General features: G+C 53.8%; 59 protein-coding genes (2 of these 59 only partly in view). 38 read left to right on the forward strand and 21 right to left on the reverse strand.

Going from position 1 to position 56,995, the window contains the following annotated elements; genetic code table 11:
* Both dnaN and dnaA read right to left on the reverse strand, forming a co-directional pair.
* A protein-coding gene (dnaN, locus tag HUO07_RS06570) for a DNA polymerase III subunit beta (protein ID WP_101145074.1) crosses the window boundary here: on the reverse strand, window positions 1–384 show its 5' portion. 720 nt of this gene lie to the left of the window's left edge; only the first 384 of its 1,104 coding nucleotides appear in the window; the start codon lies at window positions 382–384; its stop codon lies off the left edge, out of view.
* A 60-nt stretch (window positions 385–444) separates the two neighbouring features.
* Window positions 445–1,911, reverse strand: coding sequence for a chromosomal replication initiator protein DnaA (dnaA, locus tag HUO07_RS06575; RefSeq protein ID WP_008959106.1), 1,467 nt, complete (start codon window positions 1,909–1,911; stop codon window positions 445–447).
* A gap of 535 nt (window positions 1,912–2,446) precedes the next feature.
* Here dnaA and rpmH point away from each other — a divergent pair.
* The 4 genes from rpmH to mnmE all read left to right on the forward strand — a co-directional run bounded on the left by rpmH (window position 2,447) and on the right by mnmE (window position 6,292).
* Window positions 2,447–2,581, forward strand: a complete 135-nt coding sequence (gene rpmH / locus HUO07_RS06580) for a 50S ribosomal protein L34 (RefSeq protein ID WP_008959105.1) — start codon at window positions 2,447–2,449, stop codon at window positions 2,579–2,581.
* 13 nt (window positions 2,582–2,594) lie between these two features.
* Entirely contained in the window at window positions 2,595–2,987 is a 393-nt protein-coding gene (rnpA, locus tag HUO07_RS06585; RefSeq protein WP_176302910.1) for a ribonuclease P protein component, read from the forward strand.
* Between the two features lie 121 nt (window positions 2,988–3,108).
* Window positions 3,109–4,818, forward strand: coding sequence for a membrane protein insertase YidC (yidC, locus tag HUO07_RS06590; RefSeq protein WP_101145076.1), 1,710 nt, complete (start codon window positions 3,109–3,111; stop codon window positions 4,816–4,818).
* Between the two features lie 103 nt (window positions 4,819–4,921).
* Window positions 4,922–6,292 (forward strand): tRNA uridine-5-carboxymethylaminomethyl(34) synthesis GTPase MnmE, encoded by a 1,371-nt coding sequence (gene mnmE, locus HUO07_RS06595; protein WP_176302911.1) that lies wholly within the window; start codon window positions 4,922–4,924, stop codon window positions 6,290–6,292.
* Window positions 6,293–6,322: 30 nt separating this feature from the next.
* Here mnmE and HUO07_RS06600 read toward each other — a convergent pair whose 3' ends face one another.
* The 4 genes from HUO07_RS06600 to rdgB all read right to left on the reverse strand — a co-directional run bounded on the left by HUO07_RS06600 (window position 6,323) and on the right by rdgB (window position 9,778).
* Window positions 6,323–7,168: a 23S rRNA (adenine(2030)-N(6))-methyltransferase RlmJ gene (locus HUO07_RS06600; RefSeq protein WP_176302912.1), complete on the reverse strand. Its 846-nt coding sequence runs from the start codon at window positions 7,166–7,168 to the stop codon at window positions 6,323–6,325.
* A gap of 88 nt (window positions 7,169–7,256) precedes the next feature.
* The gene (locus HUO07_RS06605) at window positions 7,257–7,931 is read right to left on the reverse strand and encodes a YiaD family glycine zipper/OmpA-like lipoprotein (RefSeq protein ID WP_101145079.1); all 675 of its coding nucleotides are present in this window, start codon (window positions 7,929–7,931) and stop codon (window positions 7,257–7,259) included.
* 37 nt (window positions 7,932–7,968) lie between these two features.
* Entirely contained in the window at window positions 7,969–9,177 is a 1,209-nt protein-coding gene (gene hemW / locus HUO07_RS06610; protein ID WP_176302913.1) for a radical SAM family heme chaperone HemW, read from the reverse strand.
* Window positions 9,170–9,778 carry an RdgB/HAM1 family non-canonical purine NTP pyrophosphatase gene (rdgB, locus tag HUO07_RS06615; RefSeq protein WP_176302914.1) on the reverse strand — a complete coding sequence of 203 codons (609 nt, stop codon included), beginning with the start codon at window positions 9,776–9,778 and terminating at the stop codon, window positions 9,170–9,172. The genes hemW and rdgB overlap by 8 nt, the downstream gene beginning before the upstream one ends.
* A 280-nt stretch (window positions 9,779–10,058) precedes the next feature.
* Between rdgB and HUO07_RS06620 the strand changes: the two genes are divergently transcribed.
* The 8 genes from HUO07_RS06620 (at window position 10,059) to HUO07_RS06655 (ending at window position 16,110) form a co-directional block, all read left to right on the forward strand.
* Window positions 10,059–10,751, forward strand: a complete 693-nt coding sequence (locus tag HUO07_RS06620) for a response regulator transcription factor (RefSeq protein WP_176302915.1) — start codon at window positions 10,059–10,061, stop codon at window positions 10,749–10,751.
* Window positions 10,752–10,774: 23 nt separating this feature from the next.
* Window positions 10,775–11,296, forward strand: coding sequence for a CsgE family curli-type amyloid fiber assembly protein (locus tag HUO07_RS06625; RefSeq protein WP_176302916.1), 522 nt, complete (start codon window positions 10,775–10,777; stop codon window positions 11,294–11,296).
* The gene (locus HUO07_RS06630) at window positions 11,296–11,718 is read left to right on the forward strand and encodes a curli assembly protein CsgF (protein ID WP_176302917.1); all 423 of its coding nucleotides are present in this window, start codon (window positions 11,296–11,298) and stop codon (window positions 11,716–11,718) included. Before HUO07_RS06625 ends, HUO07_RS06630 begins: the two co-directional genes overlap by 1 nt.
* Before the next feature lie 55 nt (window positions 11,719–11,773).
* Window positions 11,774–12,604: a CsgG/HfaB family protein gene (locus HUO07_RS06635; protein WP_176302918.1), complete on the forward strand. Its 831-nt coding sequence runs from the start codon at window positions 11,774–11,776 to the stop codon at window positions 12,602–12,604.
* 331 nt (window positions 12,605–12,935) lie between these two features.
* The gene (locus tag HUO07_RS22130; protein ID WP_176302919.1) at window positions 12,936–13,481 is read left to right on the forward strand and encodes a hypothetical protein; all 546 of its coding nucleotides are present in this window, start codon (window positions 12,936–12,938) and stop codon (window positions 13,479–13,481) included.
* A gap of 56 nt (window positions 13,482–13,537) precedes the next feature.
* On the forward strand, window positions 13,538–14,479 hold the full coding sequence (locus HUO07_RS06645) for a hypothetical protein (protein ID WP_176302920.1): 942 nt from the start codon (window positions 13,538–13,540) through the stop codon (window positions 14,477–14,479).
* Between the two features lie 281 nt (window positions 14,480–14,760).
* Window positions 14,761–15,330, forward strand: coding sequence for a hypothetical protein (locus tag HUO07_RS06650; protein WP_176302921.1), 570 nt, complete (start codon window positions 14,761–14,763; stop codon window positions 15,328–15,330).
* 57 nt (window positions 15,331–15,387) lie between these two features.
* A complete protein-coding gene (locus tag HUO07_RS06655) occupies window positions 15,388–16,110 on the forward strand; it encodes a hypothetical protein (RefSeq protein WP_176302922.1) in 723 nt (240 codons plus the stop codon).
* Between the two features lie 49 nt (window positions 16,111–16,159).
* Here the strand turns inward: HUO07_RS06655 and HUO07_RS06660 are convergent, their stop codons facing one another.
* The 5 genes from HUO07_RS06660 to HUO07_RS06680 form a co-directional block, all read right to left on the reverse strand.
* Window positions 16,160–16,525, reverse strand: coding sequence for a hypothetical protein (locus tag HUO07_RS06660; RefSeq protein ID WP_246286525.1), 366 nt, complete (start codon window positions 16,523–16,525; stop codon window positions 16,160–16,162).
* Between the two features lie 73 nt (window positions 16,526–16,598).
* Window positions 16,599–17,879, reverse strand: coding sequence for a glutamate-1-semialdehyde 2,1-aminomutase (hemL, locus tag HUO07_RS06665; protein ID WP_176302923.1), 1,281 nt, complete (start codon window positions 17,877–17,879; stop codon window positions 16,599–16,601).
* Window positions 17,880–17,914: 35 nt separating this feature from the next.
* Window positions 17,915–18,724: a bifunctional hydroxymethylpyrimidine kinase/phosphomethylpyrimidine kinase gene (gene thiD, locus HUO07_RS06670; protein ID WP_176302924.1), complete on the reverse strand. Its 810-nt coding sequence runs from the start codon at window positions 18,722–18,724 to the stop codon at window positions 17,915–17,917.
* Window positions 18,724–19,155, reverse strand: coding sequence for a protoporphyrinogen oxidase HemJ (hemJ, locus tag HUO07_RS06675; RefSeq protein ID WP_176302925.1), 432 nt, complete (start codon window positions 19,153–19,155; stop codon window positions 18,724–18,726). The genes thiD and hemJ overlap by 1 nt, the downstream gene beginning before the upstream one ends.
* Window positions 19,156–19,173: 18 nt before the next feature.
* Entirely contained in the window at window positions 19,174–21,015 is a 1,842-nt protein-coding gene (locus HUO07_RS06680) for a chloride channel protein (RefSeq protein ID WP_176302926.1), read from the reverse strand.
* Window positions 21,016–21,168: 153 nt separating this feature from the next.
* On the opposite strand from HUO07_RS06680, the gene argC reads away from it, so the two are divergent.
* From argC to mgtE, 19 genes are all read left to right on the forward strand, one after another.
* Window positions 21,169–22,203 (forward strand): N-acetyl-gamma-glutamyl-phosphate reductase, encoded by a 1,035-nt coding sequence (gene argC, locus HUO07_RS06685; RefSeq protein WP_176302927.1) that lies wholly within the window; start codon window positions 21,169–21,171, stop codon window positions 22,201–22,203.
* Window positions 22,204–22,420: 217 nt separating this feature from the next.
* A complete protein-coding gene (erpA, locus tag HUO07_RS06690) occupies window positions 22,421–22,774 on the forward strand; it encodes an iron-sulfur cluster insertion protein ErpA (RefSeq protein ID WP_008959085.1) in 354 nt (117 codons plus the stop codon).
* Between the two features lie 148 nt (window positions 22,775–22,922).
* Window positions 22,923–23,699: a transporter substrate-binding domain-containing protein gene (locus HUO07_RS06695; RefSeq protein ID WP_176302928.1), complete on the forward strand. Its 777-nt coding sequence runs from the start codon at window positions 22,923–22,925 to the stop codon at window positions 23,697–23,699.
* Between the two features lie 118 nt (window positions 23,700–23,817).
* Window positions 23,818–24,489 carry an amino acid ABC transporter permease gene (locus HUO07_RS06700; RefSeq protein ID WP_007112208.1) on the forward strand — a complete coding sequence of 224 codons (672 nt, stop codon included), beginning with the start codon at window positions 23,818–23,820 and terminating at the stop codon, window positions 24,487–24,489.
* A 23-nt stretch (window positions 24,490–24,512) separates the two neighbouring features.
* Complete coding sequence (locus HUO07_RS06705) at window positions 24,513–25,271, forward strand: amino acid ABC transporter ATP-binding protein (RefSeq protein ID WP_008959083.1); 759 nt, start codon at window positions 24,513–24,515, stop codon at window positions 25,269–25,271.
* Between the two features lie 591 nt (window positions 25,272–25,862).
* Window positions 25,863–27,767: a tRNA uridine-5-carboxymethylaminomethyl(34) synthesis enzyme MnmG gene (gene mnmG, locus HUO07_RS06710; protein ID WP_176302930.1), complete on the forward strand. Its 1,905-nt coding sequence runs from the start codon at window positions 25,863–25,865 to the stop codon at window positions 27,765–27,767.
* Entirely contained in the window at window positions 27,764–28,423 is a 660-nt protein-coding gene (gene rsmG, locus HUO07_RS06715) for a 16S rRNA (guanine(527)-N(7))-methyltransferase RsmG (RefSeq protein ID WP_176302931.1), read from the forward strand. Before mnmG ends, rsmG begins: the two co-directional genes overlap by 4 nt.
* A 27-nt stretch (window positions 28,424–28,450) precedes the next feature.
* The gene (locus HUO07_RS06720) at window positions 28,451–29,218 is read left to right on the forward strand and encodes a ParA family protein (protein ID WP_101145095.1); all 768 of its coding nucleotides are present in this window, start codon (window positions 28,451–28,453) and stop codon (window positions 29,216–29,218) included.
* Window positions 29,219–29,279: 61 nt separating this feature from the next.
* The gene (locus HUO07_RS06725; RefSeq protein WP_176302932.1) at window positions 29,280–30,209 is read left to right on the forward strand and encodes a ParB/RepB/Spo0J family partition protein; all 930 of its coding nucleotides are present in this window, start codon (window positions 29,280–29,282) and stop codon (window positions 30,207–30,209) included.
* Window positions 30,210–30,452: 243 nt separating this feature from the next.
* On the forward strand, window positions 30,453–30,848 hold the full coding sequence (locus tag HUO07_RS06730) for an ATP synthase subunit I (RefSeq protein ID WP_176302933.1): 396 nt from the start codon (window positions 30,453–30,455) through the stop codon (window positions 30,846–30,848).
* A 12-nt stretch (window positions 30,849–30,860) separates the two neighbouring features.
* Entirely contained in the window at window positions 30,861–31,688 is an 828-nt protein-coding gene (gene atpB, locus HUO07_RS06735; protein WP_176302934.1) for a F0F1 ATP synthase subunit A, read from the forward strand.
* A gap of 76 nt (window positions 31,689–31,764) precedes the next feature.
* Window positions 31,765–31,992 carry a F0F1 ATP synthase subunit C gene (atpE, locus tag HUO07_RS06740; RefSeq protein ID WP_022521051.1) on the forward strand — a complete coding sequence of 76 codons (228 nt, stop codon included), beginning with the start codon at window positions 31,765–31,767 and terminating at the stop codon, window positions 31,990–31,992.
* 76 nt (window positions 31,993–32,068) lie between these two features.
* The gene (locus tag HUO07_RS06745) at window positions 32,069–32,539 is read left to right on the forward strand and encodes a F0F1 ATP synthase subunit B (RefSeq protein ID WP_022521052.1); all 471 of its coding nucleotides are present in this window, start codon (window positions 32,069–32,071) and stop codon (window positions 32,537–32,539) included.
* An 11-nt stretch (window positions 32,540–32,550) separates the two neighbouring features.
* Window positions 32,551–33,087, forward strand: coding sequence for a F0F1 ATP synthase subunit delta (locus tag HUO07_RS06750; protein ID WP_101145099.1), 537 nt, complete (start codon window positions 32,551–32,553; stop codon window positions 33,085–33,087).
* 16 nt (window positions 33,088–33,103) lie between these two features.
* Complete coding sequence (gene atpA / locus HUO07_RS06755) at window positions 33,104–34,648, forward strand: F0F1 ATP synthase subunit alpha (RefSeq protein WP_176302935.1); 1,545 nt, start codon at window positions 33,104–33,106, stop codon at window positions 34,646–34,648.
* Window positions 34,649–34,716: 68 nt separating this feature from the next.
* Window positions 34,717–35,604 (forward strand): F0F1 ATP synthase subunit gamma, encoded by an 888-nt coding sequence (gene atpG / locus HUO07_RS06760; RefSeq protein WP_176302936.1) that lies wholly within the window; start codon window positions 34,717–34,719, stop codon window positions 35,602–35,604.
* 74 nt (window positions 35,605–35,678) lie between these two features.
* Window positions 35,679–37,058, forward strand: coding sequence for a F0F1 ATP synthase subunit beta (gene atpD, locus HUO07_RS06765; RefSeq protein ID WP_101145102.1), 1,380 nt, complete (start codon window positions 35,679–35,681; stop codon window positions 37,056–37,058).
* Window positions 37,059–37,082: 24 nt separating this feature from the next.
* On the forward strand, window positions 37,083–37,511 hold the full coding sequence (locus HUO07_RS06770; protein WP_008959070.1) for a F0F1 ATP synthase subunit epsilon: 429 nt from the start codon (window positions 37,083–37,085) through the stop codon (window positions 37,509–37,511).
* 174 nt (window positions 37,512–37,685) lie between these two features.
* Window positions 37,686–39,062, forward strand: a complete 1,377-nt coding sequence (gene mgtE / locus HUO07_RS06775; RefSeq protein ID WP_176302937.1) for a magnesium transporter — start codon at window positions 37,686–37,688, stop codon at window positions 39,060–39,062.
* Window positions 39,063–39,081: 19 nt separating this feature from the next.
* Here mgtE and HUO07_RS06780 read toward each other — a convergent pair whose 3' ends face one another.
* On the reverse strand, window positions 39,082–40,275 hold the full coding sequence (locus HUO07_RS06780) for a cation diffusion facilitator family transporter (protein ID WP_176302938.1): 1,194 nt from the start codon (window positions 40,273–40,275) through the stop codon (window positions 39,082–39,084).
* A gap of 216 nt (window positions 40,276–40,491) precedes the next feature.
* On the opposite strand from HUO07_RS06780, the gene HUO07_RS06785 reads away from it, so the two are divergent.
* The 5 genes from HUO07_RS06785 (at window position 40,492) to nhaD (ending at window position 47,486) form a co-directional block, all read left to right on the forward strand.
* Entirely contained in the window at window positions 40,492–41,292 is an 801-nt protein-coding gene (locus tag HUO07_RS06785; RefSeq protein ID WP_176302939.1) for an undecaprenyl-diphosphate phosphatase, read from the forward strand.
* Window positions 41,293–41,333: 41 nt separating this feature from the next.
* Window positions 41,334–42,476 (forward strand): FAD:protein FMN transferase, encoded by a 1,143-nt coding sequence (locus tag HUO07_RS06790; RefSeq protein ID WP_176302940.1) that lies wholly within the window; start codon window positions 41,334–41,336, stop codon window positions 42,474–42,476.
* A 1-nt stretch (window position 42,477) separates the two neighbouring features.
* A complete protein-coding gene (glmU, locus tag HUO07_RS06795; RefSeq protein ID WP_176302941.1) occupies window positions 42,478–43,848 on the forward strand; it encodes a bifunctional UDP-N-acetylglucosamine diphosphorylase/glucosamine-1-phosphate N-acetyltransferase GlmU in 1,371 nt (456 codons plus the stop codon).
* A 172-nt stretch (window positions 43,849–44,020) separates the two neighbouring features.
* Complete coding sequence (gene glmS / locus HUO07_RS06800) at window positions 44,021–45,862, forward strand: glutamine--fructose-6-phosphate transaminase (isomerizing) (protein ID WP_176302942.1); 1,842 nt, start codon at window positions 44,021–44,023, stop codon at window positions 45,860–45,862.
* Between the two features lie 157 nt (window positions 45,863–46,019).
* Window positions 46,020–47,486: a sodium:proton antiporter NhaD gene (nhaD, locus tag HUO07_RS06805; RefSeq protein ID WP_176302943.1), complete on the forward strand. Its 1,467-nt coding sequence runs from the start codon at window positions 46,020–46,022 to the stop codon at window positions 47,484–47,486.
* A gap of 99 nt (window positions 47,487–47,585) precedes the next feature.
* Here the strand turns inward: nhaD and HUO07_RS06810 are convergent, their stop codons facing one another.
* The 8 genes from HUO07_RS06810 to HUO07_RS06845 all read right to left on the reverse strand — a co-directional run bounded on the left by HUO07_RS06810 (window position 47,586) and on the right by HUO07_RS06845 (window position 54,650).
* On the reverse strand, window positions 47,586–48,185 hold the full coding sequence (locus HUO07_RS06810) for a CBS domain-containing protein (protein ID WP_176302944.1): 600 nt from the start codon (window positions 48,183–48,185) through the stop codon (window positions 47,586–47,588).
* 131 nt (window positions 48,186–48,316) lie between these two features.
* On the reverse strand, window positions 48,317–49,702 hold the full coding sequence (locus HUO07_RS06815) for an ATP-binding protein (RefSeq protein WP_176302945.1): 1,386 nt from the start codon (window positions 49,700–49,702) through the stop codon (window positions 48,317–48,319).
* Window positions 49,699–50,373, reverse strand: a complete 675-nt coding sequence (locus HUO07_RS06820; protein WP_176302946.1) for a response regulator transcription factor — start codon at window positions 50,371–50,373, stop codon at window positions 49,699–49,701. Before HUO07_RS06820 ends, HUO07_RS06815 begins: the two co-directional genes overlap by 4 nt.
* Window positions 50,374–50,384: 11 nt before the next feature.
* On the reverse strand, window positions 50,385–51,050 hold the full coding sequence (locus HUO07_RS06825; protein WP_176302947.1) for a hypothetical protein: 666 nt from the start codon (window positions 51,048–51,050) through the stop codon (window positions 50,385–50,387).
* Window positions 51,047–51,889, reverse strand: a complete 843-nt coding sequence (locus HUO07_RS06830) for an SDR family oxidoreductase (protein ID WP_176302948.1) — start codon at window positions 51,887–51,889, stop codon at window positions 51,047–51,049. The genes HUO07_RS06825 and HUO07_RS06830 overlap by 4 nt, the downstream gene beginning before the upstream one ends.
* Window positions 51,876–52,568 carry an iron-containing redox enzyme family protein gene (locus HUO07_RS06835; RefSeq protein WP_176302949.1) on the reverse strand — a complete coding sequence of 231 codons (693 nt, stop codon included), beginning with the start codon at window positions 52,566–52,568 and terminating at the stop codon, window positions 51,876–51,878. Before HUO07_RS06835 ends, HUO07_RS06830 begins: the two co-directional genes overlap by 14 nt.
* The gene (locus HUO07_RS06840; protein WP_176302950.1) at window positions 52,565–54,025 is read right to left on the reverse strand and encodes an AMP-binding protein; all 1,461 of its coding nucleotides are present in this window, start codon (window positions 54,023–54,025) and stop codon (window positions 52,565–52,567) included. Before HUO07_RS06840 ends, HUO07_RS06835 begins: the two co-directional genes overlap by 4 nt.
* The gene (locus HUO07_RS06845) at window positions 54,009–54,650 is read right to left on the reverse strand and encodes a thermostable hemolysin (RefSeq protein ID WP_176302951.1); all 642 of its coding nucleotides are present in this window, start codon (window positions 54,648–54,650) and stop codon (window positions 54,009–54,011) included. Before HUO07_RS06845 ends, HUO07_RS06840 begins: the two co-directional genes overlap by 17 nt.
* A 114-nt stretch (window positions 54,651–54,764) precedes the next feature.
* On the opposite strand from HUO07_RS06845, the gene HUO07_RS06850 reads away from it, so the two are divergent.
* Complete coding sequence (locus HUO07_RS06850; RefSeq protein ID WP_176302952.1) at window positions 54,765–55,700, forward strand: GNAT family N-acetyltransferase; 936 nt, start codon at window positions 54,765–54,767, stop codon at window positions 55,698–55,700.
* 197 nt (window positions 55,701–55,897) lie between these two features.
* Entirely contained in the window at window positions 55,898–56,761 is an 864-nt protein-coding gene (locus tag HUO07_RS06855; protein WP_176302953.1) for a c-type cytochrome, read from the forward strand.
* 91 nt (window positions 56,762–56,852) lie between these two features.
* On the opposite strand, the gene rep is transcribed toward HUO07_RS06855, so the two are convergent.
* A protein-coding gene (rep, locus tag HUO07_RS06860; protein WP_176302954.1) for a DNA helicase Rep crosses the window boundary here: on the reverse strand, window positions 56,853–56,995 show its end. It continues 1,927 nt past the right edge of the window; the window shows 143 of its 2,070 coding nt (coding positions 1,928–2,070); its start codon lies off the right edge, out of view; it ends in the stop codon at window positions 56,853–56,855.

Below are 56,995 nucleotides of genomic sequence, written 5' to 3' on the forward strand. Positions count from 1 at the left end.
GATTTCCTGACTGCCGTCCGCATCTTCTATATTGGGGAACTCGGCTACCGGAAGCGTCGACAGGGTAAAGCGTGAACGGCCACTGCGTAAGACCGCACGACCCTCTTCAACGGCTAGCTGAATATCGGATTGATCAGGCAGTGATTTACAAATATCCATCAGCTTGCGAGCAGGCACCGTTGCTGCACCCGCCTGATCCACCTGGCTGGCCACCGTGCGCCCAACAAGCTCAACCTCTAAGTCAGTACCGGTAAGCGACACCTGGTCGCCCTCTACCTGAATCAGTACATTCGAAAGTACAGGTAGCGTTTGGCGGCGCTCGACAACACCTGCGACCAGAGTCAGCGGACGTAACAGCGCCTCTCGGGAAATCGAAAATTTCATCAATACTCCGGTTCTATATCCTGAAAGACCTGCGCGTAACAGGCCCGTCCCATAGGGTGGTTAACTGGTCAACAGGCGCAGCAGATTCTTGTAATCCTCACGAATATCCGCGCTCTCTTCCTGCAATGATTTCACTTTTCGGCAAGCGTGTAACACCGTTGTGTGGTCACGCCCACCAAAGGCATCGCCAATCTCCGGCAAGCTATGATTGGTTAACTCCTTGGCAAGCGCCATCGCCACCTGACGAGGGCGGGCAACCGAGCGTGAACGGCGCTTGGAGAGCAAGTCCGCTACCTTGATCTTGTAATACTCCGCGACTGTGCGCTGAATATTATCGACACCCACCTGCTTGTCTTGAAGGGCCAACAAATCCTTCAGCGATTCGCGAATAAAGTCTTGGGTAATCGTTTTACCCATGAAGTGCGAATCAGCGATGACCTTTTTCAATGCACCTTCTAATTCGCGCACGTTGGAACGAATTTTCTGAGCAATAAAGAAAGCTGCATCGTGAGGCAAATCGACCTTAGCTTGGTCGGCCTTTTTCATCAAGATGGCTACGCGGGTTTCAAGTTCCGGCGGTTCAATCGCCACCGTGAGCCCCCAACCAAAGCGTGATTTCAGGCGCTCCTCTACCCCACTGATCTCTTTCGGATAGCGATCAGAGGTAAGGATCATTTGCTGGCCACCTTCCAACAGTGCGTTGAAGGTATGAAAAAACTCTTCCTGGGAACGCTCTTTGCCGGCGAAAAACTGAATATCATCAATAAGTAATGCATCAACACTGCGATAAAAGCGCTTAAAGTCGTTAATCGCATTGAGCTGTAACGCCTTGACCATATCGGCGACAAAACGCTCTGAGTGCAGATAAACCACGCGGGCATTTTCGCGCCGCGTTGCCAGTGCATTACCCACGGCGTGCATCAAGTGAGTTTTACCAAGGCCCACGCCGCCATATAAAAACAGCGGGTTATAGGCGCCGCCGGGGTTTTCAGACACCTGGCGTGAGGCAGCGCGAGCCAGTTGGTTCGATTTACCTTCAACAAAAGTATCGAAAGTAAAATTAGGATTTAGCCCACTGCCATGTTTCAGGCTGCCCTCTACCTGTACCTGACGCTCATTGTTACGCCGACTGGGAGCTTCATCACGCAGCCTGTCTATTTCACGCTCATCGGCAATATCGCCGCGCGGAGGCGTATGAACAGCCGGTGCCGAAGGACGCGATGGAGAAGCCGATACGGGGTTGCCTAAGTCGCGATGCTGAGGAGCCTGCGTTGCCGGGCGGCGGCTACCTACCGTCAAACTCACTTTCGGCGGCTTGGCCGGCGCGAGCTCACGCATTAGTTCACTAATCCGCTTGGCATACTTATCGCTCACCCAATCGCGCACAAAGCGATTCGGCGCCAATAAGCGCAGCTCGTTGGACTCTCCTTCTTCTGCCTGCAGCGGGCGTATCCAGGTATTGAACTGCTGTGAATTCAGCTCATCCTGCAGGTTGTCCAGGCACTGTTGCCAAAGCGTCAGTGACACTCATCTCACCATCGGTTGAAAACGGCCGACCATTGTAGCGCCCAAAGCTTCGGTTATCCACACGGGTTTAAGATTGAATATTGTCCTGTGGACAACTTGTAGTGAGCCTACGGGAAAACCGTGTGGAGGAACGGGGACAATTAACAAATAAGCGACTTACGTTTGGGTTAAACACACCTACTTAACACCTTGTAGACTGTTTATACGAAACTTACACACAGATTTTTTATTATTATAGGTGATTGATAAATAATAATTAAAACCACTTATCCACAAATAGTATCCCCACTATTAATAACAACAGGTTTAGAACTACCTAATTAGTAATAATAGCGAGAGTGTTGATTGTTATATTCGTCACTGCCAGCATGGCCGCAATGACGCCATAACGCTTTTTATGCAAGGAAAAATTGCACCCAGCAAAGGAAGTCTCTACAATTTCCGGTCTTGAATTGAATCTCCCCGGCTAGTTCCTCACTGGACCGGGCTTTTTGGAATTCACTTTCCGTCCTAAACCACGTGGGAATAACGAGTTATGAAACGCACTTTTCAACCTAGCGTTCTCAAGCGCAAGCGCGCGCATGGCTTCCGTGCTCGTATGGCAACCAAAAACGGTCGCGCCGTCCTCGCACGCCGCCGTGCCAAGGGCCGCAAGCGTCTGAGCGCCTGATCTCGGATTGCGTGTGCCGCAGAAAGGCTTTCCCCGGCAGTTACGGTTACTAAATGCTGGGGATTTCAGTCACGTGTTTGAGCAAGCCGACCTGAAAGTGCATGGCAAAGGTATGATGGCGTTAGTTCGCTTGAGTACTCGGGGGCACCCCCGCCTTGGACTGGTAGTCAGCAAAAAAAATGTCAAACGCGCCGTAGATCGCAACCGTTTCAAGCGTCTCGTTCGAGAATCTGTCCGTCTTCGTCAAGATCACTTACCCTCTGTGGATATCGTGGTGCTTGCCCGACGCGGCGTTCAGGATATCGACAACGACACCTTGCATCGCCAGTTACACGGCATGTGGAAGCGACTTCAGCGTGACGCACAGGCGGTGATCGCAGCACCAACGCCAGAGCGTGACACGTGACCTTTGGTGCACACCTCGCCGCTCGACCTCGGCCTGCCGCCTGGCAGGCTTTCGTGTGTCAAGGGTCGAGTAAATGACACTGCGCCATTAGCATGTTCACCACCCAGCGGGCAGAACCCTCATGGACGTAAAACGACTTTTATTACTGATTCCACTAGCCGTACTGGCGTACTTGCTAGTCGTCCAGTGGAATCAGGATTACGGGCAGCCGAATTACGATTCAGTGCCTGAAACGACTCAACGCAGTAATTCAGCACCATCTAGCAATTCAGTACCATCCAGCAATGTTGACGATGGCGAGGGCGGCTTAGCCGTTCCGAGTACCACATCGCAGCCAAATGCGGTTGGTGAAGGTATTCCTGGCGATACTGAAAGCGAAACGTCTAGCCGTGATTTCATTGCCGTAACGACCGATGTTCTTGATGTACGCATTGATCCACACGGTGGCGATATTGTTTATGCCGCTTTACCGCAACACAAACTTTCCCTCGACTCAGAGCGGAACTACGTGTTGTTGTCGGATAACAGCAGCCGTAGCTACGTGGCCCGTTCAGGCCTTCAGCTTGATGGCCAGGCAAGCCGCATCGCGTTCACGCCCGAAAATACCGACTATCGGTTAGGCGATAACGATGAAGAACTGAGCGTCGATCTGACCGCCGACGTTAACGGCGTCGAGGTGATTAAGCGCCTCACGTTTGAGCGCGGCAGTTATGCGGTCAACGTCAATTACTACCTAGCCAATAACACCGATGCACCGGTCAGTGCGCGCTTTATTGGCCAGTTAGCACGCGATAATAGCCCGGATCCTTCAAGCGGCGTTTCAATGGGTATGAACTCCTATCTGGGGGCTGCCTACTCAACGCCGGATGCACGCTACGAAAAGATCGACTTCGAGGATATTCAAGCCAGTAACTTTGAAAATCGCGAAGCCCTGGGCGGATGGATTGCGATCATTCAGCACTACTTTGTATCGGCATGGGCACCTCCACAGGATCAGCTAAACCTTTACTACGTTACCACCGACTCAAGTAATCGTAACGTCGTAGCCTTTGCTGGCCCGACTAGCAGTATTGCTGCAGAAGGCGAAGCCACGTTAGGTGCTACCCTTTATATGGGGCCGAAGATTCAGGACTACCTAGAGCAGGTGGCACCTAACCTTCGCTTAACTGTGGATTACGGCTGGCTATGGTTTATCGCCAACCCCCTCTTCTGGTTGCTGGATAAGATCCACGACATCGTCGGTAACTGGGGCTGGTCGATTGTATTGCTAACGGTACTGGTTAAGACCGTACTGTTCCCGCTTTCCGCCAAAGCGTACAAATCCATGGGCCGTATGCGTAAGCTTGGCCCTGAAATGCAGCGCCTGAAAGAGATGTATGGCGACGATCGTCAGAAGATGTCGCAAGAGATGATGAAGTTCTACCAGAAGGAGAAGATCAATCCGCTGGGGGGCTGTCTACCTATTGTGATTCAGATGCCGGTCTTCATCGCGCTTTACTGGATGTTGCTGGAATCGGTCGAACTGCGACACGCACCTTTTATCTTCTGGATTCAGGATCTATCGGTGAAAGATCCGTACTTCATTCTGCCGATCTTGATGGGTATTTCGATGTTTGTTCAGCAAATGTTGAACCCGACGCCCCCGGATCCGATGCAGGCGAAGATCATGAAGATGCTCCCCATCATCTTTACCTTCTTCTTCCTGTGGTTCCCGGCAGGTCTGGTCATCTACTGGGTGGTCAACAACATCATTTCGGTGGCGCAGCAGTACTACATTACGCGCAAAATCGAGAATGACCCGACCATCGGCAAAGGCATGAAGACCAAATAGCCTGCCGTGGTATTTGAAGCCTTCAGACCCCCGCCCAGTGCGGGGGTCTGGCGTTTTAAAGACGACAAACTCACACTGTACGCATCCATTAAAGAGGCTCGCCATGGTTGAACGACTTTATACTCAGGATACGATTACCGCATTGGCTACCCCTCCTGGACGCGGTGGTGTTGGTATCATTCGCGTCTCAGGGCCTGCCTGCCGCGCTATCGCCGAGGCCATGCTCGGTCACTGCCCCTCACCGCGTTACGCCCACTACGGCCCCTTCCAGGGCGCTGACAGCATTATTGATGAAGGCCTCGCCCTGTTCTTCAATGGGCCCCATTCGTTTACCGGTGAGGACGTCCTGGAATTACAGGGCCACGGCGGCCCCATTATTATGGATATGCTGTTGGAGCGCAGTGTGGCTCTCGGCGCACGTCTAGCGCGCCCTGGCGAGTTTTCTGAACGGGCTTTTCTCAACGACAAACTTGATCTGGCCCAGGCAGAAGCTATCGCCGATCTGATCGATGCCACTTCCCGTTCAGCGGCCGAAAATGCCGTGCGCTCGCTCCAGGGGGAGTTTTCGAAGCGCGTGTCAGCGTTGGTGCAGCGGCTGATCGAGCTACGTGTTTACGTTGAAGCGGCGATTGATTTCCCTGAAGAGGAGATCGACTTTCTTGCCGACGGCCATGTGGCTGAGCACTTGAACAATGTTCAGCAAACGTTAATCGACGTGCGCCAGGCAGCAGGCCAAGGCGCTCTGATGCGTGAAGGAATGAGCGTAGTCATTGCCGGGCGGCCCAATGCGGGTAAGTCGAGCCTGCTGAATGCGCTGACCGAACAAGATACCGCCATTGTGACGGATATCGCAGGCACGACCCGGGACGTACTCCGTGAGCATATCCATATCAACGGTATGCCGCTGCATATCATCGACACCGCCGGACTGCGCGATACACCCGATGCTGTTGAGAAGATCGGTGTAGCACGCGCCTGGGCCGAGATAGAGAAAGCTGATCGCGTACTGCTGTTAGTGGATGCCAGCACGACCGCCTCGACCGACCCCATGGCCATCTGGCCCGAGTTTGTCGCTCGCCTGCCCGATCAGAAGCGCTTGACGTTAGTACGCAATAAGATTGATACCAGTGCTGAACCGCCTGGATTAGATTTATCCACAACGCCGCCCACCGTACGTTTATCCGCTAAAACGGGCGAGGGTGTGGATAACTTAAAAGCACATTTAAAAGATGTCATGGGCTTTGCCGCCACCACCGAGGGTCGCTTCTCCGCTCGTCGGCGGCATTTAGATGCCTTAGATCGTGCTATGGCAGCCCTTGATACAGGCCGCACTCAGCTTGATGGCTACGGCGCAGGCGAGCTGTTAGCGGAAGATCTGCGCGACGCCCAACAGGCATTGGGCGAAATCACCGGTGAATTCAGCGCCGATGATTTATTGGGCGAGATTTTCGGCAGTTTCTGCATCGGTAAATAAGAGAACTGCTCTTTACTCTCGTTACCAACACTACTCTCCCACCCACCAATCCGCCTGATAGCGACTAGAAGAACCTAGTAACGGGGTAATTTCAGCCATTGCTGCGGCTAGTCGTTCATCCAAACCCCAGGGTGGGTTAATCACCAACATACCGCTGCCAAACATACCGTGAACCTGCTCACCGGATTCACGCAGCAGCAGTTCGCTGCGCCATATTTTGCGCTGACCGCTCTCTTGCAAGGCATCTAATAGCGTGTGATGGTGGCCAGCAGGTAGCAGCGGATACCAGATCAATACTACGGCATGGCGCGCTTTCTCCAGCGTATAAGCGACGGTATCGGCTACTTCCAGGTATTCCACTTTGCGCTCATAGCTGGGGTCGATGAGCACAGATAGCCGTGGCGTTATCGCGGGCAACATAGCCTCCAGCCCCGCCAGTCCATCGCCAAACACACGCTGGGCGTTAGCTGGCAACTCCTGGGTAGAAAGTTGCTCGTGCTCGCCGGGGTGCAGCTCAAACAGCCGCAGTTGGTCCTGCTCACGCAACGAATGACTCAGCCACCAGGGAGAGCCTGGGTAGTGCGTCAGGGTTGCTGAGGAGCCTTGAGCAGAGGCTATCGCTGCTTGCCACTCTATCAGCAACGGATCGTTTAGCTCATTGCGGGCTTGCCACAGCGGCCCTATGCCTTCGCGATACTCTTGCAAGCGTTGTGTCTCTTGCGCATTAAGGGGATAGAGCCCTCGTCCCGCATGAGTATCGATATATGTAATAGCCGTTTTTTTACGTAATAAATAATCAATCACCGCGTAAAGTGTCAGATGTTTATGCACATCCGCAAAATTACCGGCATGGTAGGCATGTTGATAGGACAGCATGGAGACTCATCAGAAAGTGAATAAAAAAGCCCGCTATGTGAGCATAGCGGGCTTTAGTCGGCAACAGCCAGGTTAATTCAAGAACGTATTAACCTTGACCATTACCGGTAGGGGTTAGGGTAATTTCAACGCGACGGTTCTGGGCACGACCCTGCTCATTGTCATTACTGGCCACTGGCTGAGTAGCGCCATAGCCCGAGGTATTAAGACGCGTGGACGAAACGCCATTCTGGGTGAGGTAGCTCGATACGGCTTGAGCGCGACGCTCGGAGAGACGCTGGTTGTAGCTAGCATCGCCGGTGCTATCGGAGTGGCCTGCGATACTAACGCGGGTGTCTTGGTACTGAGTAAGAACATTAGCGACTTCATTAAGAGAGCCGCGCGCTTCGCTGGTCAGCTCAGCAGAATCAAAGCCAAAGGTAACGCCACTGGGCATATTGAGCACGATATCGTCGCCACGGCGATCAATCTCAATGCGCGATCCTTGCAAGTTTTCACGCAGTTGCTGCTCTTGGCGATCCATGTAAACACCAATGCCAGCACCGGCTGCCGCACCGACAGCCGCACCAATCAGTGCACGGTCACGGCGGCTAGTACTACCGTCGCCAGACAGCGCACCGGCAGCGGCACCCACAGCAGCACCAATACCAGAGCCCATCGCGGTGCTGGAGCGCTGCGTTTGGCCACCGTAAGGGTCCGATGTGGCGCAACCTGCTAATAAAATAGCGGCTGCCAGCGGTGTCAGTAGTCGAGAAATACGCATCGCTCACTCCTTGTTTGTCTTCGGGGTATCTTTTTATTCATCGCTGGTCACTTTTCACTGAGCTTTCATCACAGATAGATGCCAGCAACTCATTCAAGAATAATAGACCTTGAGGCGATGCACGCAGTTTTTCAGGCATTTGCATCAAAAGTCCTTTTTTCTCGGCGGATTGTAAACGCGCTAGTAACATAGCATCGGACTGACCTGTATGGGTACGCCATGTATTCAGCGTAACTCCTTCGGTGAGTCGCAGTGCGTTCATGGCAAACTCCAGTGGTAACTCATCGACACTTATAAGCTGTTTGCCCGCGACGAAGCCGCGCAGGTCATTCATACGCTTTAAATAAGCATCCGGCTGGCGTGTCTTCCAGCGCCGTTCAATACACCATTCACCGCTTTGATCAATGTAGCTAAGCTTGCCATGAGCTCCAGCGCCAATCCCGAGATAGTCGCCAAACTGCCAATAGTTAAGGTTATGCCGACTCTGATGACCAATGTGTGCGTAGGCCGAAATCTCGTAGCGCTTAAACCCTGCCTGCTCCAAAAGCTGGTGCCCGCTATCCTGTATATCCCAGAGCGACTCCTCCTCAGGCAATATCGGCGGGTGGGAGTGAAAGGCGGTATTTGGCTCTAGCGTAAGCTGGTACCAAGAGAGGTGCTCGGGCGCCAATGCGAGCGCTTGCTCAATATCATCCATCGCCAGTTGAGGCGTCTGCTCAGGCAAGCCATGCATAAGATCAACGTTAATATTGGTAAAGCCCGCCTGGCGCGCCTGCGTTACAGCGGTGACCGCTTCTTGCCCGCTATGAATACGCCCAAGTGCGTGTAACTGAGCAGGCTGAAAGCTTTGAATACCGAGCGAGAGACGATTAATCCCGGCTTCTCGATAGCCAATGAAACGCTGCTGCTCGGTGGTGCCAGGATTAGCCTCTAAGGTAATTTCGATAGGGTTGGCAAAAGGCAAACGCGCTTCAATTTCAGTGAGTAACCGCGCGTAAAATGCTGGCGAAAGCAGGCTGGGCGTCCCCCCCCCGATAAAGATGGTTTGAATCTCGCGCCCTGCGGCTAATGCCAGATCGCCGTCTAAATCTTGTAACAGCGCATCAAGGTAGGCCGCTTCGGGTAAATCCCGAGGCGTAAAACCATGAGTGTCCGGTTCGTGAGAGTTGAAATCACAGTAGGGGCATTTACGCACACACCATGGTGTATGGATATAAAGAGAAAGCGGCGGCAGCGTATCAACCATGTGCCACCTTCAATAACCCTACCAATCCTTGCAGTGCCCTACCTCTATGGCTGAGACGATTTTTACTCTCATTGGGCAGCTCGGCAACGCTCATACCCTGTTCTGGCAGCCAAAACAGTGGGTCATAACCAAACCCTTCCTTACCCCGCGGATGCGCCAGTATTTCGCCCTCCCAACTGCGCTGCACAATGATCGGCACTGGATCTTCAGGATGACGTAAATATACCAGCACGCACCAATAACGCCCGCTTCGCTGGCCTTCCACGCAGTCACTCAGCGCTTCTAACAACGTTTGATTGTTTTTCTCATCACTTTTAGGTTCGCCACCGTAACGCGCCGAGTAAATACCCGGCGCGCCATGCAGAGCGTCCACTTCCAGTCCTGAGTCATCTGCCAATGCAGGTAAACCACTGATTAAGCTCGCTTCACGGGCTTTCAACAGCGCATTCTCTACGAATGTCAGGCCGGTCTCTTCAACCTCATTAACGCCAAAATCCGCCTGAGGGCGAACATCAAAGCCCAAAGGCGAGAGTAATTGATTGAATTCTCTTAATTTCCCCGTGTTTCCACTGGCAAGAACAAGGGTATTAACAGCGATCATGACACGCCCTCCAAGCTTTGGAGCATCAGTTTACGCGCTCACTGAACGTATCAAAAGCAGCCATTACGTTACTAATTGTATATCTCTAATATTTCTTTAAAAACCTTTATATAAAAATAAATACTTGTTTTTTATGAATTTAATTTATTTATATAAAATTATTAGGCGCATATTTTAATTTTTTTACCATATTTTTAATAACATAACTTTACGAAAGTTATCTTATAGTCAACACTGCAAGAGTTACCTACTCACTCTTTCTCACCATGAGGGCTACCCAATGCCGCAGGAAAAGGCTACCAACACGGTATTTGTCGTTACCGAAAAAAGCCCACAATCACAACTATTTGCGGAATATCTGGGGACTCATACCGAGTGCCATGTGCATATTCAATCGCCCCACGAAAAGGTCATTGCACCGTCTGCGGGTGACACCTTACTGCTCATCGATAGCGATCACATTGGCGTTGATACCCTGCCGGAATGGCAGCATCAGTTACCCGAGACGCTCAGCAACTCGCCATTGGCCGCGTTTAACATCCGCGACATGGATCACGCGCTTGAAGCCTTGTCCTGCGCACAGTTGAAAGGCGTGTTCTATCGCCACGAGAGCCTAGATGTCATTTGTAAGGGTATTCATGCGCTGCTGGAAGGCGAGCTGTGGATGTCCCGTGAACTTATGACGCGGCTGATCCTGTTCTATCGCAAATATCAGAACAACGCCTTCCGCCCCGCCTGCGGTCTCACTAACCGAGAAATGGAAATCATCTCGCTTCTTAGTGCCGGGGCTTCGAACCATCAAATCGCCGAAAAACTGTTCCTCAGTGAGCACACCGTCAAGTCTCACCTGTACAACATTTTCCGCAAAATCAACGTACACAACCGTATTCAGGCATTGAACTGGATTCATCAGAATCTAGGGCCAATTCTGCCCAACCTCGAAACCGCACGAAGCCTACAACGCCATCGATAGCGTCTAATAAGAGTGAACTGGTTATGGCACCGCTACGTTACTGTCAACACGCCCTAACGGGGTTACTTATATGGATGGGGCTATCACTGGCGTTAGCCAATGAACCTGGCGCCACAAATGAACCCAAAGCCGCCGACGAGCAGGAAGCCGTGGACGCCATCAATCAATTATCAAGTCCTGATGGGCCTGCGATTCAAGAACAAAGTAGCTCCAGCAGCGAGCTCACCGGCGTATTGGTCGACCGCACTATCACCATGGCAGGTAAAACCTTCTATCGTGCCTTTAGCCAGCGGGCCATGGGAAACATGATCATTGGCAACGCCACCATCACTATTCAGGAACGCCCGGACGCCCGATGGGGAAGCCAGCTTTGGATCATGCAGGGTAATCAGATGTATTTCCGTACACAGCTCTCTCCGCGCATCAGTGAAGCTGACCGTGCCGCGGAGGAAGCTGTACAAACCGTGGAAGAAGCACTACTGCGTCAACAATTGAACTCAGCGCTATCTTCCGACAAAGACTTGGGAAGAGAGGAGTTACGATAATGAAAACACAGGCCATTCGCACCGCAGGTATAGGCTCAGCGCTACTAGCCGGGCTGTTAACGCTACAGGCCCATGCAGGAGATCTCGTCTACGAACCCATCAACCCGTCATTCGGCGGCGACCCTTTTACGGGAAGTTATCTACTAGGCAAAGCACAAGCCCAAGATACCAACACCGACCCTAATTCTCGTCGCTCAGAGCCGTTGTCATCCACTGCACGCTTGGTCCAGAGCCTGGAAAGCCGACTCATTTCACAGCTTATCAGTGATGTAGGAAGCGGTGATGTGGGAGAAGGCAGCTTCGATAGTGACGAGTTTGGTGTGGTCGTCAGGGATGAAGGGGGGCAGCTTACGGTACGGGTCGTGGACAAGCTAACTGGCGATGTCACCAATATTAACGTAGGTGGTTTATTCAACCCTTGAACTGCACCGATACACTCAATCAAAAAAATTAGACGCTATAAACAAGGGGACACTCATGAGAATTGTTATCGTTGCAATGCTGGCGCTTTGGCTAAGTGGCTGTGCCGGTACCATTGCCACCTCGGAAAATCTGGAAGGCGCTCCCGCAACGCTCACACCGCGAGGCGCGACCTACCAAGACCTTGTATCGCTGCCACCACCTGCAGGACGCATCTTTGTCTCGGTGTATGACTTCAGAGACCAAACAGGCCAATACCGCCCGGCACCGGCCAGCACATTTTCGACAGCGGTAACGCAAGGGGCAGCGGCCATGTTGACCGGCGCGCTGGCAGACTCAGGGTGGTTCATCCCCTTGGAACGGGTGGGGCTTCAGAATCTACTGACCGAGCGGCGCATCATCCGTGCGGAATTCGAACGCTTTGGTCAACCGGATACCTTACCCTCGTTACGCGCGGCTTCCGTCATGCTGGAAGGCGGTATCATCGCCTATGAATCCAATATACGTACCGGGGGGGCTGGCGCAGAATACTTCGGTATTGGAGCCTCAGGGGAGTACCAGGTTGATCAGGTCACGGTAAATCTGAGGGCGGTGGAGATTTCCTCGGGCGAGGTATTGGCGAATGTCACCACGACGAAAACCATCTATTCCAAAGAATTGCGGGCTGGTGTCTACCGTTTTATCGACTTCAGCCGGTTGCTTGAGCTTGAAGCGGGGGTTACCACCAATGAACCCGTACAAATGGCCGTCATGTCGGCTGTCGATGCTTCAGTTATCCATTTGATCGCAAAAGGGGTAGAAAATCGGTTATGGAACCTGCCCAACGATGTCAACTTCAATGAAACCATTTTGGCGGACTACCTGAACGCCCCCATCCCCCAGCTGTAGATCGCCGATCCAACAAGACCAGGCAATCTCAAGCCGAAAGGTCATGCTTATGCATGACCTTTTTTTATGGATAAAAATCCTTTTTTCAGCTAAGCGTTTGGTCCTTAAGCAAATTTATGATTTCAACAAATAAGTCTTTTCTTTATTTGATATCCCTATCATAAAAAACAATTAAAAATTATAACCAGAAACTCCACTCCTTTTTTTAATTTAAAACAGTGGTTTTTAAATTATTAAACTCTAAAAATTTCTTATGGCATAAAAAGTTCAATGAGCCAAACTCCACTCATGTAAAAAAAGAAACAAAACATATTTTTAATGGAGCTATTGCGTGGACAGCTATTACAGTTATTACTTATTAAAAAATATTAAGGTAATTAAGCGATCTATTATAGCGGCTAGTTGTTTTATGATACTTTCTCCTATCAGTGCTAACGAAACAGAACAAGCACTGATAGACAACGCGAGGGTAACGCAATACATCGAACAAACAAGAAATCAGTTTGGTGGTGACGATATAAATACGAGTGTCATCAAGCAGGTTGGTAATGATAATACGGCCAGCATAATGCAGTCACAGTCAGCCAGTTATCAAGCGGGAAACTTTGCCTTCATCTATCAGCAAGGTAGCGAAAACTACGGCGCTATCTCTCAGCATGGCAGTAAGCATTCTGCCGCTATCTGGCAAGAAGGAAACAGCCATAAAGCCACAATCAATCAGCAAAACCCCAATATTGCATTAAACGCCGATATCCGTCAGTTCGGCAGTTCAAGCGATATCTATATTTCACAATCGGGGAATGGCCAGCAACGCATCAGCATCGAACAAGAAGCGTATTCGGGCACTGCACCGCCGGTCATCGTCGAAACCCACTGAGCAGCATTCGGCTAGCTCAGTGACCACAAAGCAAGTGAATCAAAAGGGGAAATACCATGAAACTGCAACTTACCGCAATCGCCGCCGCTGTCGCTCTCACTGTCTCTTTTTCAGCCAGTGCTGCAAGCAACCCAGTCACCGAAACGACAAATTTGAATGATGTACAGTGGGGCGTGGACAATAGAAGTAATGGAAATACTTACACACAAGATAATACTGCATGGACAACTAATGATCTTTTAACAGACAATGATTTTCCAACTGCTAGGTTTTCATTTACTCCAGGAAACCTTCCAGACTCAAACGCATCGGGACAGAATATAGAAGCTACTACTCAAACCGGCACTGGCAACAGCGCTAGTACGGTACAAACCAACACCGATAACGAATCAAGCATCGATCAAAACGGCAATCTACACTTTGCAGATACTGATCAGCAAGGTGAAGGAAGCTACTCTCGAGTAAATCAACATCTAGGCGAAGGAGGTGTGGTTAATACGCTACAAACTGGCAATGACCACCGTTCTGCGGTCGACCAATTAGGCAATTCATTTAACGGTGCTGATATTTATCAGGAAGGAAGTAATAACGCATCATATGTTCTTCAAGGTACACAGCCAGGGGGAGCAGATCATAATTCCGCATATGTAACCCAAGCTGGAGGTGGCAATAAAAGTTACATAGGGCAAACCCATGGAGATCACAACATAGCTTCGGCTACTCAAAATGGCACTGATGGCACCAGTTATATTATTCAAATGGGTGGTAGTAACGAGGCAACCCTCATTCAAAATATGAATGCTGATCAAAACGAATCCTACATTTTGCAGGATAACCAGGGGTTTTTAGCAGTTGGTGGACATTATGCAAAAGTGACACAAGGCGGAGGATCTAGCAACATAGCCACAGTGACTCAGCTTGGCCAAGCTAGTGCAAACGCCCACTCAACCGTTAATCAATCAGGTGGTTCAAATCAAGCTTCAGTTCTTCAGTATTAGTTTGTATAAAAAACTAAAATTATTAATCTTGACCGCCCCCTTCGGGGGCGGTTTTTTATTTTTTCTTCTTTCATTCCCAAATCCATTTATCAATGAAAGCACGATCATAGCCAATACACACCACACTAGGTATTAAAAATCTCATCATTTTATGGTTTTAAAAAATGGCATTTTTAATACAGAATTTCAGTTTAAAGCACCATGGTAATGCCCTCGATTCTCTCCATACTTAACTCAACAAATGGTTACATGAATACACATTCAAGAACGAGATTGCAGCCATGTATGTCAACCGATACCACCAAAATAATGCAAAGCGCAAAAATGTCGCGAACGTTTCCTCAGCCTTGACGCTTTTAACGCTTGGTTGGTTGGTCATGGCATTCTCCGTTTCTGCCTCTGCACAAGAAAGCCAAATTGATAGAGAGACAGCACAAACGTATATCACGGAAGGCGATATTCAGTTGAGCGCTGAAGAAGAAGCATTTTCTCAAAGCGAATCCAATGTGGCATTGATCAGACAAATTGGTGATGGAAATACCAACACCATTAATCAAAACGTCAGCCGCCAAGGTGGCGCTAACCTGGCTTCGATTAACCAAGACGGTAACTATAACGACGCCTCTATTATTCAAGATGGCTCAAATAATACCGGGTTGATAAGTCAGCTTGGTGACCGACATAAAGCAGAGATTATACAAGATGGTAATCGTCTCGAGTCTCAAATTATCCAGAACGGTCAAAACAGTAACGTCAGTATTTCGCATTCGGGGAGTGGCTCCTACGGCATTAGCATTGAACAGCAAGCGTTTTCAGGCAATGCACGCTCGGTCACCGTCGAAACTTACTGAGCAACATGGGTTGCTTCAGTAATAACTAAAGCAAGTATATCGTAAAGGGGAAACACCATGAAACTGCAATTAACTACTATCGCTGCCGCTGTTGCCATCGCTTTAAGTTCTGCAAGCTTTGCTCAAACAACGCCAAGCACAACCTTTAACGGCAGTATCAATACCATTGATACCATGGCTGGATATACAAAAGGCAGCGGTGCTGGCAGTGATTCCTACATCACACAAACAGCTGGCAGCGATGACAACGTAAACAACGTGACCCAATGGGGAACTCAGTACTCACGAATTACACAAACCGGAGACCGTAACCGAGTAACGGTTGTTCAGGATGACGAAGTTGGTGTTGCGAAGGTGTCACCTGGATTCAATGAGTCAATTGTCCGGCAAGAAGGTAACGATAACAAAGTTAAACTCAACCAACTGGGTGAGTATAATGATTCATGGATCAAGCAGGATGGAAGCGATAACGACTCTTTAGTCGAGCAAGATGGCAACCTTAATGATAGCTATATTTCCTCAGTAGGAAATGGAAATATAGACCGTGTTTACCAAGGCGGTAATGAACTGGATAGTCATATCCTGACTGATGGAAATCGTAACGTTACTAAAATCACACAAACAGGAGAAGGCCACGATTCGTTTGTGCGCACCGTCGGAAATGACAACCGTCAAATTGTCAGTCAGTCAGGTGTTGGTGGGCTAAGCAATGGTCAACACTTCAGCCAAATTTTGACCACTGGTAGCGGTAATGCTAATACTGTTTATCAAGGCTACTAATTAGAAGCCTTGCCTAGACAACCGCCCCTTTTCAGGGGCGGTTTTTTTGTTAACGAATCAATACCGTCAGCGTGCCACCCTTGCCCTGAGTGGACGACCGCGAGCGGTTAGTGCCTTTTTGAATATCCACTTCCAGGCGATCACCGTCGCTCAGCAGCGTTACCGTGCCGTCAAGTGCTTCGCCCTCATAGCTGAATTCAGCCGGTACGCGGCCATTTTTCTCGACGTGTTCGGTGGTTTTACCCTCGTGGGTCACTTTCCAATGGGCGGAAAACGCAGCGCCCTGTGTGCCTTCCATGGTGATGCGGATTTGAGACATCGATGCCTCCTGTTGCGACTGTGCATTAATCGACGGATGAAAGGTTAGCCCTATGGCGAATAGCGCGGCGCCTGGCCACATTAAGCGTCGTTTCATGATGGCCCCCTACAAAAAGAGCCGCTGGTTGTCAGCGGCTCTTAGAGTATAGCGGGATTTCCGTTACTTGCTGTTACATGGAAGCAAAGGCTTTTTCCGCGGCGTCCAGGGTGACCTGAATATCTTCCGGCGTATGGGCGCTGGACATGAAGCCGGCCTCGAATGCCGATGGCGCCAGATAGACGCCGTGGTCGAGCATGGCACCGAAGAAGCGGCGAAACGCTTCCGGGTCACAGGCGGTGGCCTGAGCAAAGTTATCCACACGGCGTTGGCCAGTGAAAAACACCCCAAACATGCCGCCGGCCGACTGGGTCATCATCGGGATGTTGGCCGCGTTCGCGCGTTCCTGCAGACCGTTGCACAGCGTTTCTACGCGTTGTGCCAAGGCATCGTGGAAGCCGGGCACTTGAAGCTTGGTCAGCAGCGCAATCCCCGCGGCCATGGCCAGCGGGTTGCCCGAAAGGGTGCCCGCCTGATAGATCGGCCCCATCGGCGAGATGTTCTGCATGATCTCGCGTTTGCCACCAAAGGCACCCACCGGCATGCCGCCGCCGACAATCTTGCCCAGGCAGGTGAGGTCGGGGATCACGCCGTAGTGGGCCTGAGCACCGCCAAGCGCCACCCGGAAGCCGGTCATCACTTCATCAAAAATCAGCACGCTATCGTGCTCATTGCACACCCGGCGCAGAGTTTCCAGAAAGCCCGACTGCGGAGGGATGCAGTTCATGTTGCCGGCCACCGGCTCAACGATGATACAGGCGATCTCGTCGCCCATTTCTTCGAAGCATTCCTCGACGCCTTCGGGGTCGTTATACGACAGCGTAATGGTATGCGCCGCCAGCGATGCAGGTACGCCCGGCGAGCTGGGTTCGCCGTGGGTCAAGGCGCCAGACCCCGCTTTGACCAGCAACGAATCAGAGTGGCCGTGGTAATTACCTTCAAACTTGACGATTTTGTCGCGCCCTGTCGCCCCACGCGCCAGCCGGATCGCCGACATGGTCGCCTCGGTGCCGGAGCTGGTCATACGCACCATTTCCATCGACGGAATCATCTCGCAGATCAGATCCGCCATGGTGGTTTCGACCGCCGTGGGCGTGCCAAACGACAGGCCGTTGTCCAGCCGCGCGCGCACTGCGGCCAGTACGTCCTGATCCGCATGGCCAGTAATCATGGGGCCCCACGAGCCCACATAGTCGACGTAGCGCTTGCCTTCTACGTCGAACAGATAGGCGCCCTGAGCGCGTTCCATGAATACCGGCGGGCGGTGAAGCCCTTTAAAGGCGCGCACCGGCGAGTTTACGCCGCCCGGAATATGGCGGCTGGCAAGTTCAAACAGTTCTGCGGAAGTCGTCATGGCATCCTCTTCATTAATCGCATGGCATCATAAGGTCAAAAACGTGAAGTGCGCGGGGAACGATGTGGCAAACACTGCCCACTGGGCGGCTGATAGCCGTGTGACAGGCTTTGCCAGGTAAAGTGCTGCGCCTGCTCACAAGCAGTTGGTAAGCGCTCACCAACTGCAAGACGTGCAGTAAGCGCCGATGCCAGCGTGCAGCCAGAACCATGAAAGCGTTCGGGCAAACGTGGCCACTGCCACTGGCGGGTGGTATCCGGCGAGTGCAACGTATTCACTACCTGCTGGTCGTTGCCCGGCAGCGGCTCATCTGTAGCGGTTACCAGGATTGCTTGGCACCCCTGTGACATCAGTACCACCGCGCGAGCGGTATCATCAAAAGGAGTAATGATATCGGGGGTAAGTTGGGCCAACTCAGCGCGATTGGGGGTTAAGATATCCACAAGCGGTAGCAAGCGATCAATAAACAGTTGCCGTAAACCGGGTGTGGATAACTCAGTTCCGCCACCGGCTTTAAAGACCGGATCCGCTACCACGGGAATACCGGGAAAGCGGCGAATGATTTGCTCCGCGGCGCGCAGCGTAGCTTCGTCAGCGAGTAGACCAATCTTAATCGCCGCGATCTGCATCTCGCTAATTGCCTCGGCCATTTGGCGCATCGCGGTCGGCTCAGCAGGAATCACGCGGGTCACATTATGACAATTCTGTACCGTCAGCGCAGTGGGGATCGTGACCGCCCAACCACCACAGGCCGCAATGGCTTCACTGTCGGCAATTAACCCTGCGCCACCCGTCGGGTCATGCCCGGCGAGTACCAACACCACGGGGGAAAGCGGTTGACGCATCAAAAGGGCTTCACAACGGCAAGCAGAATAATCGCCACCAGCGCAATCACCGGCGCTTCGTTAAACCAGCGGAAAAACACATGACCTTTGGTACAGCGATCTTGGGCAAACTGCTTCAAATAGATCAAACAAACGTGATGATAGGCGATCAATGCCGCCACTAACGCCAGCTTGGCGTGCATCCAACCCTGGCTAAACCATTCGGGCACCAAGAAGAGCATCCCGCCGCCGAAGAGCAGCACCAAGATCATCGATGGCGTCATAATGCCGCGATAAAGCTTACGCTCCATGGTTTTGAAATACGTTATTGCTTGATGATCACCGTTATCACGCGCCGTTGCGTGGTACACATACAGACGCGGTAAATAGAACAGTGCCGCAAACCAGGTCACCACGGCCATTAAGTGAATAGCCTTCACCCATAGGTACATTGTTGCTCCTTAAAATGGTCAATCCTTTTCGCGTGGCTCATTCGCTCGTAAATCATGCTCTCGTAAATAATTATCGCGAGGGTCAGCGCCACGGGGATCTGTATAGTGATAATAACGCTCAATGGCGCCACGAGTGATAATACCTGAAATACGCTGCTGTTTAGGGCGGTAACCGTGCACCACATAGAGTGCCCCCAGCGCGTTATCCTGTAGCTTCAAAAAAGCCTCGGAAAGCGTTGCTTGCAAGCCAATCGGTGCCAATTCCAAACGCTGCCCAGGAATTTCCAGCAGATCAATCAATTCATCCTCGGGCGGTTCTTTACCCTGCAACGCTTCATCGTGTTCAAGTAACCAACGCGCCAGTTCAGCGGCTTTGAGTGCCAGTACCGGTTTTTCCTCACTGGAGCGCTCAATCACCAACCACACCGGGTTTGTTTCCAGCAGGTGGCGCGCCTGGTCAGGGGTTATCATCCGCTCAGTACGCACCAATTGACGCTCCATCACCGCCGGCACCGAAACCCGTGAAAGCGCTTGCATCAACGGCTGCTGAAGCGGATGCAGCCCATAACGCACCGTGCTGATAAAGAACCCTTCACAGCCGGTTAACTGCCGTGACGTCAAACACGCAACCACCACCGCCAGCATTCCAGGAAGCATGATACTCGGCGTATGGGTTAACTCCAAAAGCGTCATCAGCGCCGCAAGAGGAGCTTGCAGAACGGCCCCCATCATTGCCGCCATACCTAGCATGGCGTAAATCCCCGGGTCAGCGGCTTTGTCTGGCCACATCCAGCCTCCCAGCATTCCAAACAGCGCGCCTGTAGCCGCTCCCACCACCAGCACCGGGCCAATAATGCCGATGGGCACACCGCCAGCAACGGTCAGCGCCGTTAGCAGTAGTTTGGCAATCATCAGCGCCAGCAGTACTTTAATTTCCAACTGATTATTGAGCGCTGCCGCCACGCTGTCATAACCGATGCCCTGCACCTGGGGGAACCACCAGGCAACGGCGCCAGTCGCCACTCCGACCAATCCAAGACGTACCCAAAGCGGCCAGTCCATAATTCGCTGACTGCGGGAAATATGGATAAAGAGACCCGCTAGCAAGCCAATCACCAACCCCGTCAGCACGATCCACGGAAGATTGATCAACGACCCCAGAGCCACTTCGGGAATGCGAAACGCTGGTTCATTACCGTAAGCCAACTGCGCCACCAGCGCACCCATGGTGGAGGCCAGGATGACGGGCATAAAGCTCATCAATGTATACTCCATCATCACCACTTCCATGGCGAAGATCACCCCGGCAATCGGCGTATTAAAGGAAGCGGAAATGGCGGCTGCAGTGCCACAGGCCACCAGCACTCTTAGGCTGTTATTGGGTAAGCGAATCTGCTGGCCGAGACCACTGGCCGCTGCGGCTCCCAAGTGAATCGCCGGCCCCTCACGACCTGCAGAGAGGCCACCTAACACCACCACCACCCCGACCCACCACTGATTCAACCAGTTACGCAGCGGAAAACGCCCTTGGTGATAGGTGAGTCGCTCAATCACATGACCCACGCCCAGTTTGCGCGCTGACGGTTTTTGCCGATACAACAGCACGCCCACTAACGTCACCGCCAGCATGGGTAGCAGCGCACGTAACCAGGGCGTCATATTTTCAAACGCCTCTGGGTCGCCCTCCGCCATATAGAACGTGGCCCCTGCTTCCAACAGCAGCCGAAACGCCACCATCACCGCACCGGTAATAATCCCCGAGACAAGGCCCAGCAAGCAGAGTTGCGGCAAGGCGTCGACGTTGGCCAACTGACGACGAAAACTTTCTAAGGTAAAATCCGATCTGGAAAAACGCGCCACAGCGACCTGCCTTGTTTTGGTCTTCTTAATGTTCTTATCTATCTACCCTCTTGTGTATCATAGCCCGATACACTTCGACAGCCCGCAGCAATCCGCTTAGGCTGTAAAACTGTTTCATTAAAAACGTTTGGCGCAATCCGCAAGGAGTGATTTGTGATTAAGGTCGGCATTGTTGGCGGTACCGGTTATACCGGCGTTGAATTACTGCGGCTACTTGCCCAGCATCCCCACGTCGAGGTAGCCGCGATTACTTCGCGCTCGGAAACAGGCGTCAAGGTGTGCGATATGTACCCCAACCTGCGCGGCCATTACGACACGCTAGCGTTTAGCGAGCCGGATGCCAAACAGCTGGGGGCCATGGATGCGGTATTTTTTGCCACACCCCACGGCGTTGCCCACACCCTAGCAGGTGAGCTGCTCGAAAATGGCACTCGGGTAATTGATCTGTCGGCCGACTTCCGGCTGCGCGATGCCTACGAGTGGAGCCGCTGGTACGACCAGGCCCACGGCGCGCCGGAATTGTTGCAAGAGGCGGTATACGGCCTACCGGAAATGCATCGGGAAAAAATCAAAAACGCACGCTTAATTGCCGTGCCCGGCTGCTACCCCACGGCCGTTCAATTAGGCTATCTACCGCTGTTGGAAGCAGGTCTGATCGACCCAAGCCAACTGATTGCTGACTGTAAATCCGGGGTTACCGGGGCAGGCCGTGGCGCAAAAGTAGGGTCACTTCTCGCTGAAGCCAGCGAGTCGATGAAAGCCTACGGCGCCTCGGGCCACCGCCATCTACCCGAAATTAGCCAAGGGCTTAGGGATATTCAGCAATCCACGGTGGGTTTAACCTTTGTGCCCCACTTAACGCCGATGATCCGCGGCATTCACGCCACACTTTACGGCCAGCTCACCACTGAGCCCGGCGATCTGCAGGCTCTATTTGAGCAGCGCTACGCTAACGAACCCTTTGTCGATGTGATGCCTGCTGGAAGTCACCCAGAGACGCGCAGCGTCAAAGGCATCAATACCTGCCGCCTAGCAGTCCATCGCCCCGGCAATGGCAACACGGTCGTGGTGCTATCGGTGATCGATAACCTGGTCAAAGGTGCTTCGGGCCAAGCAATACAAAACCTCAACCTGATGTTTGGCTTTGACGAGAACACTGGGCTCACCGCCCCGGCCCTAATGCCTTAAATACCTCACCAAAATCAGCATGCAGAGGGCAGCTCAGAGAGGAGGTCATTTGCCAGGGATGGCAAATGTAGCGTCCATGGAAGGATTCACAGCGCCTCCTCGGCGAGCTGCCCTCTGCTTGATATACCAACACAATAGTTGACCAATTTGCTGGGAATTACCCATAATCACCCCCCAATGCCGATTTATTCGTTCTTTAAGCTCGCGGGAGGTACCCATGAGCGGTGCAGAAGCCTTTGTTCCAACCCCACTACTGCTCTCTGATAGCGCGCGCAAACGCATCAATGCGCTGATTGCAGAAGAGAATAACCCATCCCTGAAACTACGGGTCTACGTGACCGGCGGCGGCTGTTCAGGTTTTCAATACGGCTTCGACTTTGCTGACAATGTCGCCGACGATGACACTGTGATTGAGTTCGGTGAGGCCGCGCTGGTCGTCGACCCCCTCTCTTACCAGTATCTGGTGGGCTCCACGGTCGACTACGAGGAAGGCTTAGCGGGCGCGCGTTTTCGCGTTCAAAATCCCAATGCCACCACCACCTGCGGCTGCGGCGCTTCCTTTATGGTCTAAACAGCGTTGGCCCACGACGCTCCCCGTGACTTGACGCCCTGACGGTTTCTCGCCAAGGTTGATAGGTCAATAACGGCTAAAAAGGGTATTCGAACGCCATACATTGTTCGGAAACCCGCTACTAGCCACATAAAGCACGGGGAAACTTATGAAAGTAGCACTACCACTCAGCCTAACCAAAACCACACTCGCTCTCGCACTGGGATTGGGCAGCGCCACTGCCGCCATGGCCCAAACGCCATCGGTGAACGTGGCCACTGACCCAAGCTTTGTGCCGTTTGAAATGATGGATCAAGAGACCGGCGAAATGGTCGGCTTCGATATGGATATCATCAACGAAGTCGCCGAACGTGCAGGCTTTGAAGTCAACCTGACAACCATGGAATTCTCCGGCATCATTCCCGCCGTGCAAACGGGTAGTCAAGAGATAGCCATCGCCGGTACCACCATCACTGACGAGCGCTCTGAAGTCGTTGACTTCTCCGACCCCTACTACGATTCAGGTTTACGCATCATTGTCCGCGCCGATAACGACAGCGTCGAGACACTAGAAGACCTCCAAGACCTCGCCGTCGGTACCAAAATTGGTTCCACCAGTTATGACTACCTTCAGCAAGAACTCGGCGAAGATGCTGACATCACCCCTTTCCCAGGGACTGCCGACATGTACATGGCGCTGCTAGGCCGCAACGTCGACGCCGTGCTCTATGATGCCCCTAACGTCTCTTACTTCTCGCAAACTCGCGGTGAAGGCCGTACCAAGGTTGTTGGCCCTCTGTATGAAGGTCAGCAGTACGGCATCGTGTTCCACAAAGGCAGTGAGTGGGTAGAGCCGACTAACGAAGCGCTGGCCGCCATGCGCGAAGATGGCACCTACGATGAGATCTATACCAAGTGGTTTGGTGAAGCGCCTAGCGAAGAGTGAGTATAAAAGCTCTCTATTAGCGTAACGCTGTTACAGGGCCGGGTGGCCACAACCCCCGGCCCTGCTGCATTTCTCATGTGTTTTTTGTCATCTGCTTTTTTGTTTCAGGAGTCTACGCGTGGACGTCAATTTTCAGTTTGATTGGTCGGCAGCGTTTGGGTCTATCCCTTACCTGCTGCCGGGTATTCCCTGGACGCTGCTTATCTCGTTTGGCGGTCTCGCCATCGGATTCTTTATCGGAATATTCTTTGGCCTATTACGTATTAGCCGCCTGCGTTGGCTACGCTGGCCGGCCATCGTTTACGTCGAAGTATTTCGCGGCACGCCTATCCTGGTACAAGTACTGTTTATTTTTTACGGCTTGCCGCAACTATTAGGTAGCCCAATTAACGCGCTGGTCGCCGGTATTGCTGCGATCGCGGTTAATTCCGGTGCTTACATTTCAGAAATTGTGCGCGGCGGTGTGCAATCAATTGAACGCGGCCAGGGTGAAGCATCACTCTCCCTAGGGCTCTCCCGCACTCAAGCATTTCGCTACGTTATCTGGCCCCAGGCGTTTCGGCGCATGATTCCTCCCCTCGGTAACCAGGGCATCATCAGCATCAAAGACACCTCACTGTTTTCAGTGATAGGCGTCGGTGAGCTAGTGCGTCAGGGGCAGATCTATATCGCCACCACCTTTACGGCGCTTGAGGTCTACTTCATGGTCGCCCTGATGTACCTGGCAATCACCTGGACTCTCTCCATCATCCTGCGTCAACTCGAGCGCAGAGGCCTGGCCGGACAATAAGGACACGCGCAATGAGCGAGACAATGAGCAACACAACGCAACCAATTGTGCGTATGCAGCAGCTCAATAAACACTTTGGCAGTCTGCACGTACTCAACGATATTGATCTGACGATTGTGCCTGGTGAAGTGGTGGTGATTATCGGTGCCAGTGGCTCAGGCAAATCCACACTAATTCGCTGTATTAACGGCTTGGAAGAGTTTCAGTCCGGCAGTCTGGTGGTCGACAGCAACGAACTATTACCGCACGGCAAGAGCACTAAAGCGCTGCAAACCATCCGTACCGAAGTGGGTATGGTGTTTCAGCAATTCAATCTCTTTCCCCATCTCAGCGTGATCGATAATGTCACTCTGGCGCCGATGAAAGTGCGTGGTTTAAGCCGTGACGACGCAGTCAGCAACGCCAAACGCTTGCTTGACCGGGTAGGTATCGCCGACCAGGCCGACAAGTACCCCAGCCAGCTCTCAGGCGGTCAACAGCAGCGCGTCGCACTCGCCCGCGCCCTGGCGATGGAACCCCGCCTGATGCTGTTTGACGAGCCCACATCGGCGCTTGACCCGGAAATGATCGGCGAAGTGCTGGATGCCATGCGCGAGCTGGCCAAAGAGGGCATGACCATGGTGATTGTCACCCATGAAATGGGCTTTGCCCGCGAGGTCGCCGACCGGGTGATTTTTATCCATAAAGGCGAGATTACAGAGCAGGGCCACCCTGAAAAACTGTTCGATTCTCCTCAACACGAACGTACTCAATCCTTCCTTGCTCGCGTACTCAAACATTAAATTGAGCCCTTTTTACGCGTTAAAATAACCGCTAATTTGCTCTGAATTACGCTTTTTTACTGGCCTGTCGACACGACAGGCCATTTTTTTGCCTGTGGATAAACTTTTTTTACATTGATCGGTTTTATCTCCGTAAGGCCTACCATGTACGTCGCTTAGCGTTAGCTCCACATTGATCGGTGGTTGTTCACAGGTGCGGTAACAACCCAGGTACTGGCCGGTGGATAAGCCGTGCTTTATTGAAACTGTGGATAAAGCACTATTCCATCCACAGGCTTAGCACCCCTTCTACCCAGGCACTCCCGCCTTCAAACATGTAGAAGTCAACAATATAAGAGCATGAAATTATTAAGAATAAATCGCTTATGCACAGAAATTGTCCACACTAGTAATTACAACATTTACAGAACTTCTCTTATTTTATATTTATGTTGTTATTAATAACGGAGGGTTGGTGATTTGGGATGTGGAAAAACCTGACGGTTACCCACAGGGGGTTTATACTTGCCGGCTCATTGATCTAAGGTGGCCATGTTTGAGAACTGCACTGGCCACATCATCCGTGCCGAAAGGCGCAAGACGAGGTGCCTCTTGAATTATCCCGACCGCTTTGACGTGATTGTCATCGGCGGTGGCCATGCGGGAACTGAAGCCGCATTGGCCTCTGCTCGTATGGGCTGTCAGACCCTGCTGCTCACCCACAACATCGAAACCCTGGGCCAAATGTCGTGTAACCCCGCGATTGGCGGCATCGGCAAAAGCCATTTGGTTAAGGAAATCGATGCGCTGGGCGGCGCCATGGGGCTTGCCACGGATTTAGGTGGCATCCAGTTTCGCGTGCTCAATGCCCGCAAAGGGCCTGCCGTTCGGGCAACCCGTGCCCAGGCTGACCGCATCCGCTATAAATCCGCTATCCGCGGTATGCTGGAAAACCAGCCCAACTTGACGATCTTCCAGCAGGCTGCTGGTGATCTCATTGTGGATAACGACACCGTGCGTGGCGTTGTCACGGAAACCGGTATTCGCTTCCATGCTGAAAGTGTCGTGCTGTGTACCGGCACATTTTTGGGTGGTGTGATTCACATTGGCTTGGATCAAAGCAAGGGTGGTCGAGCAGGTGATCCGCCTTCCAACGCACTGGCCGAACGGCTGCGTGCGCTGCCATTTCGTGTCGATCGGCTGAAAACCGGCACACCGCCGCGTATTAATGCCAAAACCGTGGATTTTTCCCAGTTGGAAGAACAACCCGGTGACAGCCCTACACCGGTCATGTCCTACATGGGGTCACGGGAAATGCACCCTCGGCAGGTGAGTTGCCACATTGCTCACACCAATCAGCAAACCCACGATCTGATTCTGGCGAACCTTGATCGCTCGCCGATGTACTCCGGTGTGATCGAAGGAATTGGGCCGCGTTATTGCCCATCGATCGAAGACAAGGTTCATCGCTTTGCCGATAAATCCAGCCATCAGGTGTTCATCGAACCCGAAGGCCTGGATACCCACGAGCTTTACCCCAACGGTATCTCGACCTCGCTGCCGTTTGACGTGCAGATTCAAGTCGTGCGTACGATCAAAGGCCTGGAAAATGCCCATATCACCCGGCCTGGCTATGCTATCGAGTACGACTTTTTTGATCCGCGAGACTTAAAACACTCGCTGGAAACAAAATTTATCCACAACCTGTTTTTCGCTGGTCAGATTAACGGCACCACTGGTTACGAAGAAGCCGGTGCTCAAGGTTTGCTAGCAGGCTTGAATGCCGCACGCCGCGCTCAAGAGCTAGACGCTTGGTATCCCCGCCGCGATGAAGCCTATCTCGGCGTACTGGTCGACGACCTGATCACCATGGGTACCAAAGAGCCGTACCGCATGTTTACCTCGCGGGCGGAATACCGCTTGCTGCTGCGTGAAGACAATGCAGATTTGCGCTTAACCGAAGCTGGCCGCGAATTAGGCCTCGTCAATGACGAACGCTGGGCCGCGTTTAGTCAAAAGCGCGAAGCCATTGAGCAAGAGAGCGCACGTCTGGACACCATTTGGATCCAGCCAGGTAGCCCGGCTGCGGCACAGGTGGCGGAAACTACCGGTGCGGTGCTCACGCGTGAATATCGTCTGAGTGACTTGCTTAAACGTCCTGAGCTGAACTATAGCGATTTGGCCAATCTACCCGGCATCGAAGGCACGCTGGTTACCGATCCAGCGGTTGCCGAACAGGTGCAAATCCAGGCCAAGTATCAAGGCTATATTGATCGCCAGCAGGATGAGATTGACAAGCTAAAACGCCATGAAGGAACGGTGCTGCCTGCCGAGCTGGACTATTTGAAAATAGAGGGGCTATCCATCGAAATTCGCCAAAAGCTGGCTGAAGCACGGCCGGAAACGCTTGCTCATGCGGCGCGTATCTCGGGTGTCACGCCAGCGGCTGTGTCTATTTTGCTGGTGCATCTGAAAAAGCGCCGGTTAGTCGCCGCGGCAGAGGTAGTTAACGGATGAGTTCGTTGAACCCACTGTTAAAAACTCTGCCTGCAAGCGTTGCGCTACGTCTCGACCAAGGGCTTAGCCAGTTGGCTATCAGCGTTGACGACCATCAGCGCGAGCAACTGCTAGGCTTATTGGCACTGTTGCACAAGTGGAACCGGGCTTATAACCTCACAGCGGTGCGCGATGTAGACGAAATGGTGTCGCGCCATGTGCTGGACAGCGCCGTAGTACTGCCCTATGTGCAAGGGCCGCGGCTGTTGGATGTGGGGGCGGGCCCAGGTTTACCCGGTTTAGTGTTGGCTATTTTGGCCCCCCAACTAGACGTCACGTTGCTGGACAGCAATGGCAAAAAAGTCCGTTTTCAGCGCCAAGCGGTAATGGAGCTTGGTCTTAAAAACGTAACGCCTGTTCAGGCGCGGGTAGAGCAGTTTCAAGCCGCCACGTTTGATCAGGTGATTTCGAGAGCGTTTGCCAGCTTGGTGGATTTTGTCACCTTGACTCGCCAGTTACCGAGTGCCGATGGTCAATGGCTGGCCATGAAAGGACCGGGCGCTGACGATGAGTTACGCGAATTGCCTGCCGGTATTTGTTTACATAAGCGTCACCTGCTGGAAGTGCCTTTTGAAACGGCCCAGCGGCAGTTATTAATCTTGAAAGCTGAATGTTGATTCTGACCCCAGGAAGGAGTTGAGTAAGTGAGCCAGATCATTGCCCTGACCAACCAAAAAGGCGGTGTGGGCAAGACCACCTCAGCCGTTAACCTGGCGGCTAGCCTCGCTGGACTCGATCGTCGCGTGCTGCTGGTGGATCTTGACCCTCAAGGCCATGCCAGCATGGGCAGCGGCATCGATAAATACGAGCTCGACAAAAGCGTGCTGGATGTACTGCTAGGTGAAGCAACGGCTGCTGAGACCATCGTTAAAGACCTGGCGGTAAAGTATGACGTTCTGCCGGGTAACGGTGATCTCACTGCCGCCGAAGTCGAGCTATTGGATCGCGAGAAAAGTGAAAGCTGCTTAACCACCGCGCTTGCCTCGGTCTCCAGTGAGTACGATGTGGTGCTTATTGACTGCCCACCCTCGTTGAACATGCTCACCGTGAATGCGTTAACGGCTTCTGATAGCGTATTGATCCCTCTACAGTGTGAATTCTATGCCCTGGAAGGGTTATCAGCACTGCTCGATACCGTTGAACAGATTAAGCAAAATGTGAATCCTGACCTAGCGATTGCAGGTATTTTGCGCACCATGTACGACAAGCGCACCAGCTTAACGCGGGAAGTGGATAAGCAACTGCGTGACTACTTTGGCGACATGCTGTTAAAAACCACCATACCCCGCAACGTAAAAGTTGCCGAAGCACCAAGTCACGGGTTACCCGTGACGCAATATGCCCGGTTCTCCCGGGGTAGCCAGGCCTATCGTGTGTTGGCGAAAGAGATGATTCGTCGTCTTTCACTATAACCACTCTTCACTTCAACTCTTCAATTCAAAAAAGGGGCGCTGAAAAAATGAGGGAAAGCGAATGACGCGTAAACCCGCGCTGGGACGTGGCCTGGATGCTCTGATTGGTGCCGGTGCCCGTCGCCGTGACAGCCTAGAACTTGCAGGTAGCGGCACCCCGTTGGAGCTTTCTGACGCCGCGCGTAGCGCCGCGGCTGAAGATGTTACCGAAGATCGCCTTGAGCGCCTCCCGTTAGGACAACTAACGCGGGGTAAATATCAGCCGCGCCGCGATATTCAGCCTGAAGCGTTAGAAGAGCTGGCAGATTCTATTCGCGCCCAGGGCGTTATGCAGCCTATCGTGGTGCGCCCGATCGGCGTCGACCGCTACGAAATTATTGCCGGTGAGCGCCGCTGGCGTGCCGCACAGCTGGCTGAGCTGGACGTTATTCCGGCCGTTATTCGCGATGTCAGCGATGAAGTCGCTTTGGCACTGGCGTTAATCGAAAACATTCAGCGTGAAAATCTAAACGCTATTGAAGAAGCCATGGCACTCAAGCGCCTTGGTGAAGAGTTCGAGCTTACTCAGCAGCAAATAGCCGACGCGGTGGGTAAATCGCGCACTCAAGTGGCTAATCTGCTGCGCCTGCTGGCGCTAGATCCCGAAGTACAAACCCTGCTTGAACGTGGCGATTTGGATATGGGCCATGCGCGGGCGTTGCTAACGTTAAATAGCGCCCAGCAGCGGCAAGTGGCCCATGAAGTGGTCAATAACGACATGACCGTTCGGGCAACCGAAGCGCTGGTGAAAAAAGTGCAGACCAGCCAAGCGCCCATCAAAACGCCTAGCCGTCCAAACAAACAGCCCGATGTGGCAAAACTGGAAACCCATCTTGGCGAGTTACTTGGCGCGCCCGTCTCTATTGATCATGGCCAAAAAGGCAAAGGTAAATTAACGATTCGCTATACCAGCCTGGAAGAATTGGATGGAATCTTAAATCATATTAAATAGCAGGCTATTCAATATCGCGTAAGAAGTAACCACGTTTTCCCTCTTTGGTCGCAAATCGACCCCTTAACGAGCAAAATCGGTGCGACTTCGGTTGAAGGTGTGATAGCGCTTCCCTATAATCGCGCAAGATTTGTGCAGGTTGCCTGTGATTGTCTAGGAATACGCTTGTCGAGATATAACGATTTTTATGTAAACGCTGGGTATTTTTTCAGAGCGCTATGTCAGAGAGCTATTTAGAAAGCTATGCAGCGATACGAAACCCAGCGGCGAAGAGCCTATATCGTTCGACTTACCATCGCGCAGTTGATCGTTACATTCGTGGGCATGTTGCTTGGCTACATACTCGGGCAAGCGGAAGGTTTGCTATCTGTATTGCTGGGAGCCTTAGTCGCGCTTTTGCCCCACGCGTTTTTTATTCAGCGAATGGGTATTTTTCACGCCAAGCGCCGAACACGAGGAGCTATTCACTTATTTCGTGCTGAAGCAGGCAAGTTTGGTTTGACGGTGGCACTGTTTGTTGCAGTGTTTGTAGTAGCGCCCCCCTCAAACCCCGCTTTATTTTTTTACGCTTACGTCGCGGTTGTTCTAACGCATTGGCTCACGCCCTGGTTAATGCCTAGAGATCGCACAACTAATTGAGGTGACACATCCATGGCCGCAGGAAACGAAGTCTCTTCGACTTACTATATCCAGCACCACTTGCAGAACCTGACGTTTGGTAACCACCCTGTTAATGGCTGGTCGCTGGCGCATTCGGCGGAAGAAGCCAGTGAAATGGGCTTTTGGGCCATTCACTTGGATACCATGGGCTGGTCAATTGCCATGGGGCTGCTGTTTATCTGGATTTTCCGCAAAGCGGGAAAAATGGCCACCACTGGTGTCCCCGGCGGTCTGCAAAACGCAGTAGAAATGGTCGTCGAATTCGTTGAAGACATGATCAAAGGGACCTTCAAAGGCCATAATCCGCTTATCGCGCCACTGGCCCTGACGCTGTTCGTGTGGATTCTGTTCATGAACACGTTAAAAATTATCCCGGTCGATTACTTCCCGGTGCTGTTCAGTAAGCTAGGCGTGGACTACATGAAAATTGTGCCCACCACCGATGTGAACGCTACGCTAGGGTTAGCATTAGGTGTCTTCGGGTTAATTCTCTACTACAGCTTTAAAGTGAAAGGCGTGGGTGGCTTTGCCAAAGAGCTGTCACTGACCCCATTCAATCACTGGGCCTTAATTCCCTTCAACCTGCTACTTGAAATCGTTGCTCTGCTGGTGAAACCGTTCAGCTTGGCAATGCGTCTTTTCGGCAACATGTTCGCCGGGGAAGTGATCTTCATTCTGATCGCTATGCTGCCCTTCTGGGCTATCTGGGTGCTGGATGTACCGTGGGCGATCTTCCATATCCTAATCGTCGTACTTCAGGCCTTCATCTTTACAGTGCTATCCGTGGTGTATCTAAGCGCTGCACACGAACATCACTAACCCGAGCAATGCTTGCAACACATTAACCCTTAACCTCAACCCTCGACCTTAAACTTGAAAAACTAGGAGCATTACCATGGAACTTATCTACATTGCCGCTTCCATCATGATCGGTCTCGGCGCTCTAGGTACCGGCATTGGCTTCGCTATTTTGGGCGGTAAGCTGCTTGAATCTACAGCGCGTCAGCCAGAACTAGGCGACCAACTGCAAACCAAAACCTTCCTAATGGCAGGTCTGTTGGATGCGGTTCCGATGATCGGTGTTGGTATCGCAATGTACCTGATCTTCGTTGTTGCCGGTTAATGACAGCTCAGCCGAGCGTTAAACGCTCGGTTTTGTTTCACTCCGGTCGCCACGAACTTGTCAGAGGTACATTCCTGTGAATATCAACATGACGCTAATCGGGCAGACGATCGCCTTCGCGATCTTTGTCTGGTTTTGCTTAAAGTATGTGTGGCCTCCGATCAGCAACGCGCTTCATGAGCGTCAGAAAAAAATTGCTGATGGCTTGGACGCAGCCAGCCGCGCTAACCGCGACCTTGAGCTTGCTCAAGAGCGGGCGGAACAAACGCTGCGTGAAAGCAAGGAGCAAGCTTCTCAAATTCTTGAGCAGGCCAATAAGCGCTCTGCCCAGATAGTTGAAGAAGCCCGCGAACAGGCCCGCGCCGAAGGCGAACGCCTTGTAGCGAGCGCACGTTCCGAGATTGAGCAAGAAGTGAATCGCGCTAAAGATGAACTTCGTGCCCAGGTCTCTTATCTCGCCGTTATGGGTGCCGAGCGTGTTCTTGAAGCGTCGGTCGACGAACAAGCCCATCGCAAGTTACTTGATGAGCTTGCTGCTGAACTGTAAGGAGGTGAATCATGGCGGAACTACTGACCGTCGCTCGTCCTTACGCTAAGGCAGCGTTTGAATACGCGCGTGATCATGAGGCGCTTGATAGCTGGTCACAAGCGCTGAGTTTTTTAAGCTTTGCGGTAGCAGACGTTAACGTTCGCCATCGGTTAAGCAGTCCAAAACTAGACAGCGACCAAAAAGTGTCGCTGCTTGTTGAGCTGATTCCTGAGCAACAAGATGACGCTTTACAGCGGTTTTTGACTGTCCTGGCTGACCAAAGTCGCCTGATGGCGCTGGCATCGATTGCTGAACAGTTCGAGCACCTGCGTGCCGAACACGAGCAGCGGGTTGAAGTGAATGTCACTTCTGCTTATCAGCTAGATAGCGAGCAAGAAACGAAGCTAGCGAACGCGCTTAAAAAACGTCTGAATCGCGAAATCTCTATTACTACTCAAGTGGACAAGTCGCTGATTGGCGGTGTCATCCTACGTGCTGGCGATACCGTTATTGACGGGTCGGTCCGTGGTCGATTGAACCGTCTTTCTGACGCGCTAACCGCTTGAGTCTGAGGGACATGGCATGCAGCAACTGAATCCTTCCGAGATCAGCGACATCATCAAGCAGCGAATTGAAAAGCTTGACGTCGCATCCGAAGCCCATAATCAGGGCACCATCGTCACCGTTTCCGACGGTATCGTGAAAATTCACGGCCTCGAAGACGCGATGTTTGGTGAAATGATTGAATTCCCCAACAGCATCTTTGGCATGGTACTCAACCTGGAGCGTGACTCCGTGGGTGCCGTCGTGCTGGGTGACTACCTGCAGCTCGAAGAGGGCATGACCGCCAAGTGTACCGGTCGTATTCTCGAAGTGCCGGTAGGCCCCGAGCTGATTGGTCGTGTTGTCGACGCGCTGGGTAATCCCATCGATGGTAAAGGCGACATCAACACCACCATGACCGACGCCGTCGAGAAAGTGGCGCCGGGTGTTATCACACGTCAATCCGTTGATGAGCCGATTCAAACCGGTCTTAAGTCTATCGACGCCATGGTGCCGATCGGCCGTGGTCAGCGTGAGCTGATCATCGGTGACCGTCAGATCGGTAAGTCCGCCATTGCCATTGATGCCATCATCAATCAGAAAGGCAAAGGCGTGACCTGTGTCTACGTAGCGATTGGTCAGAAGCAGTCGACCATTGCCAACGTGGTGCGCAAGCTCGAACAGCACGGCGCAATGGAACACACCATCGTCGTAGCGGCGGGCGCTGCCGACCCGGCACCGATGCAGTTCCTGGCACCTTACTCTGGCTGCACCATGGGCGAGTACTTCCGCGACCGCGGCGAAAACTCACTCATCGTGTATGACGACCTTTCCAAGCAGGCCGTTGCGTACCGTCAGGTATCGCTGCTGCTGCGTCGTCCGCCGGGCCGTGAAGCTTATCCTGGTGACGTTTTCTATCTCCACTCACGTCTTCTTGAGCGTGCTGCGCGCGTTAACGTCGACTACGTTGAGAAGTTCACCAACGGTGAAGTGAAAGGCAAAACCGGTTCCTTAACCGCACTGCCTATCATCGAAACCCAGGGTGGCGACGTTTCTGCGTTCGTTCCGACTAACGTGATCTCGATCACCGATGGTCAGATCTTCCTGGAAACCAACCTGTTTAACTCCGGTATTCGTCCGGCGATTAACGCAGGTCTCTCGGTTTCTCGTGTCGGTGGTTCGGCGCAGACTAAAATCATCAAGAAACTGGGCGGTAGTGTACGTCTGGCATTGGCTCAGTACCGTGAATTGGCGGCCTTCTCGCAGTTCGCGTCTGACCTTGATGAAGCCACGCGTAAGCAGCTCGAACACGGTCAGCGTGTGACCGAGTTGATGAAGCAGAACCAGTACTCGCCGATGTCGGTAGCTGAAATGGCGCTTTCGCTGTACGCCGCCAACGAAGGTTATCTGGACGATGTCGAAGTCAACAAAGTGTTGGACTTTGAGCGTGCCCTGCACGACTACATGAAGTCTGAACACGCTGATCTCCTCGACAAGATCAACCAGAGCGGCGACTACAACGGTGAGATTCAAGACAGCTTGAAGTCGGGTCTCGAGAAGTTCAAGGCGACTCAGAGCTGGTAATGTCTGGCCCGCCCCTAATGGGCGGGTTTGCATGCTTTCTGAGAGCCACGAACGAAGGGTAGATCGCTATGGCAGCTGCAAAAGAGATACGCACCCAAATCGGGAGCATTAAAAATACGCAGAAGATCACCAGCGCCATGGAAATGGTGGCTGCGTCGAAAATGCGTAAAGCGCAAGATCTGATGAGAGCTAGTCAGCCTTACGCTAAGCAGATCCGTAATGTGGTTGGCCACTTAGCCAACGCGAACCCTGAGTACAGGCACGACTATATGGTCGAGCGTAGCGAGGTTAAGCGTGTTGGCTACATTGTGGTATCCACTGACCGCGGTCTGTGCGGTGGTTTGAACCACAATCTTTTCAAAGCCTTACTGAAAGAAGCCGTTAGCTGGAAACAGCAAGGTGTCGAGCAGGATTTTTGTGCGCTTGGCGCCAAGGCGAGCACCTTTTTCCGCAATTACGGCGGTAATTTGGTCGCAGCGAAAAGTGGATTAGGTGAAGCCCCGACGGTAGAAGGCTTGATTGGCAGTATTAAGGTCATGCTCGAAGCGTACGACGAAGGACGTCTCGACCGGCTGTACGTGGTGCACAACGAGTTTGTGAACACCATGACGCAAAAGCCAGTGGTTCGTCAGCTTCTTCCCCTGTCGCCCGATATGGGCGCAGACGCTGAGCAAGACGACGAAAACGCCCGTCCCGGAAGCTGGGACTACCTGTATGAACCGGATGCCAAGGCGTTGCTCGATAGCCTGTTGGTTCGTTTCATCGAATCGCAGGTGTATCAGGCGGTAGTGGAAAATGGCGCTTGTGAACAAGCCGCTCGAATGATCGCTATGAAAAGTGCCACCGACAACGCAGGCGGCCTGATCGACGATCTGGAGATGGTTTATAACAAGGCCCGTCAGGCTGCCATTACCCAGGAAATTTCTGAGATCGTCGGCGGCGCTGCTGCCGTATAACGCCTAGGGAGCCGACTCTTTTAAGCGGCTCCCGGCAGACAGGTTTCATTTGCAGGTTTTAGAGAGGAACCAAGATGAGCGGACGTATCGTACAAATCATCGGCGCGGTGATTGACGTAGAGTTTCCGCGGGACTCTGTGCCCAAGGTCTACGACGCGCTGAAGGTCTCCGATGTTGAGACTATCCTCGAAGTCCAGCAGCAGCTGGGCGACGGCGTGGTGCGCACCATCGCCATGGGCTCCACTGAGGGCTTGAAGCGTGGCATGGCAACGACCAGCACAGGTGCTGCTATTTCCGTACCGGTAGGTAAGGAAACGCTGGGCCGTATTATGAACGTACTCGGCGAGCCGATCGATGAAGCAGGACCGATCGGTGAGCAAGAGCGTATGCCGATTCACCGTAAAGCACCGAGCTATGCCGACCAGGCAGCCTCTAACGAGCTGCTGGAAACCGGTATCAAGGTTATCGACTTGGTCTGCCCGTTTGCGAAGGGTGGTAAAGTTGGCCTGTTCGGCGGCGCCGGTGTGGGTAAAACCGTTAACATGATGGAGCTTATCCGCAACATCGCCACTGAGCACAGCGGCTACTCTGTATTCGCCGGTGTTGGTGAGCGTACGCGTGAGGGTAACGACTTCTATCACGAAATGACTGAATCCAACGTTATCGATAAGGTATCGCTGGTTTACGGTCAGATGAACGAGCCGCCGGGTAACCGTTTGCGCGTGGCGCTGACGGGCCTGACCATCGCTGAGAAATTCCGTGATGAAGGCCGCGACGTACTGCTGTTCGTCGATAACATCTACCGCTATACCCTGGCAGGTACCGAAGTATCGGCACTGCTTGGCCGTATGCCGTCAGCGGTAGGTTATCAGCCGACGCTGGCTGAAGAGATGGGCGTTCTGCAGGAGCGTATTACCTCGACGAAAACCGGTTCAATCACTTCCGTACAGGCCGTATACGTGCCCGCGGATGACTTGACCGATCCGTCGCCGGCGACCACCTTCTCCCACCTGGATGCGACCGTGGTATTGGCGCGTTCTATCGCCGAACTGGGTATTTACCCGGCGATCGATCCGCTCGACTCCACGTCGCGCCAGCTGGATCCGCTGGTTGTCGGTGAAGAGCACTATGCCACCGCTCGCGGTGTGCAGAACGTTCTTCAGCGCTATAAAGAGCTTAAGGATATCATCGCCATTCTGGGTATGGATGAGCTGTCTGATGAAGACAAGCTAGCCGTATCTCGGGCGCGTAAAATCCAGCGCTTCTTGTCGCAGCCGTTCTTCGTAGCTGAGGTGTTCACTGGTTCACCAGGCAAGTATGTTTCGCTGAAAGACACCATCAGTGGCTTCCAGGGCATTTTGGCTGGTGAATACGACGAATTGCCGGAACAGGCCTTCTACATGGTCGGTTCAATCGACGAAGCCGTCGAGAAAGCCAACCAGATGAAGAAGTAATCCCGTCCATGAGGGGGATTCGCTATGGCGAATAGCTTTACTTGCAATATCGTCAGCGCTGAAGCATCCATCTTCTCAGGTACCGTTGAGCAGGTGATTGCTTCCGGGGTGATGGGTGATCTGGGCGTTTTGCCAGGTCATGCTCCGCTGCTGACTGAGCTTCAGCCGGGTCCGGTTCGCGTGATCTATGATGGTGGCGCAGAAGAGAACTTCTACGTCACTGGCGGCTTCATGGAAGTCCAGCCGGATGTGGTAACGATACTGGCTGATGCCGCATCACGGGCCAGCGACCTCAATGAGGCTGCTGCCGAAGAAGCGCGTCAGCAAGCGCTGAAAGCCTTTAACGATAAGTCATCGGAGCTTGATTATACTCGAGCGGCCGCTGAACTTGCCGAAGCCGTTGCTCAGCTGCGAACGATTCAGCAGCTGCGTAAAAAGGCGGGTAAAGGCTAATACCCACGCATTTGGCGTGGTACAGCGCCCCTTAAGCCCGTTATCAGGGTTTAAGGGGCGTTTTTTTGTTGGGTAGTAAGGATAGTAATATAAGTAAGTATGATGAGTTAGGTAATGGATTTTGTAATGGATTAAGTCGGCAGCACGACGTTTGTCAGTGTGAAGGGGAGAGCCATGGCGCTTAACGATGAAAGCCTACAGCAATTAAAAGCCGAACTACTCGACGAGTTGGCCAAGGAAGTGCCTAGTAAATCGGTGCTCTCTTTGCGTTTGGCCGAAACCCGCTCAGCGGATATCGGTGAAGTGCTCGAAGAGATGATCGAGGATGACGAAGAGCTACCTGCGGCGCTCGCTCTGCTGGATATTCTCTCTGCCGAACGGGCAGCCAATGTGTTGGGCTATTTGCCCGGTGAGAGCCAGCTTGAGGTAGTCGGGAAGCTGGACGACAGCCAAGTACTCAAGCTGCTCGAAGAGATGGGCTCGGACGAACGTGCCGACCTATTTAATCTACTCAGTGAAGACCGGCGTGAAGCATTGCTGCGTCGCATGGCCCATCGCGAGCGGGAAGATCTCAAACGGCTTGCCAGCTACGAAGAGGGTACCGCTGGCGCCATCATGACCTCTGACTATGTCTCTATAGCCAGTGGCATGACGGTGTCACAAGCGATGATGCGGGTACGCCAAACCGCCCCCGATGCGGAAACGGTCTATCAGCTCTATATCCTCGATAGTGATGGGCATTTGATCGGTACTATGTCGTTACGCCAACTGATGGTGGCACGCCCAGGCGCCATTGTGGATGACATCATGATCAAGGATGTTATCAGCACCCGCGTTGATAATGCTCAGGAAGATGTTGCCCGAATTGTGGCAAAGTACGACCTGTTAGCGCTGCCGGTGATCGATGCGGACGGCCGGATGGTTGGCATCGTGACCCACGATGACGCCATGGACGTGGCCGAATCCGAGGCCACCGAGGATTTCCATAAAGGGATGTCGATCGGTCAGTTAGAGGATGGCGTGAGCCGTGTGAAGCTCTGGAGCCTCTATCGCAAGCGAGTGTTTTGGCTAGTACTGCTGGTCTTTGCCAACCTGTTTTCGGGTGCCGGGATTGCCTATTTTGAAGAGACCATTGCCGCCCAGGTGGCGCTGGTATTCTTTTTACCGCTGTTGATCGGTAGTGGCGGTAATGCCGGAGCCCAGGCCGCCACGCTAATGGTGCGCGGTATGGCAACTGGTGATGTGGGTGTTAAAGACTGGGGGAAACTGCTTGGTCGCGAACTGCTCGTCGCGGGCTCGCTAGGCATTACCATGGCTATTGCGGTAACGCCTATTGGCATTATGCGTGGGGGTGAAGCGCTGGCCATGGTGGTTGCCTTTAGCATGGTCACCATCGTGTTGTTCGGCAGCCTGCTGGGGATGTGTTTACCCTTTGTACTCGAGCGCTTCAAGGTCGATCCTGCCACGGCCTCGGCACCGCTGGTGACCACGCTTATTGATGCTTCTGGGGTCGTGATCTACTTCAGTATCGCCACGCTGCTGCTCTTGTGACGAGTGAGTAATTGGGGGCTTAGCGCATTGAGCTACTGGCGGCGCGGGTAATAAACAGCACCTCGACGTGACCGAGCCACTCAATATCGCTAGCCAGCGCTTTAAGCTGGCTAGCAAGGCACTGAGGCGGCTGATGAACGGCGTCATCAATAATCAGCGATACCGATACCTTATCGTCGAGGTAGTGCAACTGCAGCTCGTTTAGTGTTCGCCATACCGGGTGCCTATACCAGCGGGCATCGAGTGCTGCCTCCACTTCAGGACGCAGCGGCAGCCCGGGTAAGCGGCTGGGATCGCCCGCACCGGCGTCGTCTTCGGGGTCAACGTGAAAGATGACATCGGTCAGCGCGGGGAATTCGTGGCGCAAGCGGCGACTGACCTCATTGCCGATCTCATGGGCTTCGGAGACGGTAATCTTGGGGCCCACCACCACGTGTAGATCGACCATGACCCAGCCAGCAGACTGCCGCGTGCGCAGGTCATGAACGCTATCCACTCCCGGCACCCCGCAAGCGACATCGTGCATTTGATTCTGGATATCCACGGGCAGCGCGGTATCGACCAACTCGCGCGCTGATTCCCATAGCAAGTCTAACCCTACCTTACCGACCAATAGCCCGACGATGATAGCCGCCACGGCATCGAGCCAACCTAAACCAAACTGCGCCCCAACGAGTGCCACCAGCACCACGGCGGTCGATAACGCATCGCTGCGTGAGTGCCAAGCGTTGGCTTCGAGTAATTTCGACTTTACGCGTTTAGCGACGCGCATGGTGTAGCGAAAAATCCACTCTTTACTCAACAGCGCAATGACCGTAATCACTATGGCTAGCATGCCTGGTGCGTTCACGGCGGTACCGCTAAACAGACGATCCAGGCTGGACCAAGCAATACCGCCCGCCACGAAGATCAGCACGCTGCCCAGTAATAATGTGGTGAGGGTTTCGATTCGGCCGTGGCCGTAGTGGTGGTCTTTATCGGGTTCCTGGCGGCCATAATGAATGGCTGCCAGGACAAAACCATCGGTGACTAAATCAGATAGGGAGTGAATGCCATCGGCGATCAAAGCCGCTGAGCCGACCATAAAACCAATGGTGACTTTAACGACACTAAGCAGGGCATCCAGCCACGCACCAATATAGGTAACGCGCTTGGCCTCGTGGCTAAGTCGTGCCTGGTCTTGAACCACTGGCGTTTCGATGGTCTGAGTCATGGGTACCTTGCAAGGACGCACGCATTCAATAGACGCCTATTGTAGCGTATTCCTTATGTCCTCTATAGCATCCGCTGCTTTTAGGCTGTGAAACAGCGCCTTAAACTGGCAGTAGTGGGTAAGGCCAGTAAAGGCAATGGCGGACAAGGAATTAGCGGATGTGTATCCTTAAGCGCCATTGCAAACCATCAATTGTTTCTATGCACAGGATTTTTTATGGATTGGCTTCAGGTAGTAGTGTTAGCGGTGGTTCAGGGGATTTCTGAATTTTTACCCGTTTCAAGCTCTGCTCACCTGATTTTGGTGCCTGTGCTGACAGATTGGCAAGATCAAGGGTTAGCCTTTGATGTGGCGCTGCATTTGGGCAGCCTTTCCGCGGTGATTATTTATTTCCGGCAGGAAATTTGGCAGATGGTGACCAGCAGCGTAGCGGCGGTCAGCGGTAAGGGGGTGAATGAAGATGCTCGACTCGCTTTTTGGGTGACGTTAGCGACCATCCCCGTGGGTATTATTGGCTTACTGTTACACGATGTTATTTCTCACTATATGCGCTCTACGCTGATTATCGGCTTCAGTTTAATTGGTTTCGGTCTATTGTTGGGGTATGCCGATTGGCGTAAGCAGGGAACGCGTAGCGAGTACCAACTGCGTTTAAAGGACGTACTCATTATTGGCGGTGCCCAGGCGCTGGCGCTAATTCCTGGTACGTCGCGCTCAGGTATCACTATTACGGCAGCGTTAATGGTGGGGATGAGCCGGGAAGGGGCTGCACGCTTCTCTTTCTTGCTGTCGATTCCGGTGATTGTGTTGGCCGGTGGTTTGGAAGCCATAGGCCTATTTAGCTCCCCGCAGTCGATCGATTGGGTAGCGATGTTAGTGGGGACGTTATTGTCAGGGGTCAGTGCTTATTTGTGCATTCACTACTTTTTGGTCGTCATTAACAAATTGGGAATGCAGCCTTTTGTTATTTATCGCGTGCTGTTTGGCGCTTGGCTGCTGTGGTTTTTTCATTTTTAAGCGCTTCATTTTAAGAGCTTCATTTCCAGGGCATGGCCGCTATGAAAAAGTCAGATAAGAAGGCGTTTGCAGTAAGTATCGGCAAGTGGGGACGTTTACTGGTAGTGCTAGGAGTGCTGGTCGCAGTGGCTGGATGCTCAGAGAGTGATCGCCCGCTGGAACCACCCGTACGCTTTGAGGGGAACATTTTCGGCACTTTCTATCAGGTAACCATTATGGATCCGCTCACTCAGGGCGAGTCCCTTGAATTGGAAGAGGGCTTCAAAGCAGAGCTGGAGAGCGTTGATCAGGCGATGTCCACCTACCGTGACGATTCCGAACTAATCGCCTTTAACGAGGCGCCTGTAGACGAGTGGCAACCACTCTCCAACGAACTGATTGAAGTGTTGGCCATCAGCCAGTCGGTGGCTGAAGCTAGCCACGGTGCCTTTGATATTACGGTGGGTGACCTGGTTAATTTATGGAGCTTCGGCCCCGGGTCCCGGCCTGAAGAGGTACCTGCTGATGAGTTGCTGGCCGAGCAACTTGCCCGAGTGGGTTTTGATGCAGTAGAGCTTGATAGCCAAAATATGCAGGCAAGGCGTACTCGCGATGTGTTTGTCGATCTTTCCGGTGTGGCCAAAGGCCATGCCACGGACCGAGTGGCCACATATTTGGATCAACAGGGTATTGAACACTACTTAGTCAATTTAGGTGGCGACCTGATCGCCCGTGGCGTACGCGATGAAGACGAGCAGACTCCGTGGCGGATTGGCATTGAAGTCCCCGAAGATGGCCAGCAGCGTGCACAACATATTATTCCGCTGGAGAGCATGTCAGTCGCTACCTCAGGCGACTATCGCAACTATTTTGAAGTAGAGGGTGAGCGCTTCTCCCATACCATTGACCCGCGCACAGGCCGACCCGTCACTCACCAATTAGCGTCGGTGTCAGTCTTCCACCCCTCTAACGCTTGGGCAGATGCTTGGGCGACGGCACTATTAGTCGTCGGCGAGCAAGACGCTATGCAAATGGCCATTGAGAATAATCTCAAAGTACTTCTGCTCGTTCGCGAGGGGGAGCAGTGGCGCAGCATTGCTACGCCTGAATTTGTTAACTATTTCGGTGAATCACTGGTTGATGAGCTGGGTATTGAACAACTCCCTACTCCGGCGCCCACCAACCAACCCGTAACAGGTGAATAACATGCATGAACTGGATATCGTCATTCTCGCCGCGGGTAAAGGTACGCGTATGCGTTCTCAAACCCCTAAAGTACTGCATACCTTGGCAGGTAAGCCCATGGTGCAACATGTACTGGATACAGCATCAGGGCTGCAGCCTGATCGTACCCATGTCGTCATCGGCCATGGTGCGGAACAGCTGCGCGAGGCGCTGGCCGACACTGCGGTGCAGTTTGCGGTGCAGGCCGAACAGAAAGGCACCGGTCACGCGGTGGCTCAAGCGCTTGAGCAGCTCGGTAGCGGCAAGGTGCTTATCCTCTATGGCGATGTCCCCCTGTTACAGCGTGATTCATTAAGGGAGCTGTTGGCCCAAGTGGATGAACAGCACATCGGGCTGTTGACGGTGACGCTGGATGACCCAACGGGCTATGGCCGGATTGTGCGCAACGAGGCGGGTGAGGCGGTGGCGATCGTTGAGCAAAAAGATGCCAACAGTGCCCAGCTTGAGATCACCGAATGCAATACCGGTATTATGGCCATGACCAGCGCTCAGTTAAAACGCTGGTTACCGCAGCTTTCCGCCGAGAATGCCCAGGGTGAGTACTACCTGACCGATGTGATCGCCATGGCCGCCGATGAAGGCATCAAGGTATGCACGACCCAGCCAGCCACTGCGGTTGAAGTGGAAGGGGTTAATAATCGCGCACAAATGGCCCGCCTGGAACGTGCTTATCAGCAGCAGCTTGCCGATAAGCTGATGGCAGAGGGCGTGGCGCTTGCCGACCCCGCACGCTTGGATGTGCGCGGGCGTTTAACCTGCGGTCATGATGTCTTTATTGATGTGGGCTGCGTTTTTGAAGGCGACGTTGAGCTGGGTGAAGGCGTGCGTATTGGCCCTTACTGTGTGATTAAAAATAGCACCATTGGTGCCGAAAGCATGGTAGACACCCATAGTGTGATAGAGGGCACCGTGGCAGCGGGCCTGAACCAGATCGGCCCCTTTGCGCGGCTACGTCCAGGGACGCGGTTGGCGGTAAAAGCCAAGGTGGGCAATTTTGTTGAAACCAAAAATGCCGATGTCGGTGAGGGTAGTAAGATTAATCACCTAAGCTATGTAGGTGACGCACGCTTAGGCCGGGATGTGAACGTTGGTGCGGGCACGATTACCTGCAACTACGACGGTGCTAACAAACACCATACAGAGATTGGTGATAATGCCTTTATTGGCTCGAACACAGCCTTGGTCGCGCCTGTCTCGGTAGGCAAAGGCGCTACCGTAGGGGCAGGGTCGACAATTGCTAAAGACGTTACCGATTACGCCTTAGCCGTCACGCGTGGTCGCCAGCTAGAAAAAATCGACTGGCTGCGCCCCAGCAAGCGCACAGAGCCATAGTTCTTAAAGCCATAGTACTTAAAGTCATAGTTTTTAAAACCATAGTTCTTAAAATGGTGCTAAGAATCATTAAAAAGCCGTATTCATAATCAGTGGCCGTCGTTTTACCGTTCTGCGGATTGGTTGAGTAGTATTTGTAAAGTGCTCTGGTTAATGACCTAGGAGAGTGATTATGTGTGGCATTGTTGCCGCCGTTGCCCAGCGCAACGTCCAAGAAATTCTATTAGAAGGTCTAAAACGCCTGGAGTATCGCGGCTATGATTCGGCCGGTATGACGGTGTTTAGCGATGGCGTGCTGACCCGCCGCCGGGCGCTCGGAAAAGTGGCGGCGCTCGCTGCGCAATTGGAAGCTTCCGCGCTACCGGGTTTTTCGGGCATTGCACACACCCGCTGGGCAACCCACGGCAAACCCTCTGAAGCTAATGCCCATCCGCATCATAGCGGCTCCCACATTGATGAAAACCAAGTGGCGGTGGTGCATAACGGGATTATTGAAAACTACGAGAATATAAAAGATAACTTGCAGCGCAGCGGCTACACGTTTGACTCCGAAACCGATACCGAAGTGATTGCCCACTTACTTTCCGAAAAGCTGAACGATGGGCTCACCCTGTTTGACGCGACGCAACAGATCGTTAACGACTTAGGTGGCGCTTATGCCTTGGGCGTAATGAGCGCTAAAGAACCAGGTGTAGTGGTCGGTGCCCGCCAGGGCAGCCCACTGGTGGTGGGTGTGGGCATTAATGAAACCTTTTTAGCCTCTGACCCGCTGGCACTACTGCCAGTGACGGATCGCTTTATTTATCTTGAAGAAGGCGACCTGGTTGAGCTACGCGAGCAGGGCGTTATTCATATTGTGGATCGTCATGGTAACCGCGTTGAGCGCCCTATTCATACCTTTGAGCATGGTGATGGCGCTGCCAGCAAAGGCGAATACCGCCACTTTATGCTTAAGGAAATTTTTGAGCAGCCGAAAGTGATCGAAGCGGCGTTGGAAGGGCGGCTGAGTGCTCAAAGCGTGTTAGTGGAGAGCTTTGGCCCCGATGCTCTGGCGCTTTTTCAGCGTACCCGCCAAGTGCATATCATCGCCTGCGGCACCAGCTACCACGCCGGGCTGGTGGCGCGTTACTGGCTAGAGCGTTACGCCGGTGTACCGGTTCAGGTTGAAGTGGCCTCTGAGTACCGTTATCGCCACCCAGTCGTGCCCGAAGGCACGCTGTTTGTCACTCTTTCTCAGTCGGGTGAAACGGCTGATACGCTGGCGGCGCTGCGTTTTGCGAAAACGCTCAACTATGTGGGCACATTGGCGATTTGCAACGTGCCCGGCAGCTCATTGGTGCGTGAGTCGGACATTACGCTGATGACACGCGCAGGCCCTGAAATAGGTGTGGCCTCCACCAAAGCCTTTACGACTCAGCTTGTGGCGTTAATGCTACTCACGCTTTCCGTGAGTAAAGCAAAAGGGCAAGCCGAATACCCAGATATCATCGCCGCACTGCGCACGCTGCCCGAGGTGTGCCAGCGAGTGCTGGCGCTGGACAGTCAGATCGAAGCGCTTTCCCAAGCATTTGCTGAAAAACATCATGCGCTCTTCTTGGGACGCGGCGCCCACTATCCGATTGCGCTGGAAGGGGCACTTAAGCTCAAAGAGATCTCCTATATTCATGCCGAAGCGTACCCTGCCGGGGAGTTAAAGCACGGTCCGCTGGCGCTGGTGGACAGCGAAATGCCGGTGATTTCGGTCGCCCCCAATGACGACCTGCTGGAAAAGCTAAAATCCAACCTCCAGGAAGTCCGTGCCCGCGGCGGCCAGCTGTTCGTGTTTGCCGACGAAAGTGTGGGTATGGATACCCAGGAAGATATCCGTGTACTCACACTTCCCCACGTGCATGAAGCGCTGGCACCGCTACTTTATACCCTGCCGTTACAACTGCTGAGTTACCACGTAGCCGTGCTTAAAGGCACAGATGTCGACCAGCCGCGTAACCTAGCTAAAAGCGTGACGGTAGAGTAATTAATTCGCTAAATCATATTTAGCATTAAGCTAATAAAAACGCTTTACAAGATGCGGCAATACGCCGCATCTTATGCGCAACCGTTGCGTTGCAGCATGTCGTTAGGGTGCTTATTATCGTGGCGGTCTTTCTCCCTCCTGATTGGATTATATCGCCATGAAACCACCAAACGTCCTCGCAACTCGGCATTACGCTAGCCGAGTCGCTTGGTTGTTGCTCGCCTGCTCGCTTTTTATCTTTCCTTCGCTCTCTTATGCCGCCGCCGGGCCACTGGACCTTACCCTCACGCTAACCGGTATCTCTTCTGTCGTGATCTTCGTGCTCGCCTATGCATTGGTGATGACTGAAGAGTTACTGCACATGCGTAAGTCTAAGCCTGTATTGGTTGCTGCAGGCCTTATTTGGGCGCTCGTCGCCTGGGTTTATGTGCAAGCAGGCATGCCGGAAGAGGCGGAAACCGCCTTCCGTGAAACGCTGCTTGAATACGCCGAGTTGCTGCTGTTTTTGCTGGTCGCGATGACCTATATCAACGCCATGGAAGAGCGCCGAGTATTTGACGCACTGCGCTCTTGGTTAGTCCGCAAAGGCTTCAGTTATCGTAGCCTGTTCTGGATTACCGGCGTCATGGCGTTTGGTATTTCATCGATCGCGAACAATATGACCACCGCCATGTTGATGTGTGCGGTGGTACTTAAAGTGGCCGAAGGTGATGATAAATTTATCGGCCTTTGCTGCGTTAACGTGGTGGTAGCGTCTAACGCAGGCGGTGCCTTTAGCCCGTTTGGCGATATCACTACCCTAATGGTGTGGCAGGCGGGTCAAGTGCCGTTCGAAGGCTTCTTCGCGCTGCTAGTGCCTGCGATAGTCAATTTCATGGTGCCTGCGGTGATCATGAATTTCTTTATCGCGAATCGTCAGCCGGCCGCATTACAAGAGAATGTCTGGCTCAAGCGCGGCGCGCGGCGGATTATCGTGCTGTTTTTGATAACGGTGGCTATTTCCGTACTGTGCCACTCGATCCTTTATCTACCGCCGGCCATGGGCATGATGTTTGGCCTAGGCTTGCTGCAGTTCTTTGGTTACTACCTGCGCCGCAGCCTACCGCGTTCGCTGGAACGCAAACGTGAACGCTATTCGCGCCGAGGCGATTGGAAAAAGCTCGAACAGCTGGGTAGCGTGGTGCCATTTGATATTTTCAGCCGTATTGCGCGCTCAGAATGGGATACGCTGCTGTTCTTCTACGGGGTAGTGATGTGTGTCGGCGGGCTTGGCTTTATGGGCTATCTCAGCCTGCTTTCCGAAACACTTTACGGCAACTGGAACCCGGTGTGGGCTAACGTGGTGTTGGGCCTGATCTCGGCTGTTGTCGATAACATCCCGGTCATGTTTGCGGTACTTTCCATGGCGCCCGATATGTCGGAAGGCAACTGGCTGTTGGTGACATTGACGGCAGGCGTGGGGGGCAGCTTGCTTTCGATGGGTTCCGCTGCGGGCGTTGCACTGATGGGGCAGGCGCGCGGGATCTATACCTTTGCCGTGCACCTGCGCTGGGTACCGGCTATCTTATTGGGCTATATCGGCAGCATCTTTACACACCTGTGGATTAACGCTTCCATGTTCTAGATTGGAGTGTTCTAGACTGGGGCCTCGGCCCAAATGCGAACGCCCTTCACCGAGGAATCGGTGAAGGGCGTTTTGTTAAAGGCTAACTACTTTAAAACGTTACAGGTCGTGTCCGGTCACTACTTGGCAGATATCGGCAAAGCTTTTCGCCATCGGCACCGGATTAATCTCTTTGCCGACCGCACTGTGTATATCGCTTGCCGAGATAAGACCGCGAATTCTAAGTTCGTGTTGATCGTTTTGCTCGGTGATCAATAGATGCTGGTCGGTCACGGCCTCCATCGACAGCACCAGGTCTTCAATGGTCAGCGATGCCAGCTGCGCGACAGGCATAGCACTCAGCTTGTGCCATGGTGTCATGATCATTTCAGCGGTGACTTCTGCACGGGTCAGGTTACGCTGCTGCATGGCCAGATTGATGCGCCGGGTACCGATCACTTCTTTCGATGTAATAACGCCGATACAGTGCGCCTGTTTATCCATGACAAACAACAGCCGTACACCGCCATGCCGCATCTTAAGGTGTGCCTCGTCGATAGGCGTGTCGGCTTCAACCGACTGTGGCACTACCTGGGAAAAGTCGGTAAGCACCGTCATGGCAGGACTGGTGGGCAACAGCCGCCGTGGGGCAGGCATCGCCAAAAGAGGGGGTGAGCCTAGTTGAACTAATGGCTTAGGTGAAAAGGTTACTTGGTTCATCGGGGGACCTCCATGTGGAGTAAAGAGCGAGCCGTGGGTATCTGGCTCGCAGTGTGCCTCCACAGTTGCATGCAATTCTTATCAGAACCTTAAGAGATCCATAAAACTCAGCTTAGGAAGCAAAGAAAAATTTATTGCTTTTCTGGACGTTGCAGAACAATACGTACGCGTAGCCCCCCGCTGGGCGCATCATCAAGTTGAAGAGTGCCGCCATGGCGAGTGACCAACCGCTCAACGATGGAAAGCCCTAACCCCGAGCCCGCGCTGGGGCCTGCGCGCTGAAAGCGCTCGACCACTTTTTTGCGTTCATTGACCGGGATGCCGGGTCCCTGATCATCCACCATGAGCTGAAAGCCGTGTGGCGTCGTCGCCAGCGTGATGTTGATGGTGCTCTGGTTAGGCGAGTGCTGGATGGCATTACCGACCAGATTTTGTACCAAGGTTTCAATCGCGCCGGGCTCTTCTGTGATGGACCACTCCCCCTGCTCATCGGCGTTTAGCAGTAGTTGCTGTTGGCGTTCAGCGGCCAGTGGCGAAAGCTTGGCCAGGGTTTCCCGCACTTCACTGAGTAGGTTGGTGGCGCGGTACTCAGGTTGTGACTCTTCTTCAGGGTCCAGGCGCGCCAGCGTTAACAACTGGGTAACCAAGCGCGTGGCCCGGGCAACGCCGCCGCGCAGGTGGCTGAGCGCCTCCTGGCGATCTTCAAGATTATCGGCGGTCAGCGCGTTCTGGGCGTGTAGGTCAAGCACTGCTAAGGGGGTGCGTAACTCATGGGCGGCATCGGCAATAAAGCGCTTTTCGCGTACGCGCATGATGCGGATGCGCTCTAACAGCCGGTTAAGCGCGCCGGCGATAGTATCCAACTCGTGGGGCAATGGGCTAAGCGTCAAGGGCTGCAAATTGTGCGGATCACGACTGCGAATCTGCTCGGCCATGCGGGATAACGGTGCCAGCCCCCAGCCAATCGTCCACCATAGCAGCGCGGAGAGGAGCGGCAGGCCGATCAGGTCGGGCAGAAGCGTGCGAAGCGCGACTGCCCGGATCAGCTCGCCACGCACGTCTTCGCGCTCACTGACAACTACCCGGTTTGAGGAGTCCGGCACATCTAGTACATACACACGCCAATCGTGTTCACCCACGGTCAGCGTCGAATAGCCGACGGGCTGTTGGGCAAGGGGTGTTTCGGGGGCACTGGCGGAGCGCAGCAATAGCTGGTCGTCTTCCCATAGCTGAAACGCTAATTTGCTCTCGTAACGGTGTCCCGCAAAGCGTTTGTCTGACTCACGGGCGCGCTGCAAGGCGATTTCCAGACTGGTTAGCAGAACATTGCGGTCGGTGTCGGGCAGCGGTGCTTGCAGTAACCCTTCAAGTAAACGCGCATTCTGCGCCAGGCTGGCATCGTAAAGCTCTTCTATTTCATGAGCAGCATAGCGGTAACTAATAAAGCCAATCACGAGCATGCTAAGGCCAAAGACCAGCAGCGAAAGCCCCAGGGTCCGCTGACGAATAGACGTCATGCGTCATCCTTTGACTTATCCATCACATAGCCAATGCCGCGCACCGTGCGGATGACGTCGGTGAATAGCTTGCGGCGTAAATGGTGGATATGGACCTCAATGGCATTGCTCTCGACATCCTCGTCCCAGCCGTAGACCAAGCGGGTCAAGGTATCACGGGTAAACACCCGGCCCGGGTGGCTCATAAACTCTTGCAGCAGCGTCAACTCGCGCCGCGACAAGCTCACATCTTGGCCCTGATAGCTGACGTTAAAGGTGTGCGGGTCCAGGCGGATGCCACGACAGCTCAATATGCTGCTGATCTGGCCCTGGCTGCGGCGCAGCAAGGCGCGTAGTCGGGCTTTCAGTTCCGCCACTTCAAAGGGTTTGGTTAAATAATCATCGGCGCCAGCATCCAGCCCCGCGATGCGGTCATCCACCGCATCGCGGGCCGTCAGGACCAAAATAGGGACTTGGCTACCGTGGCGCCTGACAGCGTTCAATACCGCCATGCCATCCATGCGCGGCAGCCCCAGGTCAAGAATTACCGCATCAAAGGGTTCCCCCTCTGTTAGCGCATTTAGCGCGGTAGTGCCGTCACTCAGATGATCCACAGTGTAGTGCTCTGGCTTTAAAGCCAAGCGGATGCCTGAGGCTAGGCTTGGGTCATCCTCTACCAGCAAAATGCGCATAGGGCTCCTTCCTATTGAAGTTCTGACATCAATTGACGGATGTCGTCACGGCGGCCACTGTCCGCCAGTTCGCGACCAGGCCGGGGCGCTGCCATCAAGGCGCGTTCTAGCGCTTGGCGTGCTTCTGCATCGCGACCCTGCTCATGTAAATAGTCGCCCCAGAAATAGAGACTGTCGATCCCTTCGGGGTTAATCGCAAGGGCTCTTTGCAAATGCCACTCAGCTTTTTGTTCATCGCCAAAGCCGAGTGGCCAGCCGGGAACCTGATAATAGAGCGCGCCCAGGCTGGTATAGGCCGAACCATCCAGCGCCAGCGGGTTCAGTTCCAGCGCGGTTTCAAGCTCCTTTTTAGCTTGTTTTACCAGCCCCAGCGCGCCCAGCCCACCGCTGGCACCTGCTTCTGTTGAGCGGATAATGCCGGCCCAGATATGCAGCTCTGCGGCGTCGGGGTAGCGTTCGACGAGTTGGTCAGCCTCGTCGCCCAGGTAGCTGAAAGCTGCCGCCTGTTCGCCTGGGGGCAGCGTATAGTTAATTTCCGCCCAACGCTGCTGTAGCTTGGCAAGCGATGCGGCGGCGGCCGCACTGTCGTCCTCACTGGCAAATCCCTGAAGGCTTACCAAGCCAATAGCGCTAACCAGTAGCGTAGTACGCAGCGTTCGGAAAGCTGGCATGATCATGATGAAGACTCCTGGGGGGCAATGAACCGGCGAATGACAGGCAGTTGGCGTAACAGGGCCCGGTCAACAGCGCCTGGCCATAGCATATTCAAGCGGGTAAAAAAGCGTTCTGGCAGGCCAATTTGTAGTTCCTCACGCTGCTTTTCCACGGCATTGATAATGGCCAGAGCGACGGCGTCAGGAGAGTCGACGGTATTGCCCAGCGCCGCATTGAGCGCCTCGGTTTGTGGCGAGTTCATCGCGGTGCGGGTGGCCCGTGGGGCGATATACATCACCCGCACGCGGGTATCGGCCAGCTCTCGGCGCAGCGCTTGGCTAAAACCGCGCAGCGCAAACTTGGTAGCGCAGTAGGTGACTTGGCCGGGGTAGCCCAGTCGCCCGAGCGTCGAACCAATGGTGATAATCGTTGCCTGGGGGCCAGCCATTAGCAGCGGAAGCAGCGCGCGGGTCAACTGCAGGGTGGCGGTCAGATTAATCGCCACCAGCTGTTCGATATCGCTGTCACTGGCAGTATCAAAAAATCCCTGCTGATTACTACCAGCGGCATTGATCAGCATGTTGCACCCTGCCTCTTGCGCAGCGCTGACTAAGCGGCTGCGATCACTCACGTTGGTTAGATCAGCGCTAACGGCGGTGATGTGATTGGGAAAACGGTCGACTAACGAAGCCAGCGCGTATTGTTGGCGACCACTTATCAGTAGGTGTGCGCCCCGCTGCGCCAGCGATTCGGCCAGGGCCATACCAATACCGCCGCTGGCGCCGGTGATTAAAATTCGCTGGCCCGGCCATTCGCCGGGCAGCTTGTTTTTTCTAGGCCAACGCAGGCTAGGCAAGCGCATGACTAAGTTCCTCCACCGCGTTGCCGCCCTGACAGTGCGCTTCGATGCCTCTAAACATTGCCCCGTACAGGCGGTAGAACATATTGGCGCTATCAATCACCACGGCCAGATCGTCGGCACCTAGCTGATTGATCTGCTCTTCAAAAAAGGCCAAGTGACCAATATCCAGGCTGCCGTGGGAGGTGAGATAGCGCACGGCATTGTTGGGAAGCGAAAGGCTATCCTGTAAGCGTTCGGCGGCCTGGGTGGCAAGCGCGGTACTGGTACCTTCCAGCACCTGCACCATGCCGAAAAACGCCACCGGGTTGCCGTGTTCTACAGCGTCACGAATCCAGGCCACCATTAACCGAGTGGCGGGGTCTGGCAGGGCGGCAGCGGCGGCATCTGCATCCCCGCCCGCGGCGCGGATATCGTCCAGAATCCATTTTTCATGACCGTGCTCCTCTTCGATGTACTCCACCAGCGCCGTGCGTAACCAGTCGAGCCGGTCGGGCAGACGTGCGCCGCAGGCCATCATTAGTGGCACGGTGAAACGAACGTGATGATACGCCTGACCTAAAAAGGCGAGATACTCCTCTAGGGAAACATTGCCCGCCAGAGCGCGGGTCACGATGGGGGTGGTCAGCAACCAGTGACGAGCGTCTTGGGTAGCGTCTTGCAGCTGTTGGTAAGCGGTCATGGTGTTACTCCTTTGGGTGTATCGGTCACGACGGCCCTTAGCCAGTGGCCATAGGCGGCTAGCAGGGTGTCGCGGCGTAGGCGGCCGTTGGCCGTGAGTTGTTGGTTGTGGGGCGTAAAGGGGGCGGCGCGTTGCCACTCATGCACTTGGGCGTAATCGGGTAGCGTGCGATTGACTGCATTGAGAGCGGCTTCTATTTGGGCATTGGTCATATGGGGCGTCGCGGGCACGATCAGCGCGCGGTTAGCGGGCAGGGCCTCGCCATACACCATGGCTTGGGCAATGGCAGGCTGCGTGCAGAGCTCGCCCTCTACCCATTGCGGGTTGACGTTACGGCCATAGGCGGTAATAAAGACGTCCCGCTGGCGACCATTGAGCGCGATGGTGTCATCCTGCCACTGACCGGTATCCCCCGTGGCGTACCAGTCGCCGCAAGGTGCTTCGCCGATATAACCCAGCATCAAGGCGCCACGAATATGCAGCTGGCCTTCGCGATCAATGCGGATCTGGGCGTGGCGCAGTGGGCTACCAACGCCGCAGCTTGGTTCTCCTGGGCGATTAAGACAGACCACCGAGGTGCCTTCGGATAAACCATAGCCTTCATAGACCGGCCATCCGCCACGCCGGGCCTGAGAGAGCAGTGTGTTGGCAACCTGCGCGCCGCCCACCGCCACAAAGCGCAGGCTGTCGGGCGCCGTTGTGGACTCGCTGACCAACGCTTGAAGCAGTTGAGGCACCAAAATCATGCTGTTGGGTTGGTAGCGCTCAATGGCATCAAGGGCGAGCTGAGCGTTAAAACCGCTAGCCCCCTGCCAACCTAACGTGGCCATCCCCGGTAAAATGCTGCAGGCACCCAGCCATAGCGGTAAATAAAGCCCACCGATATTTTCGAGCAGCGTGGAGAGGGGCAACATGGCTAAGTGGCAGCGTATATCAAGCGGTGCCACTATCTCCGCCAGGCTTTCAGTCACGGTCAGCAGCGCCGCGTTATCCAAGCACACGCCCTTGGGGGTGCCGCTGGTGCCCGAGGTAAAGGTGATGCGCGTGGTGCCTTCGTGTAACGCGAGGGGATGGTCAACCCGACGTTGAGCGATGGCTGGGTCGGGGGTAGCTTTGAAGCCGAAGGCCTCGCCGCCGTGACCAATCCAGCTACCTAATCCCACCTGCTGAACAATATGGCGGCGCTGTTGCTCACTAAAGAAGCCTGGGATAGGGACGGCTACACACGCCTCCATCATTAGCGCCAGATCCCATAGCGCCCACTCCAGCCCGTTATCCAGCGCTAATGCGACGCGTCGTGCGTTAACATCACGTAAGCGCTGGCGTCGTTGGGCGACATGGTGAATGACATCTGCATACGACAAACTCTGTTCACCATCGCTAAGTGCGGTACGCTGTGGGGTTTGCTGGGCATGGTGGGCAAGCCGCGCCATTAGCGCATTAGGCAAGGCGTGCATGCAGTACCTCTTCACTATCTGTTTCTGTGAAGGCTGACTGAGCCTGGAGCGTGTGCATGGCGCTGCGAAGATCACCGGCCATCACCCAGGGGCGATGCTGGTAATAGCGCCCCCACAGATGCGACTCTTCGCCTAGTCGATTAGGGTCGGCAGGGGTAATCGGTTGTGGTTCAAGCCCTAGGCGGCGCAGGCCGTTGGCGACTTCAGGCGTGGCCGTAAATAGCAGCCAAGCGATACCTTCCGCCGCCAGTTGATGAGCGAGGTAGATAAACAGCTGCCGCTGCAAGCCAGGGCGCAGGCTGGCTAGGTTGCCAATTTCGGCAATATCCCGACGGGCAAGTGACTGCTGAAACCCATGGTTAATAACCTGTTCAGCCTTGCCATCCAGGTAGCGCTCCAGAAAGAGCGGCCCGCTGCTGGCAAGGCGCAGCCCCACCGCCGCTTGCGGTTGTCCCGCCTGCCACAGCCCAAACAGGCGGGGCAGAAAATGTTGGATATAAGCACTGTGTTGCTGGGCGAAGCGTTGCTGAATCAGTTGCTGAAGCATCGCTTTTTCCTGCCAATTGAGGGCTTCGTGCCAATCCAGTGTTGCCAGCGCAGTGGGGAGCGAACGTAGGCGAGCCATCGGGTGATCTCCATCGTGTTTTCCGACACTCTGGGCGGGTTTACTTAACGAAAACTTAAGCAGGGATAAATATTTATCTCTGTGTTGACCGAGCAATGGAGAGGTAACGCATTGATGACCTCCTCGCAGGTAACGCCCCTTGAGACCGTGCAGTGTCCTCCCTCGCTACGTCGCGAGGCGCTGCTGCAGTTGGCGGCCGCTCATGATTCTGAGCAGCAAACCGCCCTGAGCGAGGCGGTAAAGGCAATGTACGATCTGCCAGACGAACAGTGGGGCGGGTTATGGATAAGCCTGGACGCGGGACGACTAAAGGGCGCTATCTGGGTGCAACCCTTGCCGATGAACATGGCCCAGCTGTGGTTACCCAAGGCCGAAGGCGCACATGCCCACGCGCTACTACATGCAGCCTATAGGTGGGTAAACAATCAGCCTATTCGCCTCTGCCACCTGACGCTTTCACCCCAGGCCGCTGAAACAGAAGCGCTGTTGCTAGAGCATGGCATGCAGCGCTTGGCCAACCTGGCGCATTTAACCGGCAGCAGTCGCCGCCGTTTAGTAATGAAGGAAGCAAGGCCGTTGTCACTGCAGCCATTTGGCGAGATTTCGCAAACGCAACAGCTGGCCCTGTTGGCCGCCGTGGGGCACGATTCGCTGGATAGTCGCCCCTTGCGCGACGTACTCTCGGTGCAAGAGTTGCTGACTGGGTTCCATCAGCAGGATCCCCAGGCGCCACAGCACTGGTATACCGTCAATTATCAAGATGCCGTGGCTGGTGTTTTGCTGCTGGCACCACGCCCGTCGCTGGGCCGTTGGGAGCTTATGTTGATGGGGCTAGCGCCTGAATGGCGTGGGATTGGATTGGGCCGCGCGCTATTGAATAGCGCCCTTGAGCTTGCCCAGCAGGCGGGTGTGCAAGAGGTCATGCTGGCGGTGGATAACGTCAATTTACCGGCCAAACGGCTCTATCAGGAGGCTGGTTTTGTGCATTATGCACAGCAGCGTTTATTAGCGTGGAAAGGGGGTGGCGGAAGGAGTGAAGCACCTCAATAAGGCCTAAATAGCAGTCGTTGGTGGCATAGGCGCGCTTAGTAGCATTTTCTTGCGCTTTGCGTTGCCGTTATACTAGATCTATACGCGTGTCTTGGCGTCTCAGCGGTGCATCGTTAATATTGGCGCTGCCGCGCATAGGGGGTTAAGGCAGAAGTTAAGAACAAACGGTTGATGACAATACTCAAGAGGTGGTGAGAGTGAAAGCTAAGCTGATCATGAGCGGGCTGGTGGCCCTCGGCTTCATGGCGGGCACATCCAGTGTTTATGCCCAAGATGATGCCGCACGTGATGCGATTGCCGAGCGTTTAGCGCCGGTGGGTCAACTCTGTTTGCAAGGCCAAGACTGTGGAACGGCAGCCGCACCTGCAGGCGATAGCGCCAGCAGTGGCGGTGATATCGACGGCGAAGGTATTTACGGCAACGTTTGTAGCGCGTGTCACGCATCCGGCGCGGCGGGTGCGCCCATCCGTGGTGAGGAAGACGCCTGGGCGGCACGTACCGAGCAAGGTTTTGCGACACTCGTAGACCACGCGATTAATGGTATTGGCGCCATGCCTCCGAAAGGCGGCAATGCCAGCCTTTCCGACGAAGAAGTCGAAGCAGCGGTTGCCTATATGGTTGAACCGGTGATGGAAGTGCCAGAATTAGGCGGTGGCGATGACGCTGCTTCTGAAGAGGCGGCAACAGACGAGGGAGCTGCAGAAGAAACCGCCGCTGCGGAAGGTGATGCTGCTGAAGAAGAGATGACTGCTAACGACGACGCGGCGAGTGAAGAAGACGCCTCAGCAAACGAAGAAGAAGCGAGTGGCGGTAGCGACCTGGATGGCGCTGCGCTTTACTCAAGCGTTGGCTGTGCGGCGTGTCACGATAGCGGCGTTGCCGGTGCACCGACCAAAGGTGACTCAGAAGCCTGGGCAGCGCGTTTAGAAAAGGGTGCTGACGAGCTTTACGCCAGTGCGATCAACGGCATTGGCGCCATGCCTGCCAAAGGCGGTAACCCCAACCTGTCTGATGAAGAAGTCATGGCCGTCGTTGATTACTTAATGGCAGAAGCGCAATAAGGCGTCGCCAACCACTAGCGTTTAAGTAATTTATCCACAGGGCGTTTTAAACATTGCCCTGTGGATTATTTTTTGCCTGCCTAATAATCAATCATCCTAACAGTGAACGCAGCCCGGCAATGGCGTCTTTACCCCGGGCCTGCTTTTTCTCAGGGTCTTCTTTATCTGCACGGCCTTCCCACTCCAGATCCTCGGCGGGCAGCTCTTCTAAAAAGCGGCTCGGCTGGCAGTCCA

The sequence above is a fragment of the Vreelandella maris genome, assembly GCF_013371085.1.
GTDB lineage: Bacteria > Pseudomonadota > Gammaproteobacteria > Pseudomonadales > Halomonadaceae > Vreelandella > Vreelandella maris.

Excerpts from the sequence above, each read along its gene's own strand:
- rpmH (WP_008959105.1), top strand. The coding sequence starts at position 2,447 with ATGAAACGCACTTTTCAACCTAGCGTTCTCAAGCGCAAGCGCGCGCAT.
- yidC (WP_101145076.1), top strand. The coding sequence starts at position 3,109 with ATGGACGTAAAACGACTTTTATTACTGATTCCACTAGCCGTACTGGCG.
- mnmE (WP_176302911.1), top strand. The coding sequence starts at position 4,922 with ATGGTTGAACGACTTTATACTCAGGATACGATTACCGCATTGGCTACC.
- HUO07_RS06600 (WP_176302912.1), bottom strand. The coding sequence starts at position 7,168 with ATGCTGTCCTATCAACATGCCTACCATGCCGGTAATTTTGCGGATGTG.
- HUO07_RS06605 (WP_101145079.1), bottom strand. The coding sequence starts at position 7,931 with ATGCGTATTTCTCGACTACTGACACCGCTGGCAGCCGCTATTTTATTA.
- hemW (WP_176302913.1), bottom strand. The coding sequence starts at position 9,177 with ATGGTTGATACGCTGCCGCCGCTTTCTCTTTATATCCATACACCATGG.
- rdgB (WP_176302914.1), bottom strand. The coding sequence starts at position 9,778 with ATGATCGCTGTTAATACCCTTGTTCTTGCCAGTGGAAACACGGGGAAA.
- HUO07_RS06620 (WP_176302915.1), top strand. The coding sequence starts at position 10,059 with ATGCCGCAGGAAAAGGCTACCAACACGGTATTTGTCGTTACCGAAAAA.
- HUO07_RS06625 (WP_176302916.1), top strand. The coding sequence starts at position 10,775 with ATGGCACCGCTACGTTACTGTCAACACGCCCTAACGGGGTTACTTATA.
- HUO07_RS06630 (WP_176302917.1), top strand. The coding sequence starts at position 11,296 with ATGAAAACACAGGCCATTCGCACCGCAGGTATAGGCTCAGCGCTACTA.
- HUO07_RS06635 (WP_176302918.1), top strand. The coding sequence starts at position 11,774 with ATGAGAATTGTTATCGTTGCAATGCTGGCGCTTTGGCTAAGTGGCTGT.
- HUO07_RS06645 (WP_176302920.1), top strand. The coding sequence starts at position 13,538 with ATGAAACTGCAACTTACCGCAATCGCCGCCGCTGTCGCTCTCACTGTC.
- HUO07_RS06650 (WP_176302921.1), top strand. The coding sequence starts at position 14,761 with ATGTATGTCAACCGATACCACCAAAATAATGCAAAGCGCAAAAATGTC.
- HUO07_RS06655 (WP_176302922.1), top strand. The coding sequence starts at position 15,388 with ATGAAACTGCAATTAACTACTATCGCTGCCGCTGTTGCCATCGCTTTA.
- HUO07_RS06660 (WP_246286525.1), bottom strand. The coding sequence starts at position 16,525 with ATGAAACGACGCTTAATGTGGCCAGGCGCCGCGCTATTCGCCATAGGG.
- hemL (WP_176302923.1), bottom strand. The coding sequence starts at position 17,879 with ATGACGACTTCCGCAGAACTGTTTGAACTTGCCAGCCGCCATATTCCG.
- thiD (WP_176302924.1), bottom strand. The coding sequence starts at position 18,724 with ATGCGTCAACCGCTTTCCCCCGTGGTGTTGGTACTCGCCGGGCATGAC.
- hemJ (WP_176302925.1), bottom strand. The coding sequence starts at position 19,155 with ATGTACCTATGGGTGAAGGCTATTCACTTAATGGCCGTGGTGACCTGG.
- erpA (WP_008959085.1), top strand. The coding sequence starts at position 22,421 with ATGAGCGGTGCAGAAGCCTTTGTTCCAACCCCACTACTGCTCTCTGAT.
- HUO07_RS06695 (WP_176302928.1), top strand. The coding sequence starts at position 22,923 with ATGAAAGTAGCACTACCACTCAGCCTAACCAAAACCACACTCGCTCTC.
- HUO07_RS06705 (WP_008959083.1), top strand. The coding sequence starts at position 24,513 with ATGAGCAACACAACGCAACCAATTGTGCGTATGCAGCAGCTCAATAAA.
- rsmG (WP_176302931.1), top strand. The coding sequence starts at position 27,764 with ATGAGTTCGTTGAACCCACTGTTAAAAACTCTGCCTGCAAGCGTTGCG.
- HUO07_RS06725 (WP_176302932.1), top strand. The coding sequence starts at position 29,280 with ATGACGCGTAAACCCGCGCTGGGACGTGGCCTGGATGCTCTGATTGGT.
- HUO07_RS06730 (WP_176302933.1), top strand. The coding sequence starts at position 30,453 with ATGCAGCGATACGAAACCCAGCGGCGAAGAGCCTATATCGTTCGACTT.
- atpB (WP_176302934.1), top strand. The coding sequence starts at position 30,861 with ATGGCCGCAGGAAACGAAGTCTCTTCGACTTACTATATCCAGCACCAC.
- atpE (WP_022521051.1), top strand. The coding sequence starts at position 31,765 with ATGGAACTTATCTACATTGCCGCTTCCATCATGATCGGTCTCGGCGCT.
- HUO07_RS06750 (WP_101145099.1), top strand. The coding sequence starts at position 32,551 with ATGGCGGAACTACTGACCGTCGCTCGTCCTTACGCTAAGGCAGCGTTT.
- atpA (WP_176302935.1), top strand. The coding sequence starts at position 33,104 with ATGCAGCAACTGAATCCTTCCGAGATCAGCGACATCATCAAGCAGCGA.
- atpG (WP_176302936.1), top strand. The coding sequence starts at position 34,717 with ATGGCAGCTGCAAAAGAGATACGCACCCAAATCGGGAGCATTAAAAAT.
- atpD (WP_101145102.1), top strand. The coding sequence starts at position 35,679 with ATGAGCGGACGTATCGTACAAATCATCGGCGCGGTGATTGACGTAGAG.
- HUO07_RS06770 (WP_008959070.1), top strand. The coding sequence starts at position 37,083 with ATGGCGAATAGCTTTACTTGCAATATCGTCAGCGCTGAAGCATCCATC.
- mgtE (WP_176302937.1), top strand. The coding sequence starts at position 37,686 with ATGGCGCTTAACGATGAAAGCCTACAGCAATTAAAAGCCGAACTACTC.
- HUO07_RS06780 (WP_176302938.1), bottom strand. The coding sequence starts at position 40,275 with ATGACTCAGACCATCGAAACGCCAGTGGTTCAAGACCAGGCACGACTT.
- HUO07_RS06785 (WP_176302939.1), top strand. The coding sequence starts at position 40,492 with ATGGATTGGCTTCAGGTAGTAGTGTTAGCGGTGGTTCAGGGGATTTCT.
- HUO07_RS06790 (WP_176302940.1), top strand. The coding sequence starts at position 41,334 with ATGAAAAAGTCAGATAAGAAGGCGTTTGCAGTAAGTATCGGCAAGTGG.
- glmU (WP_176302941.1), top strand. The coding sequence starts at position 42,478 with ATGCATGAACTGGATATCGTCATTCTCGCCGCGGGTAAAGGTACGCGT.
- glmS (WP_176302942.1), top strand. The coding sequence starts at position 44,021 with ATGTGTGGCATTGTTGCCGCCGTTGCCCAGCGCAACGTCCAAGAAATT.
- nhaD (WP_176302943.1), top strand. The coding sequence starts at position 46,020 with ATGAAACCACCAAACGTCCTCGCAACTCGGCATTACGCTAGCCGAGTC.
- HUO07_RS06810 (WP_176302944.1), bottom strand. The coding sequence starts at position 48,185 with ATGAACCAAGTAACCTTTTCACCTAAGCCATTAGTTCAACTAGGCTCA.
- HUO07_RS06815 (WP_176302945.1), bottom strand. The coding sequence starts at position 49,702 with ATGACGTCTATTCGTCAGCGGACCCTGGGGCTTTCGCTGCTGGTCTTT.
- HUO07_RS06820 (WP_176302946.1), bottom strand. The coding sequence starts at position 50,373 with ATGCGCATTTTGCTGGTAGAGGATGACCCAAGCCTAGCCTCAGGCATC.
- HUO07_RS06825 (WP_176302947.1), bottom strand. The coding sequence starts at position 51,050 with ATGATCATGCCAGCTTTCCGAACGCTGCGTACTACGCTACTGGTTAGC.
- HUO07_RS06830 (WP_176302948.1), bottom strand. The coding sequence starts at position 51,889 with ATGCGCTTGCCTAGCCTGCGTTGGCCTAGAAAAAACAAGCTGCCCGGC.
- HUO07_RS06835 (WP_176302949.1), bottom strand. The coding sequence starts at position 52,568 with ATGACCGCTTACCAACAGCTGCAAGACGCTACCCAAGACGCTCGTCAC.
- HUO07_RS06840 (WP_176302950.1), bottom strand. The coding sequence starts at position 54,025 with ATGCACGCCTTGCCTAATGCGCTAATGGCGCGGCTTGCCCACCATGCC.
- HUO07_RS06845 (WP_176302951.1), bottom strand. The coding sequence starts at position 54,650 with ATGGCTCGCCTACGTTCGCTCCCCACTGCGCTGGCAACACTGGATTGG.
- HUO07_RS06850 (WP_176302952.1), top strand. The coding sequence starts at position 54,765 with ATGACCTCCTCGCAGGTAACGCCCCTTGAGACCGTGCAGTGTCCTCCC.